Source organism: Echinimonas agarilytica, from assembly GCF_023703465.1.
Classification (GTDB): Bacteria; Pseudomonadota; Gammaproteobacteria; order Enterobacterales; family Neiellaceae; genus Echinimonas; species Echinimonas agarilytica.
The window spans coordinates 173,015-230,685 of the sequence record NZ_JAMQGP010000007.1 but is presented as its reverse complement, the minus strand read 5'-3'; the positions used below and the strand labels follow the sequence as shown (position 1 = coordinate 230,685).

The window sequence follows — 57,671 nt, the reverse complement described above, 5'->3', positions numbered from 1 at the left end:
GATTATTGACCGATTATTATCTCGCGAAACCTGATGTGAGCAACCCAGCGCAGAAAGTTGCGTTTGGTACATCGGGACACCGTGGGAGCAGTTTAAAGCAGTCATTTACTGAAACGCATATCTTAGCGATTAGCCAAGCAATTGTAGATTACCGCAAAGAGCAGGGGACCAATGGCCCTATGTTCGTTGGCATGGACACTCATGCATTATCCGAAGCGGCTCTTTGTTCTGCAATTGAAGTGTTGGTGGGTAACGGCATCGAAGTGCGCGTGCAACAAGATCGTGGCTACACGCCTACACCCGTGATCTCGCACGCCATATTAGCTTACAACGCAGAAAAGCCTGCTGAAGTGGCCGATGGCGTGGTGATTACACCTTCGCATAATCCACCTGAAGATGGTGGCTTTAAATACAATCCACCCAATGGTGGCCCTGCGGATAGCGAAGCAACGAACTGGATTCAAGATCGCGCTAATGACCTAATTGCAATTGAACTTGAAGGCATTGGTTACACACCATTTGACGAAGCATGGCAGCATGACTTGGTCGTTGAGTATGACTATATTCAACCTTATGTGGATGATCTCAAAAATGTCATCGACATCGATGCCATCAAAAAAGCGGGCGTTAAAATAGGTGTTGACCCAATGGGCGGCTCAGGCATTGCTTTCTGGCCAGCTATTGCGCAAACCTATGGTCTTGATATTCAAGTTGTGAATGACCGCGTGGATCCAACCTTTAGCTTTATGACATTGGATAAAGATGGAAAAATCCGTATGGATTGTTCATCTCCTTATGCAATGGCAAGTTTAATCAACTTGAAAGACGACTTTGATGTTGCCGTATCGAATGACCCTGATTATGACCGGCATGGCATTGTGACTAAATCTGCTGGTTTAATGAATCCAAACCACTACCTTGCAGTGGCTATTCAATACCTTTATACCCACCGTCCGCAATGGGCCGATGACTTAGCTATTGGTAAAACACTGGTTTCAAGTTCAATGATCGATCATGTTGCCAACTCTCTTTCTAAAAACCTTAAAGAAGTGCCAGTGGGCTTCAAGTGGTTTGTCGATGGTTTGTATACGGGGCAATTCGGTTTTGGTGGCGAAGAAAGTGCCGGAGCATCATTCTTGCGCAAAGACGGTGGTGTTTGGACAACGGATAAAGACGGCATCATCTTAGCGTTGTTAGCTGCTGAAATTACAGCGGTAACTGGAAAAGATCCAGGCCAGCATTATCAAGAACTTGAAGCTAAATTTGGTTCGCCAGTGTATCGCCGTATCGATGCTCCAGCAAATACAGAGCAGAAGAAAGCACTATCAAACTTAAGTTCAGACATGGTGGAAGCAGATCGCCTTGCGGGTGACCCAATAACGGCTAAGCTTACCGAAGCTCCAGGTAATGGGGCGGCGATTGGTGGTTTGAAAGTGGTTACAGATAAAGGTTGGTTTGCAGCGCGTCCTTCTGGCACAGAAGAGATCTACAAGATATATGCAGAGAGTTTTGTAGACGAGGCGCACCTTGCTCAAATTCAACAGGAAGCACAGGAAATAGTCGCGGCAGCATTCGCTAAAGCAGGATTATAACCTAACCTTCACAATCACAACCCAAAACAACTGAAGGTGCATGTCCTTTGGTTGTTTTTGGGTGTTCTTAGTGCTGATTATGGTGATCGGCGTCAAGAACGTAGCCCCTCCAACTACTTATTATAATCTCCAATACGTTTGGTTCTGACATGGCTAGTGTCGGCAACCGCAACTTTTTGATTGGTAATTTTCAAATAGGACGGTACAGGAATGGCTATTAAAAAGGCTACCAGTAAAACCACCACAGCTAAGAGCACTACAGCAGCAAAGAAGCCTGCTGCAAAGAAAGCTCCAGCTAAAAAGCCCGCAGCCAGCAACGCTGCAGAAGCATTTAAAATGGATGTTAGCGTCGATCAATTCAAAGAAAGCATTGTTCGTCATTTGAATACAACGCTGGGAACAGATGCTGAAAAAGCTTCAGATAAAGCTTGGTGGGGCGCAACATCAGCGGCCGTTAACGAACTTGTTTTCTCTCGTTTAAGCGAAACCCAAAAAACGCATTTCAACAAAGATACTCGCGCAGTTCATTACTTGTCGCTTGAGTTCTTGATGGGCCGCTTGATGGGGAACAACCTCCAAAGCTTAGGTCTCTTTGAAAATGCAGCGCAAGCACTCAAAGATTTGGGTCACGAGATCTCAGATATCGCTGAAGAAGAGCCAGATATGGCACTTGGTAACGGTGGTTTAGGGCGTCTTGCGGCCTGTTTCATCGATTCGTTAGCCAGCCTTAATTACCCAGCTATTGGTTACGGTATTCACTATGAGCACGGTTTGTTCCGTCAAGCGTTCCAGCAAGGTCGTCAAATTGAGCGCCCAGATTCTTGGCGCGAATATGGTAACCCTTGGGAAATTTGTCGCCCTGAATCTGTGCAAGAAATTCCAGTGTTTGGCTACGTTGAAACAGTATTCGAAAATGACGGTACGCTTCGTAAGGTATGGCATCCTGGCAGCGTCATTAAAGGTGTGCCTTGGGATATTCCAATTGTTGGTTATCAAGGCAAAACAGTAAATATTCTCCGTTTGTGGGAAAGTCGCGCTTCTGAGTTCTTTGACTGGGATGCATTCAATGCAGGTGCCTACAAAGATGCTCAAGGCGAGCAGAACTTAGCAGAAACCATCTCTAAAGTTCTTTACCCGAATGATGAGACGGATGCAGGTAAGCAATTACGTCTGATCCAACAGTACTTCTTCTGTGCATGCTCACTCAAAGACATCATGCGTCGCTACAAGCGCGCCCATGGCGATGACTTGAGCAAGTACTCTGACCAAATCGTAATTCAGTTAAACGATACTCACCCAACAATTGCCATTCCAGAATTAATGCGCACATTGATGGATGAAGAAGGAATGAACTGGGAAGATGCATGGTCTGTGTGTCAAAAGAGTTTCGCATACACAAACCACACATTGCTGCCAGAAGCACTTGAAAAGTGGCCTGTTTACTTATTCGAGCGCGTATTACCACGTCACCTTGAAATCATTTATGAAATCAACCGTCGCTTCCTTGACGAAGTTGAAGCACAGTGGCCAGGTGATGACAGCAAGAAAATCAAGTTGTCATTGATCGAAGAAGCTGACCAACGCATGATCCGCATGGGTAACTTGTGTGTTGTCGGTTCTTACAAGGTTAACGGCGTTGCCGCAGTTCACTCTGAGTTGGTGAAAGCTGACTTGTTCCCTGAGTTTTACGAAATGTGGCCAGAGAAGTTTGTGAATGTCACAAATGGCGTAACACCTCGCCGTTGGTTGAAAGCGTGTAACCCACGTTTATCTACCCTCATTAACGACACAATCGGTACTGAGTGGCCGGGTGAACTTAAGTTGTTAGAGCAACTTGCCCCGAAAGCAACCAACAAAACATTCCAAAAGAAATACATGCAAATTAAGCGTGAAAATAAATTGGAATTGGTGAGCTCAATTCGTGAATTGACCGGTGTTGAAGTGAGCGCAGATGCCATCTTCGATGTGCAGATTAAGCGTCTTCACGAATACAAGCGTCAACATTTGAACTTGTTGCACATCTTGGCCTTGTACCGTCGTTTGTTGGAAAATCCAGAATTGGATTTCCACCCTATGGTGTTCTTGTTCGGTGCGAAAGCTGCGCCAGGTTACAAGCTGGCGAAAGAAATCATCTTCACCATTAATAAAGTGGCCGATCGCATCAACAACGATCCACGCATTAAAGACAAGTTGAAAGTTATCTTCTTGCCGAACTACCGCGTGAGCTTAGCCGAGAAAATGATTCCTGCTGCCGACTTGTCAGAGCAAATCTCGACTGCCGGTTATGAAGCATCTGGTACAGGTAACATGAAGATGGCACTGAACGGTGCGTTGACCATGGGTACAATGGACGGTGCAAACATTGAGATTGCAGAAGAAGCGGGTGAAGAAAACATGTTCATCTTCGGCTTGTCTGTTGATGAAGTGAAAGAGACCAAAACTAAAGGCTATAATCCTTGGGATTACTATTACGGTAACCCAGAGATTAAAGCGGTATTGGATTGGTTAGATACAGATTACTTCACTCCGGGTGAACCAGGTGCCTTGTCTGCAATTAAACGCAGCTTGCTTGACGGTGGTGACCCGTACCTCGTATTGGCTGACTTTGAAAGCTACTCAGATGCTCATAAATTAGCGAATGAGAAGTACAAAGACCAAACGGCTTGGGCTGAAAGTGCAATCTTGAACACGGCGCGCATGGGTAAATTTACCTCTGACCGCTCCATCGAAGATTATGCACGTGATATCTGGCGTTTGACCAAGTGTGACGTTAAATAAGCAACGCATCACTACGAATCTTTACGCTTCGTAACAAATAAAAAGGCTACCTCGGTAGCCTTTTTTGTTATGTTTAGTTGTCATTTTGTATGGAGCTTTAGAATGAATAAAATTGCTGCGATCGCAATGTCTGTTTTAATTACGACTGCATGTACAACCATTGATCCACAGACTGGACAAACGGTTAGCAATAACAAAGCTACGGGAGCGATTATTGGCGCTGCTGCTGGGGCCATTATTGGTAAATCCACAGGTAGTCACCATCGTGACCGTGCGTTAGTTGGCGCTGCAATCGGTGCACTTGCTGGCACGGCAGTGGGCAGTTACATGGATGATCAAGAAGCTGCCATGCGCCATGAAATGGCCGGCACTGGTGTGGATGTGATTCGAGATGGTGATCGACTGATCCTCAATATCCCCAATCAAGTGACGTTTGATGTCAATCGAGCAGATGTGAAACCTGAGTTCACATCAGTATTAACCCGTATTGCTAGCGTGGTGAATCACTACCCTAAGACCATGATAGAGGTGGCAGGGCACACGGACAGTACCGGCTCAGCAAGCTACAATCAAACGCTTTCTGAAAATCGCGCGAATAGCGTGAAATCGTACTTGGGTCAGCAAGGCACCATGTATGAGCGAATTAATGCCATTGGTTTTGGTGAAAGTCGACCGGTTGCAGATAATAACACCGCTGAAGGGCGTGCAAACAATCGCCGAGTAGAAATAGAATTGGTACCCATTGTACAGGGGTAACCTTCGCCAACCATTTTTGAAAAGCGCCTCAGGGCGCTTTTTGGTGCAAGCGTAAAGCGGCGCTATTGCCTCAATGGTTTTTGTACTGGTTTGCCGCACCAAGTGGCCAGTGGAATTGCGAGTGGACCTAAGATCACGCCTGCAAACTCATACCAACGATTCAACTGCACGCGTCGATACTTGACGATCAGCCCGCAAATGATATGACTGATCAACCATATTGACGCTATCAAGTACCCCATCGATGTGCTCCTGTGAAGATGTGTTGTCATAGAATACATCTTCAACAATGTTTTGTGTGATTTTTGTACAATGTATTTTGTATCAAATAATGAGTTTGGCAAGTCGGAGTGCCGAGACCCCTCCGATTTGAGTTCTAAATTCCCATAAAAAAGCCCCGCGTACAGACTCTGCTAGCGGGGCTTTAGATGAGCGCTAAGGTGCATCATCTGCTCAATTAAGCTTACTCAGGAACAACATTTGCCACTAAGCTTCGGTTTTGCTCTTTGATATCAGAGAGAACCACTTTAACCGAGTCTGCAACACGATAGGCTACTTCGCCTGCGACTGTGATCATGCCTTCATCCGCATTGACTTGGACCTGTTTCTTGTCGCTATGCAGGGTTGATGCAGGAATGAATACCATGGAGCCATTGTCGAGAACACGCGCTCGCATGCCACCGCGATTAATATCGAAAATCTCGGCATTAAATACGGTTTTGTTGTTCAAGTCAGCCTGCAGGTAACGTGCGTAGAGCACATCTGACAAGTCGCGTTCAGCGAATCGATTTTTCTTGCGCAGCTCAGTTAAATGCTCGGCATCATCTTCTGTTGGTAAATCGATGGTCTCATCGCCGCGCAACACCGCTTTGATCAGTCGGTGGTTGATCATGTCGCCATATTTACGAATCGGAGATGTCCAAGTGCCGTAACAATCTAGCCCCATGCCAAAATGCTGACCCGGCGTGACTTGGATTTCGCTGTAGCTTTGGAATTTGCGCAGGCGAGAATCGAGATAGGCCGTTGGTTGTGCATCGAGCCAGCGGCGTAACTCGCAGAATCCAGCCAGAGATTTCAGCGACTCTTCGGTGGCGCTGCCCTCAAATTCATGAATTAGCGCCAATGCAACGTCTAGCGTTTCATCTTCAAAGCCCGCATGTACGTTGTAAATTGCGCGTTCAACTCGCTGACGCAACCAGCTTGATACGGCAATATTTGCCACAATCATTGACTCTTCAATCATGCTATTGGCAGTACGGCGATGCTCCACATGAATGGTTTTTACACTGCAGTCTTCATTGAGTTCAAAACGGAAATCTGGTCGATCAGGGAACGTAATCGCGTGCTCATTGCGCCAAGCGCTACGAGCTTTGGTCATCGCTTCTAGTGCTTTGAGCTGTGTTGCCAAAGCATCGTTTTCGGGCGCCCAATCGCCTGCTTGTTCTAACCAGTCAGACACATCTTCGTATGCAAGCTTGTAGTGCGACTTAATGGTCGCTAAACAAATTGTGGGTTCGCCAATCAGTTCGCCAGTGGCAGAGACAAAAAGTTCTGCAACCATTGCTGGGCGTTCTTGGTGTGGCATAAGCGAGCAAAGCTCTTCACTCAAACGTGAAGGAATCATGCTGACGTTACGTGCCGGCAAGTACACGGTAAACCCGCGATCTCGCGCCGCTTTGTCTAAGGTCGAATCCGCTTCGATATAGGCTGTTGGATCAGCAATGGCTACGGTTAATTTCCAACCGTTATCAGTGGTTTCAATTGCCAGAGCATCATCCATATCTTTGGTGGTTGCACCGTCGATGGTGAACATTTCGACCGCTGTTAAATCAACGCGTTCTATGCCTTCGTCGAGGATATCAATTTGCTCGGGAAGATCTGGTTCAACAACCGGGAGGTTGTGTCGAGCGAGTGTGCATTGCCATTGTGCATATGGGTCATTGCCGTCGGCAACTTTATGAACAATGCTCGCAAAGAAGCTGTTGTCGCCCTTCAAAGGGTGACGCGTTAACTCGGCTAAGACCCAATCATCAACGGCCAATTTAGCCGGCTTCAGCAGCTCTGCTTTAGCATTGATATTGAGGTTGACCATAGCGCTTTCGGGTTGCACAAACCATCGGTCTTTTCGGCTACCGAGCTTAGCAACAAAGCGGGTGAGTCCGCCTTCGACTAGCTTTTCAGGCTCCGCTTGGGTTTTGTCACCCTCGGTTCTGACGATGGCTGAGACAATGTCACCATGCATGACTTTTTTCATGAATGGCGGTGCGATGAAATGGCTCGTTTTACGGTCGACTTCTAAAAAGCCATACCCTTTATCACTCGCTTTCACTCGACCTTCTACGGTCGGGAGGTTTTCACGAATGTCTTGCTTGAGCTGCGCTAGTAACGGGTTATCTTTGAACATATGAGAGCGTAGTTGGGAACAAAGGCGCACTATAACCCTAGCAGCGCTTAGCTGCCAGCCATTGTGACAATTCTGTCTATAATTCATTCATTGTACACAGATCATTACATGGATATTTTATTGCACTTAAGCTTGAAACTGATTGTGACTTATTAGCCCGTTATCGTAGGTGTATGACGATAGGGCATTTTTAGTGAAAGGATCGGATATGAAAGCATTCAACTTGCTGGAAGCAACCCAAGCCAACGAGCATACAGATGGAGAATCGTGGCAAGATGCAGCAAATTTGTGGCAATGGCATGGGCAGGGCATATTGCAAGTGGAACCCAGGCATCGCGACATAAAACGCTCGATCGTGCTGTCTTGTGGTGTTCATGGCAATGAAACAGCGCCCATCGAATTATTAAATTCATTGGTTGCAGAGTTGTCATTAGAGCAACAGTCGTTGACCGCTCGGGTGCTTTTTATTGTGGGAAACCCACCTGCTATCGAACTTCAAAAACGCTTTATTGACGAAAACTTGAATCGTTTATTTGTTCGTAAAGAGCCTCCTTTTGCCAATGCCGAGCAACGTCGCGCAAAAACGTTGGAAATGCACGTTGACCGATTCTTTGCCGCTTCTGATAAATCAATGCCCCGCGTTCACTACGATTTGCACACGGCGATTCGTGGCTCAGAGTACCCATTCTTTGCGGTTTATCCGTTTGTTCAAAATATGGATTTTTCGAGTGCGGCAGTGGCGCGTATACAAGCAAGCGGTATTGATACCGTGTTGTTATCCAGTGAACCATCAACCACCTTCAGCCATTACAGCGCCAAATACCATGGTGCAGAAGCCTTTACCGTGGAGTTAGGGCAGGTCAGCGCGTTTGGCCATAACAACCTTGAACCCATGGTGCCCATTCGGCGCGTGATCAAGTCGATGCTCCACGACAACTTTTTTCCTGAGCCAGAATTGAATGACGCAGCGCTCAACCTGTTTCAGGTTAGTCGTGTCATTCATCGAAATTACGATGACTTTTCATTGGCATTTGATGATCAACTTAAAAACTTTACTCGTTTCAAAAAAGACCAACCGCTTGCTTATGAGGCGAATCAGACTATTTATGCTGATTTCGACAATGAGGTTGTGGTGTTCCCAAACGCAGCAGTCGCAATTGGGCAACGGGCAATGTTAACGCTTAAAGCCGCTGATGCCAGCGTATTGAGGTCATAACAGCGGTTTTATCGCTGGTACAAAAACGCCTGTTTTGCTAAATTGTGCGCCTGCTTTTTTATGCATTTTGCGCAGTTAGGAGAGAGTTAGGTGTCTGTAATCCCAGTTATTCCACAACAGGACATGATTGATCCTGTCTATCAGGAATTTTTAGAAGCCGCTCGTGAAGCGGGCTTTGAAGGCGATATTGAGACTTCCTATAGTTCTCGCCTAGTATTGGCTACGGACAATAGCGTGTACCAGCAACTTCCGCAGGCTGCTGTTTTCCCGAAGAATATTAAAGATGTTCAATGTATCGCACGCACCGCCAATCAAACTCATTTTAACGCCGTTCGTTTTTCCGCCCGAGGTGGAGGAACAGGAACGAACGGCCAGTCTTTAACGCCGGGCCTTGTGGTTGATTTATCGCGTTACATGAATCAAGTGCTTGAAGTGAATGCCGATGAAACATGGGTGACAGTTCAAGGTGGCTTGGTGAAAGATCGTTTAAATGACGCCCTGCGACCTCATGGCTACTTTTTTGCCCCCGATTTGTCGACGTCGAATCGAGCGACTGTAGGTGGCATGATTAACACCGACGCATCGGGGCAAGGCTCCTTGGTGTATGGAAAAACCAGTGATCACTTGTTGGCTGTGAAAGCAGTGCTGGCTGACGGCTCCTTGCTTGAAACTAGCCCTGTGACTATTGAAACAGCCCAAGAAATTGCCAAAGGCGATAGCACTGAAGCTGGAATTTACCGTCAAGTGCTTCAAAGTTGCACCGAACACCAAACAGTTATTGACGAGACTTTCCCACCGCTGAACCGTTTTTTAACCGGTTATGACTTAAAGCATGCGATTGACTGGAATTCTAAAACGGTTGATATCGGCCGTTTGATTGCCGGCTCGGAAGGTTCACTGGCATTTGTTTGCGAAGCCAAGTTCAACATCACGCCCATTCCAAAGTTTCGTACCTTAGTGAATGTGAAATATGCCAGCTTTGAAGCGGCACTTCGCAATGCTCCTGCCATGGTTGAAGCCAATGCCACTAGTGTTGAAACAGTGGACAGCCGAGTTCTCAACTTAGCGCGTGAAGATGTGGTTTGGCATAGTGTCAGCGACTTGATTGAAGATGTTCCAGGCAAAGACATGCAAGGCCTGAACATGGTTGAGTATGCTGATAAAGATGAGCTGGAACACCAAAGCAAAGTTGAAACCATAAAGGCTCGCCTTGAGCAAATGGTGGCTTCAGGCGAAGGAGGTATCATTGGGTATCAAATGACCCATGATTTGGCCAGCATTAATGCCATTTACGGTATGCGTAAAAAAGCTGTTGGCCTTTTGGGCAATACTAAAGGCCGCAATAAGCCTATCGCCTTTGCTGAAGACACCTGCGTGCCGCCAGAGAATCTTGCCGATTTTATTATGGAATTTCGGGCGTTGTTAGATTCTCACGAACTTCAATACGGCATGTTTGGCCATGTGGATGCAGGTGTACTGCACGTTCGACCAGCCATGGACATGTGCGATCCAGAACAAGAAGTGCAGCTGCGTAAAATATCCGACCAAGTGGTGGCTCTCACCGCAAAATATCGTGGTTTGATGTGGGGCGAACACGGCAAAGGGTACCGTTCTGAGTATGGTCCAGAGTTTTTTGGTGAAACACTGTTCTCCGAGCTCAGAAAGATTAAGGCGGCGTTCGACCCGTTGAACCAGATGAACCCTGGGAAAATAACCACACCCTTTGGCTCTGGCGAGTCGTTGGTGTCGGTTGATGCCGAAAAACGTGGTGCATATGATCGACAAATTCCAGTGAATGTGCGTGATAGTTTTACTCAGAGTGTTGATTGTAACGGGAACGGCTTGTGCTTTAACTACGATGAAAAATCGCCCATGTGTCCGTCGTTTAAAATTACTCAAGATCGCCGCCACAGTCCGAAAGGACGGGCTGGATTGATGCGCGAGTGGTTACGCCAAATGAGCGCTCAGGGCGTTGACCCGACGGCGCTTGAAAGTCAGCGTAAAACCTTGTCACAAAGTGTTCGGAATACATTACAAAAGTGGAAGAATTCAGCTGCCAAATCTCGAGGTGAGTACGATTACAACCACGAAGTGATGGATGCGATGAAAGGCTGTTTGGCCTGTAAGGCCTGTACCACGGCTTGCCCCATCAGTGTTGATGTGCCAACGTTCCGCGCTCGGTTCATGAATCTTTACTACCAAAAGTACCAGCGCCCATTCCGCGACTATATGATCGCCGGAGTGGAAGATTACACCCCACTGATGGCAAAAATGCCACGATTCACCAATGCCATGATGGCGGCAAGCCCTGTGCAATGGCTGATGAAACAGACGTTAGGGATGGTGGATGCGCCATTGTTGTCATACCCAACGTTAAAAGATCGGCTGCGCAGCCATCCAGCGTTAGGTTTTGAATTAGACGAGCTCAAAGCGCTGTCCGACGACGATCGCAAAGACATTGTTTTGATCGTGCAAGACCCATTTACCACTTACTATGACGCCCAAGTGGTAGACGCCATGGTGCGCTTCATTGCTGCGGTGGGTAAGCAGCCGGTGTTATTGCCGTTTAAACCCAATGGTAAACCTCAGCATGTGAAAGGGTTCTTAGAGGCGTTTGCAAAAACGGCCAAAGATGCTGCTGACTTGTTTAATCAGTTGCATGACATGGGCTTGCCAATGATTGGCACCGATCCATCGCTGGTGATGTGTTATCGAGACGAGTACGCTAAAACCCTCGGGGCAGAGCGCGGTGACTTCCACGTCATGCTGTTGCAAGAATGGCTGATGCCTCAGCTACAGAGCATTCCCAAACAATCCGATTCGGGTGAGCAATTTACCTTATTCGCACATTGCACAGAGAAATCTGCATTGCCAACGACTCATGCCGATTGGCAAACGATTTTCAGCCACTTTGGCGGAATCCTTAAGACCCAAGCGGTCGGTTGTTGTGGTATGGCCGGTACCTATGGGCATGAGATTGATAATCGTGAAACAACCGAAGGTATTTACAACTTAAGTTGGGCAACACCAATTAAAGAAGTGCCTCAAGGGCAGGTATTGACCACAGGTTATAGTTGTCGCTCTCAAGTGAAGCGCTTTGAAGGTTATAAACCAAAGCATCCGGTTGAAGCATTACTGGCCTTGGTCCAAGACAATAATTAGCCACTAACAACTGATTTGATTGCGCCAAAACCACCGCTAGCCTTCGCAGCTCTCGGTGGTTTTTTATGGCGCACCTGACTAGCAAGTCACAATGTAAAGCGGTACTTTGTTCACATCGTGATTAGGGACAATAAAAACTCAATGCAGCAATGGATACTGGAACGACTCGAAATTAGTCACGGCGACAACACGCCGTTACGCGCTATGGAAGGATTACGGGGCATTGCAGTGTTCATGGTGTTCTTAGTGCATTATTCCACTTTAGTTGAACCATGGATTAGTGGCCTTTCTCTAACGTTTTCTCATGTGGTTCATGCCATGGGTAACTTGGGGGTCGATCTGTTCTTTGTGCTCAGTGGTTTTTTGATCTACGGCACCATCATTTCTAAACAAAGCTTTCATGCATTGGCCTATACGCGCCGTCGAATTCGTCGTATTTATCCGACATTTTTAGTGGTTTTTTCGGTGTATTTGCTGCTGTCTGTGGTGTTCCCTCAGCAGAGTAAATTACCCTCTGGATTGATGGACATCATTCAATATTTGGTTTCCAATTTACTGCTCTTACCTGGAATTTTCGACATCAAGCCGATGATTACGGTGGCATGGTCGCTGAGCTACGAATTGTTTTATTACCTGATTATTCCTATTGTGATCTTTGCTTGCGGTATGAAGCGCTGGAGTAGTAATACGCGAATTATGTTCTGGTTGGGGGTGTCGGTCATAGGTTTTATGCTGGCGTACCAATCTGCTGGTCTTGTGCGGTTATTGATGTTTGTGGCTGGCATTTTGGTGTTTGAGGCTTACCATTATCGTCAGCTCAAAATTTGGCGCGGCGGCACATTGTGCTTGGTGGCCGCTTTAGCGCTGTTCGGTGCTCGAATTTTCTTTACCATTGATTCTGTCACAGCCTTAATGGTGGTCTTCGTGCTGTTTTTAATACTCACGTTGAACGCCTTTACGCTTGGCTCTCGCACTTCCCAATGGTTGTGCTTTGCGCCCATTCGGTGGTTGGGCAATATGAGTTATTCGTATTACTTGTGGCATGGCCTAACGCTGAAGTTTTGTTTTTTGCTGTTGCCCATGATCGCGCCCGCCACAGCTGATTCGGCATTGATTTATTATTGGCTTTGGATTCCTTTGTTTGTGATCACTTGGCTTAGCTCTTTTGTGCTTTATGCTGCAATTGAACATCCATTTTCCATTCGCCGTAAACCCAAATAGGTAGCTCTGTGTTTATAAAATATGTATTAAGTGTTTGGGCAATACTCTGCTGTGTGTCTGCCAATGCGTGTGATATGAACTATTTCAATCAGCTTTCAGCCGAAGACAAGTTCGTCGCGGCGACGAAAACAGCAGATTATGTCTTTGTTGGTATTGTTTCCCGTCTTTACAAATTGCCTTACGGCAGCGAAGGTTTTCAGGGAGCGGTTATCCATGTTGCTGAAGATCTCCATGGCAAAGCGCCTGTCTACGTGGATGCCGAGTTTGTCACTCGGTGTGGAATCAGTGAGGTGCCTGATTACCAAAACTACCTGTATTGGCCTTCCCAACTTGATGAACAACGCGTATTCGCTGCGGAAAATCGAAACGGTATGATCTACATCTATGCAGCAGCCAGTGTTGATGAAAAAACCTATTATCATAGCCAATTGAAGTTATTCACTGCGGCTAAGGAATTTGATCGTCGCGAGTATGAAAAAGAAATCGAAAACGAAGAAGAAATCCTACCTGAGCATCTTCGTATTGATCATTTAAAAGATTTAGATGATGATTAACGAGTGAAAAGCTCATTAATCATCAATTTCTGACAGAAGCCTCACTATGGCAGCTCTCTTCGAGGACGGTCAATGACGGGACTTGGGCGACCCACATTAATCCGAGGGAATATATTCGTTGAAACCTCAAACTCCTTACTGATCTGAAAATACTCCTCAAAATCTAGCGAAGCATTGACGATAGCATCAGCAACCTTTTCGATGACTAAGCTGACGGGGTTGGTGATGGCGCTTATCGCTACAAATGTCATATCGACAGTGGCACTTTCACCAGCCCGAATGGATGAAGGAAAAAAATCATCGCCTACCGCCGATGATACTGTGTCACTGCCTTCAATGTGAGGGCGCGCATAGCGTGTTTCATACACAGATAGGTAAAGCCCGACAAACCGAATGGCCGGTATGGACACATTGGTGCGCGGTGGCGCGGTATTGGTGATGGTAAAAGTGAGTGTGAATTTATCCCCAATATCAATAATGCCTGAGGGATCTTTCACTTCGTGGGTTAACGATAGATATTGCGTTACATCATCAATGATGTCTTGCATGGTCAGCTCTCCTTTGACTTTTGCAACCAAGGTTAATTTTAGTGAAGTGTTGAGCCTCATTTAGACAGCTTGGATCTAAGTTAGAACGCAAATGCGTAACAATTGATTTTCTGGGAGTTTTACCTGTCTATAAAAAAAGAGCCCGAAAGGGCTCTTTAAGGTTGGGATGTGTGCATGTAGGGCACAGCGGTACGATCTTAATGTCGCTTTGTGTCGAAGCTCTATTGTTTTTATAAGCGAGCTTTAGTTCAACGTATTATCTATTTTTGGCCAATTGTCGGTAGTGATGCAACAATGGTTCGGTATAACCACTCGGTTGCGATTTACCTTCAAATATCAGATCTTTTGCGGCTTGAAAAGCTAGGCTTTGGTCGGTATTCGGCGTCATGGCAACGTAGCCCGATATACCTTTATTCTGTGCATCAACAACGTGTGCCATGCGCTCCATAATTTCTAGCACTTGCATGTCATTGCAAATGTGATGATTCAGCCAGTTTGCGATGTGCTGGCTGGAGATTCGCAACGTTGCACGGTCTTCCATTAGGCCGATATGGTTAATATCAGGCACTTTAGAGCAGCCAACTCCCATTTCCACCCATCGAACAACGTAGCCTAAAATCCCTTGGATATTATTCTCTAGCTCTCGTTCTATCTGTTCGTTGGTTAAGCTATGACGCCCCTCGGCGGGCAACAACGGAATTGTTAGTATGTCAGTTAAACTTGCCCGACTGCGCTGTTTAAGCCGATTTTGTACTGCCTGAACGTCTACATCATGGTAGTGCAAGGCATGCAAGGTTGCGGCGGTAGGAGAAGGAACCCACGCTGTGTTTGCTCCAGCACGTGGGTGGTCGATTTTTGTCTCCATCATCTGAGCCATTTCATCGGGCATGGCCCACATGCCTTTGCCAATTTGCGCATGACCCGGAAGCCCACATTCAAGTCCTATATCAACGTTCCAATTTTCGTAAGCGCTAATCCATGGCTGCTCTTTAATTTGAGCTTTTGGCAAAAATGGACCGGCATGCATGCTGGTATGAATCTCATCTCCGGTTCTGTCTAAAAAGCCGGTATTGATGAAAACTAAACGGTCTTTTGCCATACGGATACATTCTTTCAAATTGACTGTGGTGCGGCGCTCTTCATCCATAATGCCTATTTTCATGGTATTGCGCTCGAGGCCCAACATATCTTCAACTCGATTAAATAATTCGCAGGTAAATGCAACTTCATCTGGGCCATGCATTTTGGGTTTTACAATGTAAATACTGCCCGAGCGACTGTTACGGATGGCTTTGTGCGTGGTGTCCTGCTGAAGATCAAGTGAGCCGATTAATCCGGTGATAACCGCGTCTACAATGCCTTCGGGCGCGAGTGAGCCTTGAGAGTCCAACATTAACTCTGTGGTCATCAGGTGACCCACGTTTCTGGCGAGCAGTAAGGCGCGGCCATGAACTCGATATTCTTCACCATTTTTGTCGGTGTAGAAACGATCTTTGTTCATACAGCGAATGTGAGTACTACCGTCTTTTTCAAACGTGGCCCGAAGGTCGCCGCGCATTAATCCTAACCAGTTTTTGTAGGCATGGATTTTGTCGTCGGCATCGACCGTTGATACTGAATCCTCAAAGTCCATGATAGTGGTCAGGGCTGACTCAATCATGATGTCGTCAACACCTGCAATATCGTGCTCACCAATTTTACCTTGACGGTTAATAATGATTTCAGCGTGCAATCCATTGTTGCGCAGAACAATGGAAGTGGGTTCTTCTTTGTGGCCCGTTAATGCAACAAACTGACATGGCGTTTTCAAACCGCTATGAGTACCGTCCGGGAAGCAAGCCAACATATGCTTGTAATACACCATGTAGTTCGAAACATTATGATGTGAGCCGGATTCAAGCGGAAACACTCGGTCGAGGTAGTCTCTAGCGTGTTCGATCACCGCTTTGCCGCGTGCCTCATTGTAGAGCTTGCAAGGTTTTAATCCTTTAGTATGTGGAATGACATTGGTGCCGTAAAGGGCGTCGTACATGCTTCCCCAGCGAGCGTTTGCGGCATTCAACGCAAACCTTTCGTTGGCGATAGGCACTACCAGTTGTGGCCCAGCAATGGAGGCAATTTCATGATCCACGTGTGTGGTGCTCACACAGAAGCTTTTTCCTTCCTCTACCAGATAGCCGATACTGCGCAAGAAGGCTTCATAAGCTTCAGCATTAAAGCATTCGCCCTGATGCTGGTGATGATACTCATCAATCGCGCTTTGCATTTCTTGACGAATGCTTAAAAGCTGGCGATTGCGTGGTGCTAGATCAGCAATTAACTGCTCAAAGTCACTCCAAAATTGAACTGCATTTAATGAAGTCATTGGCAATACGTCTTCATTAACGAAGTTGTAAAAGCCCTGATGGATGTGATTGTTTTTTTCTGCTGGCATATTCATGCGCCTATCCTCCGGGTTCATTTCTCTCTCCAATGGGTCACACCAAATTTGGAGTGTGTATCAAGCAAGCATTGTTGTATTTGTGTTCAGACTGTGAGGTCATTCTAATTTCACTAGTCTGATATGTTGCTTGATTTGTAGCATAACCAAATATTCACTAGAATTTCACAATAAAAATTTCACACTGTGAATTTTACAAAATGAAGACAAACACAAGCTTAATGAGAAAGAGTCACTTTCTCGGTACGAAAATCAGAAACCTTCGCAAACGCAATAACCTAACCATGGAAGATTTGTCGGCGCGGTGTGTTCGGGTTGATCTCGAAACTGCGCCTTCGGTTTCATACCTCTCCATGATTGAGCGAGGCAAGCGGGTGCCCAGCGCTGCAATGCTGGCCGTCATCGCAGCGGTGTTTCAAAAAGAGGTGGACTGGTTTTTAGATGACGAACCAGAAGAGCAAGATATTACACCGCTCAAAGGTCGCCGTGGCGGTATTGGGGGCATGGCACTTGAGCCAAGTTTTCTGTTCTCGAACGAGATTTTACAAATTGCCATTCCTGAAATGCTGTCGCAAACAGGCACCAGCGGACGCAAGTTTGCTCAGCTACTAATTCGTGCTCACCAAGAACATCATCAAAATCACTTTCCTGACTTGGAACGGGCAGCTGAAGAGGTGGGCTTAAAGCGGCTGCCCCTAAGTGTGGATGACTTACGGGTGATTGTGGCGAATTTGGGCTTACGAGTGAAATGGTTTGATCGTGCCCCGCAAGAAGTGATTGATGAATCAGGCATGCGCTCACAAGCCGTGTTGACTTCGTTTTTTGACGCGCCCAATGTGATTCAACTCAACAACCGATTAAAAAAACATCCCACGCGCCTTAAATATGAGTTGGCTCGCCATATCGGTCATTGTGTATTGCACAACAAAGAAGGCCTGAATACCGTGCTATCGGTGGGCGGCAGCAAGGTTGATGACGATGAATTAAATCGAGTGAGCTCTACCACTGTTGACCAAAAAGATATTCTCGACGCCTGGCGTGGCTTCGAATCAAGCTTTTTTGCAGGCGCGTTATTATGCCCGAAAGTGCCATTTCGCCAGCTATTAGATCGTCAAGGTTATGAGATTGGCGTGAACAAGCTGGTGGACGTCTCGGCGTCTGTAGCAATGCGCCGAATGACGGCAGTTTCTCCCTATTCACATTGGCACTACTTTGATGCCTATGCCCCAGGAAAACTCAAAGCTGTGTATCGAGGCAATGGCATTCCATTGCCTTGGGGAAATATGCGCGAAGTGCAGGATCCGTGTCAGCACTGGGCAGTTTTTCGGATGATCAATGAACCGAGCTCTGGATCGTCGGCTCAAATATCCATTCTAAATGTGGGGGATGAACCTCGAATTTATTGTTGCGAATCGGTGAAGGTCAGTGATTTGGCTGGTAACGAACATGTGTTGTGCGCCGGTATAGATCTAAACCCTGCCATTGAAGCGCAAGGAGGCGATGCTTTATCGATGGCCGCAGATTTGAAGGATGTCTGTGCGAAGTCAGGTGGCTCTAGCGCTATTCCTCCGGCGATCAAAACGTCACTGATGAGCGTGTCGAAAATACTCAATATCAACTGGATCGAACGCGGAGCTCAGATTGATGCGCGCCTCATTTGTTCGCGCGGCGCAGTGTGTCCGCGTCAGCCAAGCTGCTATCAGAAGTGTCATTTGGGCGGGTAGGTGAGTGTTAAATGGCATTAGAAGATGAAGCGCATGAGAGCTGTCGCGCTTCATCAAAGCCTCAATGTGTTATTGATTTTCATCTCGATTAAGCACTGCTAATAGCAGCACGTAAAAACATAACACTAAGTTAAACAGTGGCACTTGTAGCGGCGCAGGCATGGAATAAATGGCCGTAACTGCGGGGATCCATACGAGCCAATTGGACGCGATATTTGCAGGTAGTTTCAGCATGAACAACGACCGGTTAAGTGATGCCTTCCATTTTACAGCGTTAAAACCTTGCTCTTTCCATAACATCATCAGTGTTAAAAATGGGGCGGCGTAAAAGGCGCTGAATATGAACTGATCAACAGCAACTTTTGTGGCTAAAGTTGCTATATCTGTAGCGTGACCAAACCAAATTCCCTGATACGTATATAGCACGTCAACACATGCGCCTTGCCACGCCCAAAGCACTACATAAAATATCAGTTGACCGACCGGTTGACGTTTAATTTGCCCCGTCCATAGTAAATAAATAAACGGCAATAAACCGCCAAAAATAGCAGTAGAAATGATGGCGTAGCGAATGCCATAGGTTGATTTTAGGTCGGCAAAGAAATTAAACGCGGGCTGAGTTGAAGGCACAAAGTAATAACTCAACACGAGAACAATCGCTAGTGATTGAAGTGCTAAAGCGGGTTTTAAATTGTGTCTGAACGCGTCTTTGATGAGCGGCAACAGCATGGATGAAAACTCTATGATTGGACGGCATTAGCGCCATCAATAAACTTGCAGCAGATGGTATCAGTGCAATTTATCTGAATATAGAGCGAAAACAAAAAACGTCATTGAAATGACCAATAAAACACCAAGAGCGTGCTCAATCATGAACATGCTCTTAGGTGCTGCTTTTAGGCTGCGTTGAGCCGCTGCTGGGCGAACGATGCTGCAACTTTTCCAGTCGGCAGATCTTGATTGTTTGCTGTGTCAAACACGTCGGTTAAGGTTTGATAAATACCCTCAACCTGTTGCTTACTGGCCGATGCGTCGTAGGCATTTTCGTAGGATACGTTAATGATGCCGCCCGCATTAATGACGTAGTCTGGCGCATACAGTATGCCGCGTTGCTTGAGGATTAAGTCATGTGCTTCGGTCGCGAGTTGGTTATTTGCTGCACCTGCAATGATCGACGCTTTAAGGCGGCTCAGGGTATTGTCGTTGATGGTAGCGCCCAATGCACACGGCGCGTAAATATCTACATCTTGGTCGTAAATCGAGTCGCTTTCGACCACTGTGGCGCTAAATTCTTGCGCTGCTCGGCTTAACGCGTCTTGGTTGATATCTGTGACGATCAAGCGTGCACCTGCTTGGTGGAGGTGGCGGCAGAGGTGATAGCCCACGTGCCCAACCCCTTGCACTGCCACGCGCTTGCCGGCTAACGATTCATGACCTGTTTGATGCTTGAGAGCAGCTTGAATGCCCAAAAAAGTGCCGTAGGCTGTGTATGGGGATGGGTCGCCTGACTTGCCCTCAAGTCCAGCGATATGTGCTGTTTGTGTGGCAGCTTCGGCCATGTCTTGAGGCGAGATGCCTACATCTTCAGCAGACACATAACGCCCACCTAAACGCTCAATATGACGGCCAAACGCATGCATCAACTCAGGCGTTTTATCGCGTTTACTGTTGCCGATAATCACTGCTTTACCACCGCCCATGGGAAGATTTGCCATGGCGTTTTTGTATGTCATGCCTTTTGCAAGGCGCAGAACATCATTGATCGCTTCAGCCTCGGTGGCGTAGTCCCACATACGGCAACCACCCGTCGCAGGGCCTAGTCGGGTATCGTGAATTGCAATAATGGCTTTTAAACCTGTGAGTTGGTCATGGCAAAACACAACTTGCTCATGAGCGTCAAATGCGGGTTGGTCAAACAAAGACAAGACAATAACCTTTTGTGAACAGAAGATGATTTGAGCGGACTCTAGCACCAGAATTAATGATCTTCACGCCTCTACGGGCGGACAAAATAGAGCAGTGATGGAAACTTAAAGTTACACAGCGATCTTAGATTCACAGTCGTGAAAAGCTTAGTGTAGATAGGCTAAATCGGGCAGGGCAGAGGTTTTACAATCGCAGGTGAGTTGTTGATGCGGTACGCCTGCTTCCATAAATACGGGGCCTACAGGATGCGGGTTACACGAAGAAAATTGGCTTAAGCAATCAAGTTCGGGATTCATAAATACATGTTCAAGTTGTTTGTCTTGCGCCAGAGCAAATAACTGTTGAGCAATAGCAGAGCCGATGCCTTTGTCACGATAATTAATAAGCACGGCTATGCGGCCAATTTCGCCTGTGTGACAGAGTCGGCCTGTGGCAATCGGTTGTTGCTCTTGATTGAATGCTAAAAGGTGCCACGCGGTTTTATCATCATCATCAAATTCGTCTTTCAAAGGCACACGAAGCTCACAAACAAACACTTGATGACGAATCAACCGGAGGGAATGTTGCGCTTTTTGCCACGTGACTTGGCGAATATCAAATGTGCTCTTCATTGTCTTTTAACGCTAATTTACGCGCCTGCTTGATACCAATATCCTTGATTAATAAGCGTAGACAAAATGGTTAAAAATTCAACAGTCGGCAGTAATTCAGAGCTTTCACTCAAATAAATGGAATGCTGGTCACATAATAATTGAACCCAAGCTTCTTCATGTGAGTTGAAATTATACACATCTCCTTGTATGTACAGGCTGATGTGATCATTTGAAGATTCGTACATTGGAATTAACCCTGCGCACCGTTCGAATATTGCTCCCTGTTTCAAATCCTCAAGTAAGGTGTTCGGCGTATATTCGTCTGTTAGCACGGCAAGGTCTAAATCACGCTCTTGCTCAGTTAACTGAGATATCAATAAATCACGCCCTTCGTTGCTTTGAATATAGTTCATCAACAAGGTTTGGAGTTGTGCAACATCGCTCGATATTAATTGGCCAGGCGTGTTCGTAGCTTGCCTGGACGTATCAGAAAAGCGTTGCTTGCCAGAATCTGTATCGATTAATTGGTCAGCTAAGCGCGTCATCATTTCCGAAACCGATGGCGCTCTAAAACCCACGGAATAGTTTAAACAATGCGCTAGCGTTGTTCCTTGATGCGGACAATTGGGCGGAATATAAAGGGCATCGCCGGGTTGCATTTCAACATCGATTACGGCGTCAAACTCGTCTCCATGACAAAACACCTCTGCTGCGTGTTGCTCTAAAACCTTGCCAACACGCCAGCGTCGCTTTCCTTCGCCTTGGATTATGATTACGTCGTACTGATCCAAATGCGCGCCTACAGAGCCTTGAGGCGTGCTGTAACTGACCATTAGATCATCGAGTCGCCAATTGGGAATAAAACGGAATTGATCAAACAACATTGCACTTTCTGGATGCCAGTGATTGACGGCTTGAACTAAAAGGCTTGCTCCGTCATTGCTTAGTGTTTCGAAGGTTTCAAATGGTCCATGTTGGGTTTCGCCGTTCGATATGATGCGGCTAGACACACACTCTTCCATTGCCAATCCTGCAAGTTCTTCGGCGGAGATGGGATCGTTAAACTGCGGGATCAGCTGGCGTATTAAAGCCGGCTTTTGCTGCCAGTGCGTTGCCATGAATTGAGCTAAGTCTAGATTTAACGAAGTATTGGGGTGTTGTTCAAACATGGCATTGTCCAAGTGAAGAGCCTGTTTTAAGCGATGTATGGGAGGTCCACAAAAAAGGAGCCGCTAGGCTCCTTCTTAATCGTTGATTGGCCAATGCCAATATTCCAACGAACTATACTAAGTCGTCAACGAACTCAACAGCACGACCGATATAATTGGCTGGTGTCATCAGTTTAAGTTCTGCTTTGACTGCATCAGAAAGATCTAAACCGTCGATAAAATCAGCCATTCCAGGGCCATCTACTCGTTTGCCACGAGTAAGCTCTTTGAGTTTTTCATATGGCTTTTCGATACCGTATCGACGCATGACCGTTTGAACCGGTTCGGCTAATACTTCCCAGTTTTTATCCAGTTCGTCGCGTAATGCTTGCTCGTTCACTTCAAGCTTGCTGATGCCTTTGAGCGTTGACTGAATTGCAATTAACGAGTGCGCACAACCTACGCCAATATTACGCAAAACCGTTGAGTCAGTTAAATCGCGCTGCCAGCGGCTAATTGGAAGTTTTGCGGCCAAGTGACCGAACAATGCGTTAGCAATGCCCAGGTTGCCTTCTGAGTTTTCAAAGTCAATAGGGTTTACTTTATGCGGCATTGTTGAGCTGCCAATTTCTCCAGCAATGGTGCGTTGCTTAAAATGACCCAATGCAATGTAACCCCAAACGTCACGGTCAAAATCGATTAAGATGGTATTGAAGCGAGCATATGCATCAAACAATTCTGCAATGTAATCATGCGGCTCAATTTGAGTGGTGTATGCATTCCAAGTGAGCCCAAGACTGGTCACGAACTCTTCTGAAATAGTGTTCCAATCAAGCTCTGGGTAAGCCGACAAGTGAGCGTTGTAGTTTCCTACGGCTCCGTTGAGCTTACCTAAAATTTCGGTATCTTTTACTTGTTGTAACTGGCGACTCAAGCGTATGTACACGTTGGCCATTTCTTTGCCCATCGTTGATGGAGAAGCGGGTTGGCCGTGTGTGCGGCTCATAAGTGGAATGGTTTTGTAGTCAACGGCAAGCGTTTTGATAGCAGTGACAAGTTCGTCCATCGCAGGGAGTAATACATTGTCGCGAGCTTCAGCCAGCATTAAGCCATGTGAGAGGTTGTTGATGTCTTCTGAAGTACATGCAAAGTGAACGAACTCGTTCACAGCATCGAGCTCAGGGAGAACGGCGATCTTTTCTTTGATGAAGTATTCAACCGCTTTCACATCGTGATTTGTTGTGCGCTCAATCGCTTTGATGCTCGCAGCGTCTTCTTCGCTGAAGTTTGCAACCAAGGCGTCTAATAATGCATTGGCTTCGTCTGAAAATGCAGGCACTTCTGTAATACCGGCAGTGGCGGCTAATTTTTGCAACCAACGCACTTCAACGGTGACGCGGTATTTAATGAGACCGAATTCGCTGAAGTAGGGGCGCAAGTCAGCTGCTTTGCTGCCGTAGCGGCCATCAACAGGTGATAACGCGGTAAGAGATGATAATTCCATAAGTAGCTCCAGTACTTTAGCGATTCAATTAAAGTGCAATAATATCTTCAGTGGCTGCGAGCATTTTTTTGCGCGACAGCAGAAATTGTAGGCGATTGCCTCCCAGTTGACGCCACATTACTGCGGCACGAACTCCGGCCAATAATGACGCACGGATTCGATCTTGGTTCGCTTTGGGTTGTAAGTTTGCGGGCGCACCGGCCACTTGAATGCGTTGCCCTATTGGACTGATCACATCGGTGTAGATTGCTGCAAAGCTAGAAACCATGCTGTCGTCAGTGACATCAAAATGACCCACCTGACGTTTAGCTTGGTCAATACGCTCAGCTAATGTGTCGAATGCTCCGGGAATTTTTGCGAGGCGTTTCTGTAACGCCAGAAGCGATACACTATAGCGGAACACATCCATATCGCGTGATGACTTCTTGGGATCTAAATGTTGGATGAGCTGGCGTGCGCCTGTGCGAACATTGCCGATTCCACCGAACACGTCGGCTGCTTGGTCGGGCGATGTTTCAAGGATGCTGTTGAGCGCCACTTCAAAAATTTCATCATCAAGCGTACCCTTTCGCGCGACTTGACTGACAAGCCAAGCACTTTGGCATACGCCTGAGAGTGCGATCATACGATCGGTAAAGTCGGAATGACTCATGCAGATACTTCTCCAGCTTGCTCAGGAGTACGGATGAGCACATCAATAATGGCGCCCCCTAAACAAATTTCATCTTGATAGAACACCACTGATTGCCCGGGGGTTACAGCGGCCTGAGCGCTGTCAAAGCGCACTTCTATGCGGTTATTTGGCAACGGTGTGACGGTTGCTGGGATATCCGTTTGGCGATACCTTGTTTTTACGGTGCAGCGCAACGGCTGCGTGACGTCTTGACGGTCAACCCAATGCATCTGGTCGGCTTCTAATCCCATTGAAAATAAACGGGGGTGATCTGCACCTTGGGCGACGATCAGTTGATTGTTATCTAAATCTTTATCAACAACGTACCAAGGATCTTCACTACTATTTTTAAGACCGCCAATGCCTAAGCCTTTGCGTTGGCCCAACGTGTGGTACATCAACCCTTGATGTTGGCCAATGGTGTCGCCGTCCACGGTGACAATGGCGCCGGGTTGGGCAGGGAGGTAGCGTTGTAAAAAGTCAGTAAACTTGCGTTCGCCAATGAAGCAAATGCCGGTTGAATCTTTTTTCTTGGCTGTGACCAAGCCCTGTTCTTCAGCAATTCTGCGCACTTCAGGCTTTTCAATGTCGCCTACGGGAAACAATGTTCGGGCGACATGTTCTTCACCCAAAGTATACAAAAAGTAGCTTTGGTCTTTGTTGGTGTCTAAGCCGCGTAACATTTGCCATTTGCCGTTCACTTCTCTGCGACGGACGTAGTGACCGGTTGCGATGTAATCAGCACCTAGATCTTCACAAGCAAATTCAAGAAATGCTTTAAATTTGATTTCTTTGTTGCACATGATGTCTGGGTTTGGGGTGCGGCCCGCCCGATACTCTTCAAGAAAGTACTCGAAGACTCGATCCCAATATTCAGCGGCAAAATTGATGGTATGAAGCTCAATGCCTAATTTGTCGCACACATCTTGCGCGTCGGCTAAATCTTCTGAAGCTGAGCAATATTCGTCGGTATCGTCTTCTTCCCAATTTTTCATGAAAAGACCTTCGACCTGATAGCCCTGCTGTTTTAGCAAATAGGCAGATACAGATGAATCAACGCCGCCGGACATGCCGACAATGACGCGTTTAGTTGAAGTGTCAGTCATGATTATTGGATTACCTCACCGTGAAACAATGGACGACCATTTGCCAAAGGCGCGCGATTTTAACACGTTTAATGTCACACATTAAGTCTTGTCTGAGATATTGGGGCTAGTTGATTAAAGAACAAGTCAATATTGATAATGGATACCGCTGGCCTTGCATGTAATCAACCAAACATTGCTTAACATAAGGGCTTCGTAACAATTTTCTGTCGAGTTGCTCTAACGTGAGCCAATGGCATGCGGTGATATCCGGATCGATAGGATGTAACTGAGGTGCTGCATCAAGCTCGACATAAAAACAAAATCGAACGTAAATCACTGAATTATCGTTGCTGGGGAACTGATAAATACCGACCAACCCAGCAGGATCAGACCTAAGGCTGGTTTCTTCATAAAGCTCTCGTTTCGCCGCTTCAATGATGGTTTCGTCTGCTTCAATATGCCCTGCAGGTTGATTGAAGAGAACTTGTCCGCGTTTGTGCTCTTCAACAAATAAAAAGCCCTCGGGGCTTTTTACAACCCACGCAACAGTGGTGTTTGGACGGTAGCGTTCGGTCATGATATTTACGGGTCCTTGGGATAGCTAAACGAGTCTTCTCGCCACTGGCCGATATTGAGATCGTCAAGTGTCCAATGGCCAATACGGTAACGAATTAGGCGCAAAGTCGGGTGCCCAATGGCTGCTGTCATGCGGCGTACCTGACGGTTTCGACCTTCGGTAATGGTGATGCTCAGCCAACAATCAGGAATTGATTTGCGTTCCCGAATTGGCGGCACTCTGGGCCACACATCGGGTGTTTGCATCAATTTTATCTCGGCTGGCGCTGTCACTCCGTCTTTCAGCTCAATTCCGTCGCGAAGTAGCTGGAGATCAAGCTCAGTCGGAATTCCTTCAACCTGCACCCAATATGTTTTACGTGTTTTCTTACCCGGCTGGGTCAGTTTGGCATTTAATTTACCGTTATTGGTTAGCAGCAACAGGCCCTCGCTATCGCGGTCGAGTCTGCCGGCCGCATACACGTTGGGAACACTGACGAAGTCGGCGAGAGTTTTGCGACCCTCGCCATCGGTAAATTGGCACAGAACGTCGAATGGTTTGTTAAACAAAATAACTCGAGACGGGCCGGCAGCCGACTTGGTGTGTTCGACTTTTTTACGCGGTGGTCGTTTAAACGATTTTCGTGCATGCCCAATGGTATTTACGGAAGACTTTCTGATGTGTTTTTTTGGAATCTTGGGCATACAAATTACGGTATTCTGACAATGAAGTAGCGATAGTAGCAGAAATTAGCTCGGCATCACGACGATGCACTGAGCCAACCTTCTATTTTAGGCATAAAAAAAGCGACTCTATTGAGTCGCCTTAGGTGTTTGGGCCTTTAAATTAAGCGATGCTTTCGAGCGCAGCGTTGAATGTTGCGCTTGGACGCATTGCTTCAGCGCCTTTGGCATCATCTGGGTGATAGTAACCCCCGATGTCCATTGCCTTGCCTTGAGCTGAGTTAAGCTCGTCAACAATTTGAGATTCTTGCTCTATCAAAGTCTTCGCTAATGGAGCAAACAGCGCTTGCAACGCCGCGTCGTCAGTTTGAGCTGCCATTGCTTGTGCCCAATAAAGCGCCAAGTAGAAGTGGCTACCGCGGTTATCAAGTTCATTCACGCGACGTGATGGAGACTTGTTATTGTCGAGGAACTGACCATTCGCAATATTTAATGCTTCAGCCAATACCTTGGCTTTAGCGTTGCCTGTTTTGATCGCCAAATCTTCTAAAGAAACAGCCAATGCTAAGAACTCACCAAGAGAGTCCCAACGCAAGTGGTTTTCTTTTTCAAACTGCTGAACATGCTTAGGGGCCGAACCGCCTGCGCCTGTTTCGAACAAGCCTCCACCTGCTAATAAAGGAACAATGGATAACATTTTTGCACTTGTCCCTAGTTCCAAAATTGGGAAGAGGTCAGTGAGGTAGTCACGCAACACGTTACCCGTCACAGAAATTGTATCTTGACCGGCTTTTACTCGAGCGAGAGTGTATTTAGTGGCTTCAACAGGGGCCATAATCTTAATTTCAAGACCAGCTGTGTCATGCTCTTGTAAATAAGCGTTCACTTTAGCAATCAAGTTTGCATCGTGAGCGCGATTTTCGTCTAGCCAGAAGATCGCAGGGTTACCGGTTGCTTTCGCGCGGTTTACGCCTAATTTCACCCAATCTTTTATTGGCAAGTCTTTGGTTTGACACATGCGGAAAATATCGCCTTCAGCGACAGTGTGCTCCATCAAAGTCGTACCGGCAGAGTTAACGACGCGGATAGTACCTGTGCCTGGTGCTTTGAATGTTTTGTCGTGAGAGCCGTACTCTTCGGCTTTTTGAGCCATCAAACCAACGTTTGATACGTTGCCCATTGTTGTCACATCAAATGCGCCATGTTCGCGACAGAAGTTAATCGTCTCTTGATAGACGCCCGCGTAACAGCGATCAGGGATCATTGCTTTAGTGTCGGCTAATTTTCCATCTGGGCCCCACATCTGGCCTGAAGAACGAATGGCCGCAGGCATAGAAGCATCAATGATGATATCGCTTGGAACGTGAAGGTTGGTGATGCCACGATCTGAATCGACCATAGCAAGTGCTGGACGCGTGTCATAAACCGCTAGCAAATCGGCTTCAATTGCTTCACGTTGCTCGGCTGGCAAGTTACCAATTTTTGCGTAAACGTCACCTAAACCGTTACTTGGATCAACACCAAGACCAGTGAATAAATCAGCGTATTTTTCGAATACTTCCTTGTAATAAACAGTGACCGCATGGCCAAACATGATGGGGTCTGAAACCTTCATCATAGTTGCTTTTAAATGCAGTGATAACAATACGCCTTGTTGTTTCGCTTCTTCAGTTTGTTTAGCAAAAAATTCACGGAGTGCACTTACGCTCATTACAGCGGAATCGATGACTTCGCCGGTCAACAATGCTGTTGAAGCTTTTAATACATCGACGCTGCCGTCAGCGGCTACAAATTCGATTTTCACGTCGTCAGCAGCTTCCATCACGACTGATTGCTCGCTGCCGTAAAAGTCGCCAGATTCCATGTGAGCTACGTGAGATTTGGACGTTGTTTCCCAAGCCCCCATAGAGTGCGGGTTTTTCTTAGCGTATTGCTTAACGGGTGCGGCTACGCGACGGTCAGAGTTACCTTCACGAAGAACAGGGTTCACAGCGCTACCTAAAATTTTTGAGTAGCGTGCTTTAATTTTTTGTTCAGCTTCAGTTTGAGGTTCTTCAGGATATTCAGGGATATCGTAACCGTGTGACTGAAGTTCTTTAATTGCAGCGTTTAACTGAGGAATCGATGCACTAACATTTGGCAACTTGATGATGTTTGCGCCTGGGGTCTTAGCCAGTTCGCCTAGTTCAGCAAGTGCGTCAGAGATTTTTTGTTCTTCAGTTAAGTTGTCTGGAAAGTTCGCAATAATGCGGCCAGCCAATGAAATATCACGTGTTTCTACGTCAACGCCAGCAGCCAAAGTGAATGCTTTGACAATTGGAAGCAGAGAGTAGGTTGCCAGAGCAGGGGCTTCATCCGTTTTTGTGTAGATGATTTTTGATGTTGTATCAGACATTTACTTTCCCTTAGTAATGGCGGGTTCACCAGAGATTTGAGTTAGGATACGGAACCTTGAAATATGGCCGAGACCATTCTCATTTTTTTATTCGTCCCGTAAAAAATCGGTCTGCATTATACCAGTAAGGTCAAGTTTTAAGTAGCTCATTTGACACAGCGCACATAAAAAAATATTCGCAATAAATTCATGGCGTTAAGTCGAGTGTTGGGCGTTCAAGTGAAACTTGTAGACTAAAGTCTAATGTGGGGAGGTGGCGATAAAAGAGGGTTTTAGGTAAAAAAAAAGCAGGTCGTGGACCTGCTTTATCTGCGCTGTTCATACCAGACTCGATTACTTTTCATCTTCGTCATGTAGGGTAATCTTCAGCGCGTGATTTCCTTTTGGACCTTCATGCAACTCAAAATCGACTTCTTGTCCGGCTTTCAACGTTCTGTAACCGTCCATTTCAATTGTTGAGTAGTGTGCAAAAACGTCTTCTCCGCCGGTATCTGGACAAATAAACCCAAATCCTTTGGCGTTGTTGAACCATTTCACTTTACCGGTGGCCATACTTCTACTTCCTTTCGTTTACGACTATTGATACTTTTTGTGTCAAAATACAGGCATGGATTTGAAGCCAATACATTGATTGGCGAAAAAACCATCATTGAGCCACTTTAGTACAAATGTTCAATGAGTCAAGAAAGTGCTATGAGTAAGTTAACAAATTGTGCGATTGGTAAAATGTGGACCAATACCGCGGAAAACGAGCGATTCAATGAGCTACTATTATCATGAGTGATAAGAACCAAGATTTAGAAAACGACGTTGTTACGGCAGACCCCAAAATTGAAATAAAAGAGCCTTCGCTCTACAAAGTGGTCTTGAATAACGACGATTACACCCCCATGGAGTTTGTAATAGAAATTTTGCAACGTTTTTTCTTACACAACGTAGAACAAGCTACGCAGATTATGTTGAACGTGCATCATGAGGGTAAAGGAGTCTGTGGCGTCTATACCCGTGACGTAGCGGAAACAAAAGTTGTCCAAGTTAATGAGTATTCGCAAGAGCATGAACATCCGTTGTTATGCTCAATGGAAAAGGCGTAATACTTGCATTGACATTGTGTAGTACACCAATGGTGGTGAACAAAATAGTAGGGGCGTGCCGATGCTGAATAAAGAGTTAGAAGTCTCGTTGAATGACGCATTCCGTGATGCGAGAAATAAACGTCACGAGTTTATGACAGTCGAACACCTGCTATTGGCGCTGATGCAAAACCCAGCGGCAATAAGCGCTCTCGAAGCCTGCGGAGCTGATATCGAAAGATTGAAACTCTCACTATCAGAATTTATTGAACAAACCACTCCACTGATCCCAGTCGAAGACCAAGAGCGTGAAACCCAGCCAACTCTTGGCTTTCAGCGCGTTTTACAACGTGCTGTATTTCATGTGCAATCATCCGGTCGAAGCGAAGTGACAGGCGCGAATGTACTTGTAGCTATGTTTAGCGAACAAGAAAGCCAAGCGGTTTACTTTCTGAAACGTGAATCGGTATCTCGTCTTGATGTGGTTAATTTTATTTCCCATGGTATTCGCAAAGTCGAAAACTCCGGCAGCGATGGGACGAGCACGCAGCAAGAACGGATTGAATCTGAAAATGAAGGGCAAGAAGCTGCCGCATCAGATTCCGTCTTGGCCAATTTTGCGACCAATTTGAATGCAGTTGCACGAGAAGATGGCATTGACCCGCTCATCGGTCGGGAGCTCGAACTGGAACGCACTATTCAAGTGCTATGTCGTCGTCGCAAAAACAACCCATTGCTGGTGGGTGAGGCCGGCGTGGGTAAAACCGCGATTGCTGAAGGCTTGGCATATAAAATTGTTAATAAACAAGTCCCTGATATTATCGAAGACAGTACGATTTACTCGCTCGACTTAGGCGCATTGCTTGCGGGTACGAAGTACCGTGGTGATTTTGAAAAACGATTTAAATCACTGCTCAAAGAGCTCCAAGAGAAGCCCGATGCCATCATGTTTATTGATGAAATCCACACCATTATCGGGGCGGGAGCAGCATCAGGCGGCATGATGGACGCGTCAAACCTAATTAAGCCATTGCTCAGCAGTGGCAAGTTGCGTTGTATCGGAGCCACGACTTATCAGGAATATCGCACTATTTTTGAGAAAGATACGGCTCTGGCGCGCCGCTTTAAAAAGATTGATGTTGTTGAACCGAGTGTGGAGGATACAACCAAGATCTTAATGGGGCTTAAGGGCCGTTATGAATCGCATCATGGTGTTCGTTACACGCGCAGAGCTATTTCATTGGCAGCAGAATTATCTGCGAAGTACATCAATGATCGTCATTTGCCCGACAAAGCGATTGATGTCATTGATGAAGCTGGGGCACACACGCGCTTAGTGCCGGTGAGCCGCCGCAAGAAAACAGTGGGCGTGCATGAGATTGAATCCATCATTGCCAAAATGGCTCGTATTCCGGAAAAGTCAGTGTCATCCACCGATAAAGATGTGTTGAAGCACTTGAGCCGAAATCTGAAAATGGTCGTGTTTGGTCAAGACAATGCAATCGAAGTTCTGTCGGATGCAATTTTGTTGCAGCGCTCTGGTTTAGGGCAAGAGCAAAAACCTGTGGGCAGTTTCTTATTTGCTGGCCCAACCGGCGTGGGTAAAACTGAGGTGACTCAGCAGCTTGCTCGCCAAATGGGAGTTGAGCTTATTCGCTTTGATATGTCTGAATACATGGAGCGGCATGCGGTGAGCCGCTTGATTGGTGCGCCTCCGGGCTACGTGGGATATGACCAAGGTGGTCAGTTAACTGATGCGGTTTTGAACCATCCTCACAGCGTTGTTTTATTAGATGAGATCGAGAAGGCGCATACCGATGTTTATAACTTGTTGTTGCAAGTGATGGACCACGGCACCCTGACCGATAACAATGGTCGCAAAGCTGATTTCCGTAATGTGATTTTAGTGATGACGACCAATGCTGGTGTCCAAGAGACTGTGAAAAAGTCGATTGGGTTCCAAGAACAAGACAACAGCACTGATGCTATGGGTGAAATAAACCGTACATTTACGCCAGAGTTTAGAAACCGCTTGGACGGCATTATTTGGTTTAATCACCTTGATGAAACCGTTATTCAGCAGGTTGTTGATAAATTCATTGTTGAACTTCAAGCTCAGCTCGACGCGAAAGGCGTGTCACTTGATGTTGACGTGAAAGCGCGACGTCACTTGGCTGATCTTGGGTACGACAAGGCCATGGGTGCTCGGCCAATGGCCCGAGTGATTCAAGAAAATATCAAGAAACCACTGGCGAATGAGTTGTTGTTTGGGTGTTTAGCTGATGGTGGCGCTGTGGTCGTGACGTTCAAACGCGGTAAGTTAGTGTTTGATTACGGCAAAGAAACGGTTGATTGTACTGCTTGATCACAAACCCTAAACAGAAAAAGGCCCGCATAAAGCGGGCCTTTTTTATATCAGCATTTATACAAATACCGAAAAATTCTTGTTTGGCGATCGCGAATTAGCGAGCGCGGAACGTGATGCGGCCTTTAGTAAGGTCGTAAGGTGTGAGTTGCACCGTTACCTTATCGCCAGTCAAAATGCGGATGTAGTTTTTACGCATTTTTCCGCTGATGTGTGCGGTGACCACGTGGCCATTTTCTAGTTCCACGCGGAACATTGTGTTTGGCAAGGTATCAAGAACCGTACCTTCCATTTCAATGTTGTCTTCTTTTGCCATTCAGGATTCTCGTTAACTGCCAATTGGAGTAGTAATATAAAGCGCGCCGAATTGTGCACCAATTAGCGCGCGCTGTAAAGGTTAGTCCGATGCTTTTTTATGAGGAAGCCAAAGACCATCAACAAATTCTTGGTGAGGGCGATAGCGTGATTTGTAATTCATGGCCGGGCACTCATCAATTTGGTATCCCAAATACACATGTTTTTTCTCAAGTTGCTTGGCAAATTCGATTTGTTTTAAAACACATGCGGTGCCGAGCGATAGCTTATCTAATTCCGGTGAGAAGAAGGTGTAGAGCGCGGAAAGTGCATTAGGGAGCAGATCGGTTACTGCCACAGCGATAAGTTTATCGCCCAGCCAACCTTCCACGTACATGACTTGTAACCAACTGCATTGAGTAAAGTTTTCCATGTGGTTTGGGTTAGGCGGGTACATGGACCCATCTTGATGTCGCTCAGAGATATAGCGTTCATACAAAGGGTAATGATCAGGATGCGGGGTGAGCGTTGCGCGCCAATCAATATGAGCGTTTTTCTTGTTCACGCGCTTTTGGCTGGTAGACGGCTTAAACTGCTCCACATCAACGCGTAATGACTTACACGCTGAGCAACTAGGGCAGTGTGGTCGATATATATCGCCACCGCTGCGACGAAAACCCTGCGCTAGCAATTGCTCGTATGAGTCGTCGTTGAGTACTTGTTTGTCGAGCACAAACAGCAGTTGCTCCTCGTTTCCGACGATATAACTGCAATCCATAGCGTTGGTAATCGCTAAGCGAGCGGATGTCAAATTTTCATTCGTCATTAAAAATGGCTTCCCTGCTCAGTGCGGCGCATGTTGAAAGGCTGGTGATGAAATCAGCGCGATGCATTAACGAGGCGCCTAAGTTCATCAAGTGGTCATTTTCGAGTTGGCAATCGAGCAAAGGCAATTGTTTATGTTTCATTTGTTCAACAAGAGCCAGAAAAGCTACTTTAGAGGCGCCGGTATGTCGGCTAAACATCGATTCTCCACAAAACACGCCACCGATTTGAAGACCATACAATCCACCCACTAATTTATTACCGAGCCAAATCTCTATGGAGTGTGCGTGATTCATGCGGTGCAATGTTTTGTAGGCATCGATCATATCATCAATGATCCATGTCTCGGGCCGAGTCGCGGTTTCTTCAGCGCACATTTCAATGACGCGATTGAAACATTGATTATAAGTGATCGTGAAAGGGTGATTACGCCAAAGTTTGCGGAGGGTTCGATTGGGTGCGTAAGTGGCTGCGGGCACCACACATCGGGGTTCCGGAGACCACCACATGATGGGTTCTCCTTCACCATACCAAGGGAATATTCCTTGGCGATAGGCGTGAAGTAATCGCTCGGGTTGAAGATCGCCTCCAACCGCGAGCAACCCATTCGGCTCAGCAAGTGCTTTGCCTACGGGGGGAAACTGACTTACGTCATCCGACAGTAGCGTCAGCATCGTGGTGTTACGCCTTGCCTAATGCGTCCAAATAACGTTCTGCATCGAGCGCTGCCATACAGCCAGAGCCAGCAGAGGTAATTGCTTGGCGATAGGTATGATCCATCACGTCTCCCGCAGCGAAAATACCTTCAATTGATGTTTGTGTAGCATTGCCTTCGGTGCCTGATTGAACTTTCAGGTAACCATTGCTCATTTCGAGTTGGCCGTCGAAAATTTGCGTGTTTGGCTTGTGGCCAATGGCAATAAATACGCCCATCACGTCAACGGTTTCAGTGGCATCGCTTTTGGTGTCTTTGAGGCGAATGCTGGTCACACCCATGTCGTCGCCGAGCACTTCATCAAGCGTACGATCGGTATGAAGAATAATCTTGCCTTCAGCAACTTTATCTTCCAGACGCTTGATCAGTATTTTTTCTGCACGGAAGGTATCACGGCGGTGGACCAAGTGAACTTCTGACGCAATATTCGCCAAGTACAACGCTTCTTCAACAGCGGTATTACCGCCGCCGACAACGGCTACTTTTTGATTGCGATAGAAAAAGCCATCACAGGTCGCACATGCTGAAACACCTTTGCCCATAAACGCTGTTTCAGACTCTAGGCCTAAATACATGGCAGAAGCACCAGTACAGATAATCAGTGAGTCGCATGTGTATTCCGCTGAATCACCAATGAGGCGGAATGGACGCTCGCTAAAATCAACACGGTTGATGTGATCGTAAATAATTTCTGTGTCGAATTTTTCAGCATGTTGCTTCATGCGATCCATCAACGCAGGTCCTGTTAATCCTTCAGGATCACCAGGCCAATTTTCAACATCTGTGGTGGTGGTCAATTGACCGCCTTGTTGAATACCGGTAACTAAAACTGGGTTCAGGTTGGCACGCGCAGCATATACAGCCGCGGTATAACCTGCAGGACCCGAACCTAAAATCATTAATTTATTGTGTTTGGCTTCACTCATTACGTGACTCCCAAGCCGAAGTGGTGCGAAACAGAGCCGCAGATTCTACGCGTGTTCGTTAGTGAACGTAAATATAAAGTGTGGGCATAGAGGCAAAATAAAAGGCCCAACAGGGCCCTTTTTAGCAAATACGTTAGAACGTTTTGTTTTATGACAATGCCTGTTTTGCAGGTACGAACGGGTAGTTTAATGCCGTAGCAACACTTTCACAGGTAATTTGACCGTTGATCACATTCAAGCCATTCATTAGATGTGAATTTTCTGTGAGGGCGCGTTTGTAGCCTTTGTCGGCCAGCTCGATGATGTAGGGCAGTGTGGCATTGTTCAGTGCAAATGTGCTGGTCAGTGGTACGGCACCTGGCATGTTAGCAACGCAATAGTGCACCACTCCATCAACTACGTAAGTAGGTTCGTCGTGTGTGGTGGCTACTGATGTTTCAATACAGCCACCTTGGTCAATCGCTACGTCGACGATGGCTGCTCCATTTTTCATATCTCGGATATGCTCAGCCGTGACGAGTTTTGGAGCGGCTGCACCCGGGATGAGAACGCCACCGATCACCAAATCGGCGTCGAGCACGTGCTTCTCAATCGCTTCGGTCGTTGAGTATACAGTGGTGATAGCATTGCCGAATTGGGCGTTCAAGCGGCGAAGTACCGGAATACTTCGGTCCAGAATGACAACATTTGCGCCCGTGCCGATTGCCATTTGCGCCGCGTTTGCGCCGACCATGCCGCCACCAATGATCACGACTTTCGCAGGTTCAACGCCTGGTACACCGCCAAGCAACATACCTCGGCCCTTGCGAGAACGTTCAAGCGCTTGCGCACCAGCTTGAATCGACATACGCCCAGCGACTTCAGACATAGGGGCAAGCAACGGTAGGCCGCCAGTGTTGTCAGTTACCGTTTCATATGCGATGCAAACAGCTTTGGAGTCGACCAAATCTGTGGTTTGTTCCGGATCAGGGGCAAGGTGCAGGTAGGTAAACAAGATTTGTCCTTCACGTAACATTGCACGCTCAACAGCCTGAGGCTCCTTCACTTTGACAATCATATCTGATGTTGCAAATACGCTAGCAGCATCGGACGCTATATCAGCTCCTGCAGCTTGGTATTCGGAGTCTGCGAAGCCAATGCCTAACCCTGCGCCGGTTTGGACCAACACTTGATGGCCACGTTGAGTGAGTTCTCGAACACTGGCTGGCACCATGCCGACTCGATATTCGTGATTTTTAATTTCTGTTGGGACGCCGATTAGCATGGTCTTTACTCGCTTGAATGTAGGGATGAATTGTTATCAAGTATAGAAATATGTTTAACGAATTACTTACCAAAAAACTACAATTTTATAGCGATAAAAACTGATATGATGTAAAAAACATTGTTAAAACACTGGTTAATTGCTTTACATGCCAAACAAACCACTTGATCGAATTGATCGGAAAATTCTTACAGAGCTTCAAAATAACGGGCGAATGTCTAATGTTGAGCTGTCTCGCTGCGTTGGCCTTTCGGCGACACCTTGTTTGGAACGTGTAAAACGGCTCGAACAACAAGGCGTCATTACCGGATATCAAGCCAATATCGACCCTGCAAAGGTTGGCAGTAGTTTGTTAGTAATTATTGAGGTTACGCTTGATCGTTCAAGCCCCGATGTATTCGAAAAATTCAACAAAGCAGTGTTTCAGTTGGACGAGATATTGGAATGCTATTTGGTGAGCGGGAGTTTTGATTACCTGATGAAAACTCGGGTGTCTGATATGTCGGCGTATCGGGCAATGCTCAGCCATACTTTGCTTAAATTACCCGGTGTTAGCGACACCCGAACTTACGTAGTCATGGAAGAAGTACAGGCTAAAACAACCCTACAAATTAAATAGTAGGCTTGGTGCATTACCGAGCCTCAACACTTTGGTAATGGCCATGATTTTGTTAAGGTGTAGCGAGTTTTTCATATGGAATTGATTTGTCTTGAACGAAACAGCGGTGCGCCCGACCATGACTGGCTTACAACGGCTCTTTGAAGCTGGCTTATTACTTTTTTCTGTAGCGGCGCTATTCCTACTGATTGCCCTTGTTACTTTTCATCCTGGGGATCCGGGTTGGTCTCAAAGCAGTTTTCACGGCGACATACACAATGCCGCTGGCTCTGCTGGTGCTTGGTGCGCCGATTTTCTATTGTTCATGTTTGGCTGGTCTGCTTACTTTGCCCCTATTTTAATTGCGTTGTTAGGCTGGGCTTTGTTCAATCACAGATACAACATGACTAAATTAGATTACCTTTCTTTAAGTTTAAGAATGATAGGCAGTGTGAGTTTGTTGCTCGGTTTAACCGGCTTGTCCAGTATCAACTTTGATGATCTGTACAACTTCAGTTCAGGCGGATTGTTTGGCGATCTTGTTGCACAGTCATTTCTACCTGTGTTTGGTTTAGGAGGTAGTTTACTGCTGCTTACGGCACTCGTGGTGCTGGCATTTAACCTCTTGTCGGGCTGGTCGCTGGTGATGCTGGCGGAACGGCTGGGGGAAAAAGTATGTCGCGCTGCAGACTGGCTATGGCAATGGCCACAGCAATGGTTAGAACAGCGCCGAAATGAGCAAGAAGAAGCCGAGCAAGAGCAGGTTGATGATATGCAAACCGAGGCGTTGAACTCGGTGGCGCCCGCACCTGAAGTCGAAGCTGAAGAAGAGAAACCGGCCATGAGTAGCTTGCTTAAAGATCTTCTTGGCGGCGCTAAAGAAGAGGTCATTGCAGAGCGAAAAGAGCCGTCTCTCGAAGACAGCAGCTCAGCAGAGCCGACAGACATGCCACCTTTGGCAGCTCCACCAAGTCCATCGGCTCAAGAAACTGAAGGCGACGAATTTGTGGTGCAAGACGGGACGGTTTATCACAAAGATCAACTGAACCCAGATATTCCTCCTATGGCACCTTTGCCATCGCTTGAGCTATTAGATAAACCGCAGAAGCGAGAAAATCCGATCACGCAGGAAGAGCTCGATGCCGTGTCTGCGTTGGTCGAAGCGAAGTTACTCGATTTCAATATTCAAGCCAAAGTGGTGGGTGTCTTTCCTGGCCCTGTGATCACGCGTTTTGAGCTTGATTTAGCGCCAGGTATTAAAGTGTCGAAGCTCACTAATCTATCGAAAGATTTGGCGCGCAGTTTGTCCGCCCTTAGCGTTCGTGTGGTTGAGGTGATCCCAGGTAAAACTTACGTTGGTATTGAAATTCCAAACAAACATCGTGAAATTGTTCGACTCAGTGAAGTTTTGGTTTCTGAAAAATTCGACGAGGCGAAGTCACCTTTAACGATGGTGTTGGGAGGCGATATCGCCGGTCAACCCGTAGTGGTGGACCTTGCAAAAATGCCGCACTTACTGGTGGCAGGTACAACCGGCTCGGGTAAGTCTGTTGGGGTCAACGTGATGATTGTGAGCTTGCTATACAAAAGCTCACCAGAGGAAGTTCGTTTCATTATGATCGACCCCAAAATGTTGGAGTTGTCGGTGTATGAAGGCATTCCTCATTTGTTGGCCGAAGTTGTCACCGATATGAAGGAGGCATCGAATGCATTGCGCTGGTGTGTGGGCGAAATGGAGCGACGCTATAAATTGATGTCAGCTATGGGCGTTCGTAATCTAGATGGCTTTAATAAAAAGGTACGTGACGCGCGCGAAGCCGGTCAGCCGCTGTTCGATCCGTTGTGGAAAGAAACCGACCAGTTTGAAAGCGAAGCGCCTATGCTTGAAACACTGCCACGCATTGTTGTTGTTGTGGATGAATTTGCTGACATGATGATGATTGTTGGCAAAAAAGTTGAAGAGCTTATTGCGCGTATTGCCCAAAAAGCCCGCGCGGCGGGTATTCACCTTATTTTGGCAACGCAACGTCCAAGTGTAGATGTGATCACTGGCCTGATCAAAGCCAACATTCCAACTCGCATGGCATTCCAAGTTTCATCGCGTATTGACTCCAGAACGATTCTCGACCAACAAGGGGCAGAGAACTTGTTGGGGCAGGGCGATATGCTGTATCTACCGCCTGGATCTGGCGTACCTACGCGAGTTCACGGAGCATTTGTTGATGACCATGAAGTTCATGCCGTTGTCAGTGATTGGAAAGTTCGTGGCAAGCCTAACTACTTAAAAGAAATTTTGAGTGGTGAAGGCAGTGAAGACATTGTTATGCCTGGCGAAAAAACCAGTGAAGAGGAAGATTATGATCCGCTATACGACGAAGCGGTAGCGTTTGTGTGCGAAACACGACGCGGTTCTATCTCAAGTGTGCAGCGTAAACTTAAAATTGGTTATAACCGCGCGGCACGAATTATTGAACAAATGGAAGTGGATGGTATTGTTTCGCAGCCGGGTAATAACGGTAACCGCGAAGTCCTTGCTCCTCCACCGGTAAAAGATTAATGACAGTAATTAAACGTTTTGTAGGCCGCACGGTGATGACCAGCGCAGCGCTCTTATTAAGTAGTTTGGTGTCTTTTAGCGCAATAGCCGACCGCGAATCTGAAATTCAACTGCAAGACTATTTGTCGAGTATGAAGGGGTTTCAAGCAGACTTTAAGCAAACTGTTTTCGACGAAAAACAAAGTTTGCTTCAGCAGTCGTCTGGCCAATTGATGATTAAACACCCCAATAAACTCCGTTGGGAAGTTCAAATCCCAGATGAAGAGTTGTTGCTTTCTGATGGCGTGACGTTATGGCTTTACAGTCCATTTTTAGAGCAAGTGAGTGTGTTTGATTTGGAACAGTCCATTTCCCAATCACCTTTTATGTTGCTCACCAGTGACGATCCCGATGTTTGGCGAGAGTATTCCATTGAGAAAAACGATAAAGGCTACCGAATTACGCCGAACAATGTAACCAACGTAGCTTGGCTCCAAGTCAATTTAAATGCTGATGTGATCGAATCAATTATCATGCTCGACTCTCAAAGTAAGCGCACAGTATTTACATTAAGTAATTTCGCCAAAACAGCGCCTGAAGACGACAACCTTTTCACCTTTGTTGTTCCCGACGGTGTTGACGTTGATGATCAACGTCCTTAGCCAATACGAATGACTAACTCATGAATAACGACCTATTTGGTCATGCTCAACATCAACCGTTGGCCGCTCGCATGCGGCCCAAACGATTGGAAGACTATGTTGGCCAGCAGCACATATTAGGGCAAGGCAAAGGCTTGCGTCGCTCGCTTGAAGCGGGCCAGTGCCACTCAATGATTTTGTGGGGTCCTCCGGGGACGGGAAAGACCACGTTAGCAGAAATCATAGCCTTCTACGCCGACTCTCACGTTGAGCGTATCTCTGCAGTGAGTGCCGGGGTTAAAGATATTCGCGCGGCAATTACCAACGCGCAGAGTAAATCTTCGCGTACCTTATTGTTTATTGATGAGGTCCATCGTTTCAACAAATCGCAGCAAGACGCCTTACTGCCGTTTATTGAAGATGGCACAGTTACATTTATTGGTGCAACTACAGAAAACCCATCCTTTGAACTGAATAACGCACTGCTTTCGAGGGCACGAGTTTATCTGCTCAAGTCATTAACGACGGATGATCTAAACGTTGTGATTGACCGAGCTTTGACCTCAGAAGAAGGCCTTCAACTTGGTTTAGAGCACCTAACAAACGATGCTCGAACAGCGCTGATTAGAGCGTCACAAGGTGACGCCAGACGGCTACTCAATACGCTTGAGATTGCACACGATCTAGCCTCGGTTAATGAGCACGGCCAAGCTATTGTGAGCCTCGAATCTATTCAAGAGGCTGCTGGCGAACAAGCGGTGGCAGCCGACAAGCAAGGCGACCGATATTATGATTTATTATCGGCATTTCATAAGTCGATTCGCGGCTCATCACCCGATGGTGCTTTGTATTGGTTTGCATGCATGCTTGAAAGTGGGATGGATCCGTTGCTTGCAGCGCGCCGCTTATTAGCTATTGCATCAGAAGATGTTGGTAATGCCGACCCCAAAGCGATGCAAGTCGCGTTGTCGGCATGGGACTGCTTTCACCGTGTTGGCCCCGCCGAAGGCGAACGCGCCATTGCTCAGGCTGCGGTGTACATGGCTGTTGCCCCAAAAAGTAACGCTGTGTATACCGCATATAAAGCAGCGCGAGCGGCAGTTCGAGAACTTGGCACGCTAGAGGTGCCCTTGCATTTGCGCAATGCGCCCACCGAATTGATGAAGGAAATGGGGTGCAACGACGGGTATCGATATGCGCATGATGAGCCGCTCGGTTTTGCTGCAGGCGAGAATTATTTGCCAGATAGGCTCAAAGATGTTGCTTTTTATCAGCCCACAGAACGCGGACTCGAAAAGAAAATAACTGAAAAGATGGCGTGGATGGATGAGTTGAACAAAAATGCGGCTAACAAGCGCCATAAGTAGCTGAAACCCGCAATTGTGCTTTGCCTCCACTGAGCAGAGCGGGTAAAATCAGTGCGTTTTTAAATTAATACATTCCGATTGGATAACACGATGTTAGACGCTAAGTTACTCAGAAATGATTTGGACAATGTTGTTGCACAGCTTGCCCGCAAAGGATTTGAATTTGATAAAGATGGTTTCTTAGCGCTGGAATCCCGTCGTAAAGATCTTCAAGTTGAAACCGAAACCTTGCAGAACGAGCGTAATGTTCGTTCAAAAGGCATTGGCAAAGCTAAGGCCGCCGGTGAAGATATTGCGCCATTGTTAGCCGAAGTGGGTGAATTGGGTAGCAAATTAGATTCTGCTAAGATTGAACTGACAGAGCTTCAAGACAAGTTGAATGATCTTTTGTTGGGCGTACCCAACTTGCCTGCTGCTGACGTGCCAGATGGTAAAGACGAAGATGACAACGTAGAAGTAAGCCGTTGGGGAACGCCACGTGAATTCGATTTTGAAGTTCAGGATCATGTTGATGTGGGCGCAACGAACAATGGTTTAGACTTTGAAACTGCAGTGAAAGTCAGTGGTTCCCGGTTTATCATCATGCGCGGTGAAATGGCGCGTCTGAACCGTGCTCTATCTCAATTTATGTTAGATCTTCACACGCAAGAGCACGGTTATACTGAGTGTTACGTTCCGTATCTAGTGAATTCAGACAGCTTGTTTGGAACCGGCCAGTTACCCAAGTTCGCAGAAGACTTGTTTCACACTCAGCCGGCCACTGAAGAAGGTGTGGGGATGTCACTGATTCCAACTGCCGAAGTGCCATTGACCAATACCGTCAGAGACACTATTTTAGATTTCTCTGCACTACCGGTGAAACTCACAGCACACACGCCATGTTTCCGTTCTGAAGCCGGTTCATACGGCCGCGACACTCGTGGGCTTATCCGTCAGCATCAGTTTGATAAAGTTGAATTGGTGCAGGTGGTTGAGCCATCAAAGTCGATGGACGCGTTGGAGGAGCTCACAGGCCAGGCTGAAAAAGTGCTTCAACTGCTTAACTTACCCTATCGCAAGGTCGTGTTGTGTACCGGTGACATGACATTCGGAGCGCAAAAAACTTACGACTTGGAGGTCTGGTTACCGTCACAAGACACTTACCGTGAAATATCCTCATGTTCGAATATGGGTGATTTCCAAGCACGTCGCATGCAAGCTCGTTATCGTGCAGAAGGCGCTAAAAAACCTGATTTACTCCATACGCTTAACGGTTCAGGTTTAGCTGTAGGGCGGACGTTAGTCGCTATTTTAGAAAATTATCAGCGCGCTGATGGAAAAGTAGATGTGCCAGAAGTACTCGTGCCTTATATGGGCGGAAAACAAGTAATTGGCTAAGCCAACTTGTTCATCTAAAAAAGCCGCTCTCGAGCGGCTTTTTTTGTGTTTACTACATCAACCCAAGTGGGTCAGAGAAGCTTTAGATACACTTTGCTGGTTTGGGCAAACCTGCAATCCGGGTGGCCTGCTTCGCAGGGCCTTTTTTAAACAAACGATACAAATAACGGCTATTGGCTTTTTCTTCTGGCCACTGTTTTGACAATGCTTTAATCAGCATTCGAATGGCGGGGCTGGTATCAAATTCTAAATAGAATTGTCGAACAAAGTTCACCACTTCCCAGTGCTCAGCTGAAAGCTCAATGTTTTCGAGTTTAGCAAATTCAGTGGCGACCGTTTCAGACCAGTCATTTACATTGGCGAGGTAGCCGTGTTTGTCGAGTGTTAAAACATCACCGTTTGGCATGTGTAATTCATTCATAGACGGATGATTTGATCGTGTGAGAGCGACAGTTTAACCCAGTCGTCGTGGTCTACCAACTGAGCTTGGGTTGTGATGGCCCGAGCCACTACATCCGATGTCAGAACATATACACGAGCAGTCCGAAAATGCTCACTGGCATGCAAATACACGCCATTTTCCACCAATAATATGGAATCCGCAGAGGACACGTGTTGGGACCATGCTGGCGGTGTTTCAGAACGAACCACGTAAAGTATCGATTTAGACTCTGATGACATGAGTCGCTCCTAATATCAGCGCATGAATGTCGTCTGTAGTTGCAGTTTGAACCGGTGTGACGCATTGCTGAGTATCGATAGAGAAGCGACTTAAGCTTGTTTGGCATGCATAAACATTGTCGATGTCGTACATCGGGAGTGCTTTCATCAATTTTGACATGTTTTTTGCGCCGGCTTGTTTGGCGTTCGGCATCGATTGTAATTGCATGACGCCAGCGTCAGATAGTAGCAATGTTACAGCCTGATCGTAGGCCGCAAATGCCAACGCAGCATCGAGCGTCTCGCGGGCTGCAACGTCGCCAATTGGTGATTGAGTACTCCAAATTAAAACCATTAGAATTGTATCACTCGGTCTGATGAAATGGATGCTTTCACTAATACACCTAAACCGCCAATCTTAAAGCCCTCTGCAAGTTGTGCTTGCTCTGCTTCCTCTGCTTCCTCTAAAGATTCAGCGCCGCCTAACCCTCGACGCTGAGAGGCAGCACTGCAAATTTCTAAATTTAGATTGTGAGATGTTGCGAGCTGTTGCCAATGTACTTGCGGGTCCCATTCGTCGGCGGGGAGATCAAGTCGAGAATCGGCAATGCGCACCGCATCTTGAAAGAAGAATATTTGTTGAATTTGATGCCCTTGTTCAAGTGCCGAACGGCAAAACGAAATGGCATTGAAATGTGCGTTGTATCGTTCAGGAGAACTATCGATAAGAAGCGTAAAAGTAGTCATAAAAAAAAGCCCCTTTCGGGGCTTTCTCGAATTAGTCGTCGTTCATCACGCCCAACAAGTGGAGCAAGTGAACAAACAAGTTAAACACGTCGAGATATAAAGCAACAGTCGCACGAATGTAGTTCGTCTCGCCACCATTGATAATACGACTTGTGTCAAAAAGGATCAGGCCAGACATGACCAGCACCATTGCTGCAGAGATTGCCAAGCTCAACGCTGGAATCTGCAAGAAGATGTTCGCGATTGACGCAACAACAGCGACAATCAAGCCTGTCATTAAGAAGCCGCCCATGAACGAGAAGTCTTTCTTCGTAGTCATTGCATATGCAGACAGTCCGAAGAAGATTAACGCCGTTCCACCGAGTGCTTGCATAATTAGCGATGGGCCGTTTGGCATCGCAGCATAGGCATTCAACATTGGTCCAAGCGAGGCTCCCATCAAACCTGTGAATGCAAAGATCCATCCCAGACCTGATGCAGAGTCAGCTTTTTTGTTTACAACGAATAGCAAACCGAATGCCGCAAGCATCATTACTAAAGCAGCAATATGGCTCAAATTCATTGCCATAGATACGCCGGCTGTGACGGTGCTGAAAAGTAGAGTCATACCCAACAGTGAATAAGTATTACGAACCATCTTATTGATGGAACCAGCTTCCACTGCTGGGCTATACATGCTTGGTTGTGCCATTAATTGGCTCCTTTTAAAAATACACTTAAGCGTTTAGAACCCAATTATACGTGTGAGTTCCCGACTTGTATTAATAGTGGCGATGATTCGTTTGTTTTTCAAGTTCTAACGGTTACATATTGTGTCAATAAAGCTGGTTTTTTCTTGATGATTGATTGAAAAAACAGCGGTTGCGAAGGAATGCGATGTTTTTGTGAATTTTTACTTTACAACTTTCAAGCGCATCATTAATATGCGCCCACTGCTGCGGAGAGATGGCAGAGCTCGGTTGAATGCACCTGACTTGAAATCAGGCGAAGGGTCAAACCTTCCGGGGGTTCGAATCCCTCTCTCTCCGCCACTTATTTCGAAAAGCCTGCTTTGATAGCAGGCTTTTTTCGTTGAGGGCTCAAATTACGGTTGAGCGTTAAACGCCGCTATTGAAAAGAGAGGGTGAGAGCCCCCGCTGGGTTCGAGCTGAGCGCTTGCTCATACGTTGGTCGTTTTGAATGTTGATTGACCAGTTTGTACGAAGTTCAAGCAAACAAAATGTATTTCATATTTTTTACTTTACAAGCGTAAGCCTCATCATTATTATGCGCTCACTGCTGCGGAGAGATGGCAGAGCTCGGTTGAATGCACCTGACTTGAAATCAGGCGAAGGGTCAAACCTTCCGGGGGTTCGAATCCCTCTCTCTCCGCCACTTATTTCGAAAAGCCTGCTTTGATAGCAGGCTTTTTTCGTTGAGGGCTCAAATTACGGTTGAGCGCCAAACGCCGCTATTGAAAAGAGAGGGTGAGAGCCCCCGCTGGGTTCGAGCTGAGCGCTTTGTAAAAAGCGCGAAACAACGACGCTTTAGCGTCGGCCCGAAGGGAAGGTGCTTGCACCGTATCATCCCTCTCTGGGCCACTTATTTCGAAAAGCCTGCTTTGATAGCAGGCTTTTTTCGTTGAGGGCTCAAATTACGGTTGAGCGCCAAACGCCGCTATTGAAAAGAGAGGGTGAGAGCCCCCGCTGGGTTCGAGCTGAGCGCTTTGTAAAAAGCGCGAAACAACGACGCTTTAGCGTCGGCCCGAAGGGAAGGTGCTTGCACCGTATCATCCCTCTCTCTCCGCCACTTATTTCGAAAAGCCTGCTTTGATAGCAGGCTTTTTTCGTTGAGGGCTCAAATTACGGTTGAGCGTTAAACGCCGCTATTGATAGGGCAAGACTAGAACTAATATGTCGAATGCTGGCCCTAGCACCCCGTTGTGACAGTGCCGGTTTCTTTATATACGAGTTCACCGTTGCCAACGTTGCTTAATTCAAATGCATAATAGGCAAAGCAATCTTTCTCTGAGAGGCTCTTTCCTTCGGGGAAGAAGAAAATACCGTATCCGCCCTTGCCAGTAATGACATTCTCGACAATCAAGTTATCAATGATACACATTTGTGCGTTTGTGCAGAGAGTTGGCATTGTCGCGGCTGCTCTGCCTAAGTAATTGAATTGCCCTTCAATGAGCTGGATGAAACCGCCATTCCACACTTCGCGTGGCACGCCCTGATTATAGATAGTCAAGCTAATGTTATCGAAAGCAAGCGTGGTCCCCATTAATTGGTTTTCTTTACCCATGATCACTGCTTTGGATTGAATTAATGACGTTGCGGTATCTAGACTAGCTGCAATGCCTTCTAGAGCAGAGATACGAGCGTCAGTTTTGAAGCTGAGAAAGCGTGGGGCTGCAGTCACGGCTAAAACGCCCAGAATGACGACAACAACCACGATTTCTATAAGTGTAAAACCCTGAGACTTAGTTCGAACATATAGCATGCAATAATGCCAACAGCTGATTTGAAAACAACGAATGTTATAAACTTGTTAAAAGAAAATATCAATAAACGCAAAAGTTAAAGTCAATAAATGGTCGTTATTGTTGATATTTTTGCTTTTGTTGGCTGCCTATGAATTAACGTGAAGATTGCTGAGTCTCGTTCAGCGTCTGCGATGTGAGACTTTGTTGGTATTGTTCTGAGCGTTGCAACAACTGAGTTCCAACCTCTAGTGACTTCAAAACAAACGCGGGCAATTTTTCCCAATCCAATCCGTCGATCACATTCTTGATGCCCAAGCCTAATTCAGTGTTACCGTTAATTTGCAATCGGCGTTGGAAAAACAAAGCATCTGGATCTTCGTAACGAGTGGCTAGGATCAATAGATCTTTACTATTGCCGGTGAAGGTCACATCGGCCGTGGTATGGGCGTTGCTTGCGCGAGAGACAATCACATTATTGACCACACTAATATCAATGCCAAAGTCGAGATCTGACACTTGAATACAAAGCCAGCGTTGTTCTAAAAACTCCAAATCACCATCATCTATTGCTTCTTTCAAGAATCGGTTAAGAATGGCGTCAATAGGCTTTTTTTGCAGTGCAAATGGAACATGTTGAATCGGGTATCTTAGGACTGAAGGTCCTTTATGAAGCGCAATGTGAGCAAGTTTGTTTAGCATAAGTCAGGCAATGTTCATAAAAACAACAGTATAATTCCGTTGAAGTTGGTTTCAGATAATCTGAATCAATAAACATCAAAGAATCGTTCACTACCATATTGGGTTCACTCGAGCTGACAAAAAGTACGTGATTATGGAACTCCTTGCCCCTGCCGGTTCGCTCCCTGCTCTTAAAGCGGCTATCGACAATGGTGCAGATGCAGTTTACTTAGGCCTGAAAGATGACACCAATGCGCGTCATTTTGCAGGGCTCAATTTTAACGATAAGCGCCTAATCAAGGCAGTTGAATACGTTAAGTCTCATCAAAAAAATATTCATGTTGCCATCAACACCTTTGCTCATCCCGGCAATGAATCCCGCTGGAAACATGCGGTTGATACAAGTGTTGATGCAGGAGTGGATGCTTTAATTATCGCTGATTTAGGCGTGCTCAGTTATGCCGCAGAGCAATATCCAAACACTGAAATTCACCTATCTGTTCAAGCCTCTGCTACTAATGCTGCTGCTATTAAGTACTACCAAGAAGAGTTCAATGTAAAACGCGTTGTACTGCCACGAGTATTGGCCATGAAGCAAGTCATGCAATTAGCGCAAGAAGTGGACGTTGACTTGGAAGTGTTTGCGTTTGGCAGTTTGTGCATTATGGCCGAAGGACGTTGCTACTTATCGTCCTATCTAACGGGAGAAAGCCCTAACACTGTGGGAGCCTGTTCTCCTGCAAAATTTGTGCGCTGGGATCCGCTGCCCGATGGCGGCATGGAAACTCGGCTCGATAACCTTTTGATTGATCGGTTTGGTGCCAATGAACAGGCAGGCTACCCAACATTATGTAAAGGACGGTTTGATGTTGACGGAGAGGTATTTCACGCGCTTGAGGAACCGACCAGTTTAAACACCATGTCGATTCTTCCTGAATTGTTCAAAGCGGGAATTTGCTCGGTCAAGATTGAAGGTCGTCAGCGCAGTCCTGCATATACAGCCGCTGTGACCAAAGCGTGGCGAGAAGCTATAGATGCCTATAAATCCAACGCCGACCATTACAGCGTAAGTCGCCAAATTATGGAATCACTTTCATCATTGTCAGAAGGCAGCCAAACCACCCTTGGCGCATATCACCGAAGTTGGAAGTAGGAACGACACATGAAACTATCAGTTGGGCCCATTCAATTCTACTGGCCAAAAGCCACCATCGAACAGTTTTATACTGAAGTCGCGCAAAGCTCGGTTGAGCTTGTTTATGTGGGAGAAACGGTCTGCGCCAAGCGCAATGAATTAAAACCGTCGGAATGGCTGGGACTTGCTCAGGACTTAGCGCGAAGTGGCAAACAAGTTGTGCTCTCTACACTGGCATTAGTTGAGTGCTCACAAGAACTATTGATGATGAAGCCATTTTTTGAAAATGGTGAATTTACGATTGAAGCCAATGATATGTCAGCCGTTCAGCTTGCTAAAGAATATAAACTTCCCTTTGTGGCAGGGCCTTCTTTGAATTGTTATAACGTTTCGGCACTCCAGCGATTAATGAGAGCAGGCATGGTGCGTTGGGTCATGCCTGTTGAACTATCTCGTGACTGGCTCTGCAACACACTGTCAGATGCTGAAGAGCAAGGTGTTCGTGGTGATTTTGAGGTGGAAGTACTAGGCTATGGGCACTTACCACTCGCATATTCAGCCCGCTGTTTTACCGCTCGTTCTGAGAATAAGCCCAAAGATCAATGTAAGAAATGTTGCATCGAGTATCCACAGGGAAGAACCGTGGACAGCTTGGAAGGCCAACGTTTATTCACACTCAACGGTATTCAGACCATGTCCGGAGATATCTACGATTTACGTCCAGAAATGGCGTCTATGAATGGCATTGTTGATTATTTTAGACTCAGTCCAAGCGACTTTAGTTTTAAACGATTACTAACTGAAGTCCATGCAATACAAAATAGCCCTAATTCGATAGTGACAGCGAATCATACAAACAATGGCTATTGGCACCAAATAGCAGGTATCAAAACCCAGAAATTGTAAAAATTTGAGATACTCCATTCAATCAGGATTTTGTTTGAATATTTAAGCTTTAGACCGTGAATTTTGTTAAGTTTCGAGGCCTAGAACAGAGCTTAGTACTTGCTTAGCGGCGCAATGCTGTATAACTTACATAGGTTGGCTCGGCAGGTTTGCCGGAGCGCGAATTAACAATAAAATTTAAACAACGATTATCGCGCTGGGAAGCACAATTTTTTTGTAGCGGAAACAAGCCAAAATCCTAATTGGGGTGTCATTTTGATTAATGTTTTTCTAGTCGACGATCATGAACTCGTCCGCACTGGTATTAGACGTATTCTCGAAGATGTTCGAGGCATAAAGATTGTAGGCGAAGCCGACTGTGGAGAGGCGGCGGTAAAGTGGTGTCGTGCACATGAGCCAGACATTGTACTGATGGACATGGATATGCCAGGTATTGGCGGCATTGAAGCCACCAAAAAGATATTGCGCTACAACCCAGATATTAAGATCATGGTGTTAACCATTCATACCGAAGATCCGCTGCCCAGCAAAGTCATGCAAGCGGGAGCCTTTGGCTATCTGTCCAAAAATGCCGGTCACGACGAAGTGATCAACGCTATTCGCCAAGTGAATAGTGGTCAACGGTATATTGCTTCAGATATTGCCCAGCAAATTGCGTTATACCGAATTGCTCCGGGCGCCAGTGAAAATCCATTTCATGACTTGTCCGACCGCGAACTTCAAATCATGATGATGATTACCAAAGGTGAAAAGGTGCAAGACATTTCCGAACGCCTGAACCTAAGCCCTAAAACAGTCAACAGTTATCGTTACAGGCTATTCAATAAGTTAGATATTAACGGTGATGTTGAACTGACCCATCTCGCAATTCGTCATGGCATGTTGGACAGTAGTAAGCTTTAAGTTATGACGATGTCATCGTCGGAATTTGATCCCAAAGAATTTTTGAGTCGGGTGACTACGTCACCTGGTGTTTATCGCATGTACGATGGTGAAGACACCATAATATACGTGGGTAAAGCAAAAAACCTCAAGAACCGCCTGAGCAGTTATTTTCGCACGCAACATGTCAGCCGTAAAACGCAGGCATTGGTTCGCCATATTTGCCGTGTTGAAGTGACTGTGACTCTGAGCGAAGCCGATGCTTTGATCTTAGAGAATAATCTCATCAAAGAACATTCGCCGCGTTACAACGTATTGATGCGTGATGATAAATCGTACCCCTATATTTTACTCTCCGATCATCAACACCCCAGACTTGCATTTCACCGAGGGCCAAAACGTCAGAAGGGCACATATTTTGGCCCGTTTCCGTCCGGTGGAGCGGTACGCGAAAGCCTTAAATTATTGCAAAAAGTGTTTGCAGTGCGCCAATGCGACGACTCTTATTACGCAAACCGTTCGCGCCCGTGCTTGCAATATCAACTAAAGCGTTGCACTGGTCCTTGCGTGAAAGGGTTGGTTGAAGATGCAGAGTACCTGCAGCAGGTAAAAGACACGCAACATTTTCTGCAGGGCAAACATCAACAACTTATTGAGACATTGATGACGCGAATGGAAGAAGCGTCGATGGATCTAAACTTTGAAAAAGCAGCCATGGTGAGAGATCAAATTGCTGCATTAAGAACGGTGCAAGAGCAACAAAGTGTAGGCGGAGAAACCGATGAACTTGATGTGTTTGCGGTGGCCGCATCTCACGGAATTTGTTGTATTCAGATTTTATCAGTGCGTCGAGGCCAAGTACTCGGCAGCCGAAGTTATTTTCCAAAAGTGCCCAAGGGCACTGACGTTGACGAAGTGCTCGAATCGTTTGTCATGCAGTATTACATGGCCGATACCGTGGGCAGATCGATTCCATCTATTGTGGTGATGGAACAGTGTGAATCCGATGCTACGACCATCGCTCAAGCGCTGAGTTCTGTGGCCGAACGTTCGATTAAGTTACTCCAGGGCCAGCGCGGTGAAGCTAAACGCTATTTAGAGCTGGCAAAGGCAAATGCTGATATTACGCTGGCTTCCAAATTGGCCGACCGTATTACCGTGGAACAGCGCTTTGTGTCGTTGCAAAACGTCTTGGAGTTATCTCAACCCATCCATCGAATGGAGTGTTTCGACATTAGCCACACACAAGGTGACCAAACTGTGGCTTCATGTGTTGTGTTTAATGGGCAGGGACCAGCAACGAGCGAGTATCGACGCTACAATATCAATGGTATTACCCCCGGTGATGATTACGCGGCTATGGAACAGGCGTTATCTCGGCGTTTTAAAAACGTGACCGATCCGGCCAAAGTTCCGACCTTGTTAATTATTGATGGCGGTAAAGGGCAGCTTGGCAAAGCTGTAGAGGCGTTGCGGGGTGTGAGTTGGCCTGAAGACTCCACACCCCCACTTCTTATCGGTATTAAAAAAGGAGAGCGCCGCAAAGCTCAATTTGACACCCTGTTATTTGCTGAGACTTGGGAAGAGGTAGAAACTGACAACACCGACCCTTCCATGCACTTGGTGCAACACATTCGTGATGAAGCCCATCGTTTTGCTATTTCAGGCCATCGCCAGCAGCGCGGTAAAGTAAAACGCACATCATCGTTGGAGCAAATTCCTGGAGTAGGGGACCGACGTCGGCAAGCATTGCTGAAAAATTTTGGTGGCTTACAAGGCATCAAGGCTGCTTCTGTTGAGGCGCTTGCTCGGGTTCCCGGTATTTCAAAAAAACTAGCTCAATCAATTCACGACCACTTTCACCCTTAGCGATATCAATTGTTCATGGTCTGAAACCGCACATTGGTGTATAAAGGCTCTAGTGATTTTTGATTCAAGTAATTATGTATACGCTTCCGAATATTTTGACGTTATTCCGCATAGGTCTAATCCCAGTTTTTTTACTCGCATTCTACCTGCCGCTCGAAAACTCGCATTTTTGGGCTACGTTAGTCTTTTTCATTGCATCCATGACAGACATGCTAGACGGCTATTTGGCTCGGCGCTTAGAACAAACCTCACCACTGGGTGCATTTTTAGACCCCGTGGCCGACAAAATCATTGTTGCCGTAGCCTTGGTATTGGTGGCGGTGGATTTCAATGAAATTTGGATCACTGTACCCGCTATGATCATCATCAGTCGCGAAATTGTGATTTCAGCACTTCGCGAATGGATGGCATCAATAGGTAAAAGTGCGCAGGTTGCGGTGGGGCAAATCGGAAAAATCAAAACAACGGCTCAAATGTTATGTTTGGGCGGTTTAGTATGGCAACAATCAGAGTTTATGATCTGGCTGGCTGTTGCTCTATTGTACGTGGCCGCAGCGCTAACAATTTGGTCCATGGTTATTTATCTGTCTTCAGCTTGGAAATACCTCGAACAAAAGGATATAAATTAACCGTATTGTTCATAATCTGACTAAACGCACCAAAATCATTAAAAACTTGATGTTTCGGAGTTGACTGAACATCAAATATGGGTAGAATGCCCAGCACGTTTGAGGCACAACGCAGCATTCGTAAGAAGCGGCACTAGCTCAGTTGGTAGAGCGCGACCTTGCCAAGGTCGAGGTCATCGGTTCGAACCCGATGTGCCGCTCCAAATTTTCCCTAAGCCAAGGGGAGCAACGTTTAACGTTGCAGCACAACTCAGGCGGGTTGGCAGAGTGGCTATGCAGCGGATTGCAAATCCGTGGACCTCGGTTCGACTCCGGGACCCGCCTCCATAGTTCTTGGCTTGGTAGTCTCTCTAAAGAGATTTAATTTGGAAGTGGAATCCATATCCACTATAAAAATCCCCCCGATGCCCGGGTGGTGAAATTGGTAGACACAAGGGATTTAAAATCCCTCGCTGGTAACAGCGTGCCGGTTCAAGTCCGGCCCCGGGCACCATTTCGCAATTTCTTTATATTTCATATTGTCTCATAAAGTATTACTTCTAATTTAGAAACAATTAGTTACAGTCTTTTGCTGTCTCATCGGGTGTCACCGAAAATCACAAGGTTTTACTCAAAAGTTTACATTTGAATGTACATGTAAAGCCGGTCTAAGGTGCTTAATAAGATTTATAAGCAACGTTAGGCGAGCAAACATGGCCCATGCAACATCGCGCTTATCTGACTCTCAGGTAAAGCATGCTAAACCGAAGCAAAGTGAGTATTGCCTCGCTGATGGTGGTGGCTTAAATCTACGAGTCTTGGCTATTGGCACTAAAACGTGGCTTCTCAATTATCAACGGCCGGGAACCAAAAAGCGCACCAACATTTCCTTAGGCCCTTATCCTGAAGTAACCCTTGCTGCAGCTCGCGATTTGCGCCTAGAAGCGCGCTGATTCAGCAAGGCATCGATCCTCAAGCCCATCGTTTAGAGCTTGCCGAACAAGCTGATGCAAAATCTAAGTCGACATTCGCGGCCTACGCCAAGCGCTGGTATCAATTGAAACGTGAAGAGGTACTTGAGCAAACGGCTAAGAAAGCTTATCGGCGTATAGAGTTACATGCGCTCCCAGCCTTATCCCACTTCCTAGTCGATGATCTAAGGCCCGTCCATGTTGTAAAAGCGCTGACACCATTGGCAAAAGCAAAAAAGCGAGATACGTTGAAGCGTATTTGCCGCATCATCAATGAAATCATGTTTCTGGCTAAGGCAAGCGGCGATATTGACATGAATCGTTTTGAAGACTTGATTAAGTTATTCCCTCGCTATGGGGCTCCAAGCCCATCAAATCAACCCTTCTTTGTGTAGTATGCGCCGTTCATGCCTCATACGCCTCACACGCCGCCAGAGCGTTTATTGAAGAAGTATCAAGATCCGTCTCGCCCTGAATCCATTGCCAAATACTATGCAATGATCGAGTGGTTTGACGAAACCAATGGCCAACTTTTTGATTATCTAGAACAAAAAGGTCTCAAAGAGAACACCTTGATTGTTTATGTTTCTGACAACGGTTGGGTGACAAACCCAACGATGGCCGAGCGATTTTTGCCAAAGTCGAAGCAAAGTCCAAACGAAAGCGGTGTCAGAACGCCAATCATGTATTCGTTACCAAGTAAATTTGTGCCGCAAATGCGCGCAGAGCTAACCAGCAGTATTGATATAGTACCGACTATTTTGGCTGCCGCGGGTGTCGAAGTACCTGAGGAATTACCGGGCGAAAACTTGTATCAGCAAATGGTGAGTGAAACGCCAATTGAACGAGATACGATTTTCGGTGAAGGATTTGCCCATGATATGGATGATTTGAACGTTCCAGAGTCAACTTTGCTGTATCGCTGGGTCATCGAAGGTGATTGGAAACTCATCGTGAGTTACGACGGCAAAAATGTAAGCTATCAGAAGTATCACAATGACTTTTGGTGGCGCCGCGTCTTTACAACATTGGAATCGACGAGCATGAGCAGAACGATGTTGCTGCGCAACATCCCGAGATAGTGCAACGCCTGACGGATAAACTGAGCCAATGGTACCCAGTTAAGACTCGAAAAATCTTGCAAAACTAGTCAATAACTAAAGACGAACAATCTGAAGGAGAGTGTGAATGTAAATCACGTTTTCCTTTTTTGTTTTCGTCCTTAAATCATCTCCTAGGGACTTGGTGATCGTTTGCTCGGGGCTTTGCCCGAATAGAAAGCTGTTGATACGAGCCAAGACTACTGGGTCGATGCCGATGGAGTTCTCTTCGCCCGTGGCCCTTGCCGAAGTCGATGAACGTTCTATTTTTTAGCGATGTCTCGAGTGGAACAAAGTCAATGCTGGCGTGCGGGCAGCTTTGGATTGTTGAGGCGTTGACGGCCTAACAATGAGCTTCCTTGTAGCAAATTAAAGTACAATAATGAAAATTGAAACGCAGTTTTATAAATGTTAGGATTACGTTTCACTTGCCGTGTTTGTATCGTTGAGAAAATTATGCGCCAGATAATGTTACTGCTAATCCTCGCAATGTTGTCCAGCCATTCGAATGCGCAGAACTATGTCAAAGAAGAAATTAAAATTTGGCAACAAGGTACGGTGCCATTGAACAAGCCAAACATTGAGTTGACCGAACAGCTTGATGAAGAAGACAAGCGCTTCACGCAAATTTCAGAACCAATTATCTACCTCTATCGCAAGGCCAACGCCGATAAACCAGGGCCAGCATTGTTGTACGCGCCGGGTGGTGGGTATGCCAAAATCGCGATCGGTAAAAGACGCGGAGCAGAGTGGGCCGAGTTGTTTCTTGATATGGGGTTTACCGCGGTCGCAGTTCTCAAATATCGCCTTCCGGACGGCCGAATTGTTGAACAGCCACATAATGTGCCGCTTATCGATGCTCAACAAGCGTTAGCGACCCTCCACAGAAATGCAGAGCAATGGAAAATTGAACGTAGCAAAATCGGAGTCAAAGGAGCGTCCGCTGGCGGCCACCTGATTGCTAGTTTGAACAACCTGACTGAAGACATCCTTGCGCCGGGAGTTAAACCCGAGGAGCTGAAACAAGCCTTTTCGATTTTGCGAGTTCCTGTCATTACCTTTAATCCACCTTATCGTCATAAGGGCTCCTATAAGCGTCTGCTAGGCGACTTATCTAATAACCAAGATTTGCTTGACTACTTCTCGATGGAAAACCAAGTCACGAGCAGCACTCCTCCAACATTTTTAGTGTATGCCACAGAAGATAAATCTGTGCCTTATGAAAATAGTGAAATATATGTTTCAGCACTCAAGAAAAACGGGGTTGATTTTAAAGCCGTTGAACTCAAAAAAGTTGGACATGGCTTTGGTTTGAATCGCAGCCGAGTGGACAAAGATTGGGTGCCAGAACTGAAAATCTGGGTGTCATCCGTGTTAGCCGATAAGCAATAACTATTTTTCCCCAACCTATTGGAACCATATGAAAAAGATATATTTATTGGGTGAGTGCATGGTCGAGTTGTCGCGGCAGGCTGATGGCTCATTCAATCAATCTTATGCCGGTGATGTTTATAACACTGCGGTATACCTGAAGCGTTCATTTGCCGATTTGAGTGTGAATTTGTTCTCTGTGATAGGTCGCGATGCTCTGAGCAAAAACATGCTTGCTGCGTTTGAAAAAGAGAGTATTGGTACTGAGCTGATTCAAACATCTACGGATAAGTTGCCAGGCTTGTACATGATTGCACTTGATGATCAAGGAGAGCGCAGTTTCTCATACTGGCGCTCCGACTCGGCAGCTCGACAGGTGATGCAATTCCTTAACCCTGAATTGGTGGGGTGGCTTTGTATGGGAGATGTGTTTTTCTTTTCTGGCATTTCGTTGGCGATGATTGACCCTAATGATCGCGATACCTTTTGGCAATTGCTACGTAAATTAAGCGATTCCGGCGTGCAAATAGCCTTTGATCCAAATTATCGGCCACGCATGTGGAGCGATAAAGCAGAGGCCAAAACTCAGTTCGAATTAGCTTTTGGTATGTCCAACATGGTACTGCCTGGCGTTGATGATTTTGATCAGCTATACGGCATCAAGGATATCAGTGAAATTCATCAGTTCTGCAGTACATTTAACATTGATGAACTCATCATCAAAAGTGGCTCTAAAAGCGTCTTCAGTTTTACCCAGAATGAATGCTTAGAGATACAGATTACCCCTGTTGCACATGCAGTTGATACTACCTCTGCAGGAGATTCATTCAACGGTGTCTACCTTGGTGCTCGTATGGAAGGCATCTCAATCCAGCAGTCTATCGAGCTTGCTTCTGCTGCCGCTGCGGAGGTTATCCAATATCGAGGCGCAATTATTCCCAAAGATACCTTTGTCAATCACATCAGTCCGCTCTTAGCTCAAACAAACGCCGTACCTAAATAGTTTTAAAGCAATAGTTATTAGAAGGAAGTTATTGAAATGAAAAAGTTTTCTGAGCTGATGTCTGGGCAGAACTTGCTCCCAATCATTCAGGCCGACACGGTTTACAATGGCGTAGCCATTGCTGGGGCTATGCTGCAGGCAGGCTTAAAGGTGGTGGAAGTAGTATTGCGTTCTGACGCATCCTTGGAAGCGCTAAAAGCGATAAAGAAGGCTCATCCAAATCTAATTGTTGGAGCCGGAACTGTATTGGATTCCGAGATATTGGCTCAAGCAATTGGTGCTGGAGCTGACTACATCGTTACACCCTGTGTCACACCCACCTTACTCGAGGCACT

The 57,671-nt window shown here is 46.4% G+C and carries 53 protein-coding genes, 5 tRNA genes and 2 other RNA genes (2 of these 60 running past the window's edge); 33 read left to right on the top strand and 27 right to left on the bottom strand.

The features are described from left to right. The 3 genes from pgm to NAF29_RS18305 form a co-directional block, all read left to right on the top strand. A protein-coding gene (gene pgm / locus NAF29_RS14125) for a phosphoglucomutase (alpha-D-glucose-1,6-bisphosphate-dependent) (protein ID WP_251262269.1) crosses the window boundary here: on the top strand, positions 1 to 1,592 show its 3' portion. The gene continues 61 nt to the left of window position 1, outside the view; 1,592 of the gene's 1,653 nt are visible here — the last part of the coding sequence; its start codon lies off the left edge, out of view; it ends in the stop codon at positions 1,590 to 1,592. Between the two features lie 336 nt (positions 1,593 to 1,928). Further along, on the top strand, positions 1,929 to 4,370 hold the full coding sequence (locus tag NAF29_RS14120) for a glycogen/starch/alpha-glucan phosphorylase (RefSeq protein WP_251262355.1): 2,442 nt from the start codon (positions 1,929 to 1,931) through the stop codon (positions 4,368 to 4,370). Between the two features lie 102 nt (positions 4,371 to 4,472). Then, positions 4,473 to 5,126 (top strand): YiaD family glycine zipper/OmpA-like lipoprotein, encoded by a 654-nt coding sequence (locus tag NAF29_RS18305; RefSeq protein WP_285817778.1) that lies wholly within the window; start codon positions 4,473 to 4,475, stop codon positions 5,124 to 5,126. A gap of 62 nt (positions 5,127 to 5,188) precedes the next feature. Here NAF29_RS18305 and NAF29_RS14105 read toward each other — a convergent pair whose 3' ends face one another. Continuing rightward, positions 5,189 to 5,368: a hypothetical protein gene (locus NAF29_RS14105; protein WP_251262268.1), complete on the bottom strand. Its 180-nt coding sequence runs from the start codon at positions 5,366 to 5,368 to the stop codon at positions 5,189 to 5,191. Between the two features lie 221 nt (positions 5,369 to 5,589). After that, positions 5,590 to 7,530, bottom strand: a complete 1,941-nt coding sequence (locus NAF29_RS14100; protein ID WP_251262267.1) for an exoribonuclease II — start codon at positions 7,528 to 7,530, stop codon at positions 5,590 to 5,592. 208 nt (positions 7,531 to 7,738) lie between these two features. Between NAF29_RS14100 and astE the strand changes: the two genes are divergently transcribed. From astE to NAF29_RS14080, 4 genes are all read left to right on the top strand, one after another. Continuing rightward, positions 7,739 to 8,746 (top strand): succinylglutamate desuccinylase, encoded by a 1,008-nt coding sequence (gene astE, locus NAF29_RS14095; RefSeq protein ID WP_251262266.1) that lies wholly within the window; start codon positions 7,739 to 7,741, stop codon positions 8,744 to 8,746. Positions 8,747 to 8,836: 90 nt separating this feature from the next. After that, positions 8,837 to 11,908, top strand: coding sequence for a D-2-hydroxyglutarate dehydrogenase YdiJ (gene ydiJ / locus NAF29_RS14090; protein WP_432763236.1), 3,072 nt, complete (start codon positions 8,837 to 8,839; stop codon positions 11,906 to 11,908). A 141-nt stretch (positions 11,909 to 12,049) separates the two neighbouring features. After that, positions 12,050 to 13,129, top strand: coding sequence for an acyltransferase family protein (locus NAF29_RS14085; protein WP_251262265.1), 1,080 nt, complete (start codon positions 12,050 to 12,052; stop codon positions 13,127 to 13,129). Positions 13,130 to 13,203: 74 nt separating this feature from the next. Beyond that, the gene (locus NAF29_RS14080) at positions 13,204 to 13,683 is read left to right on the top strand and encodes a hypothetical protein (protein WP_251262264.1); all 480 of its coding nucleotides are present in this window, start codon (positions 13,204 to 13,206) and stop codon (positions 13,681 to 13,683) included. A gap of 44 nt (positions 13,684 to 13,727) precedes the next feature. On the opposite strand, the gene NAF29_RS14075 is transcribed toward NAF29_RS14080, so the two are convergent. Both NAF29_RS14075 and NAF29_RS14070 read right to left on the bottom strand, forming a co-directional pair. After that, entirely contained in the window at positions 13,728 to 14,231 is a 504-nt protein-coding gene (locus tag NAF29_RS14075) for a hypothetical protein (protein ID WP_251262263.1), read from the bottom strand. Positions 14,232 to 14,487: 256 nt separating this feature from the next. Next, complete coding sequence (locus tag NAF29_RS14070) at positions 14,488 to 16,671, bottom strand: malate synthase G (protein WP_251262262.1); 2,184 nt, start codon at positions 16,669 to 16,671, stop codon at positions 14,488 to 14,490. Positions 16,672 to 16,871: 200 nt separating this feature from the next. Between NAF29_RS14070 and NAF29_RS14065 the strand changes: the two genes are divergently transcribed. Further along, positions 16,872 to 18,395, top strand: coding sequence for a DUF3612 domain-containing protein (locus tag NAF29_RS14065; RefSeq protein ID WP_251262261.1), 1,524 nt, complete (start codon positions 16,872 to 16,874; stop codon positions 18,393 to 18,395). A gap of 69 nt (positions 18,396 to 18,464) precedes the next feature. On the opposite strand, the gene NAF29_RS14060 is transcribed toward NAF29_RS14065, so the two are convergent. The 11 genes from NAF29_RS14060 to cspD form a co-directional block, all read right to left on the bottom strand. Then, complete coding sequence (locus NAF29_RS14060; RefSeq protein ID WP_251262260.1) at positions 18,465 to 19,124, bottom strand: hypothetical protein; 660 nt, start codon at positions 19,122 to 19,124, stop codon at positions 18,465 to 18,467. Positions 19,125 to 19,291: 167 nt separating this feature from the next. Then, complete coding sequence (locus tag NAF29_RS14055; protein WP_251262259.1) at positions 19,292 to 20,320, bottom strand: Glu/Leu/Phe/Val dehydrogenase dimerization domain-containing protein; 1,029 nt, start codon at positions 20,318 to 20,320, stop codon at positions 19,292 to 19,294. Positions 20,321 to 20,467: 147 nt separating this feature from the next. Continuing rightward, on the bottom strand, positions 20,468 to 20,932 hold the full coding sequence (locus tag NAF29_RS14050) for a GNAT family N-acetyltransferase (protein WP_251262258.1): 465 nt from the start codon (positions 20,930 to 20,932) through the stop codon (positions 20,468 to 20,470). Between the two features lie 17 nt (positions 20,933 to 20,949). Beyond that, a complete protein-coding gene (locus NAF29_RS14045) occupies positions 20,950 to 22,083 on the bottom strand; it encodes a JmjC domain-containing protein (protein ID WP_251262257.1) in 1,134 nt (377 codons plus the stop codon). A gap of 112 nt (positions 22,084 to 22,195) precedes the next feature. After that, entirely contained in the window at positions 22,196 to 23,566 is a 1,371-nt protein-coding gene (gene purB, locus NAF29_RS14040) for an adenylosuccinate lyase (protein ID WP_251262256.1), read from the bottom strand. 28 nt (positions 23,567 to 23,594) lie between these two features. Further along, positions 23,595 to 24,218, bottom strand: coding sequence for a high frequency lysogenization protein HflD (gene hflD, locus NAF29_RS14035; protein ID WP_251262255.1), 624 nt, complete (start codon positions 24,216 to 24,218; stop codon positions 23,595 to 23,597). Continuing rightward, positions 24,215 to 25,345, bottom strand: coding sequence for a tRNA 2-thiouridine(34) synthase MnmA (gene mnmA / locus NAF29_RS14030; protein WP_251262254.1), 1,131 nt, complete (start codon positions 25,343 to 25,345; stop codon positions 24,215 to 24,217). Before mnmA ends, hflD begins: the two co-directional genes overlap by 4 nt. A 106-nt stretch (positions 25,346 to 25,451) precedes the next feature. Continuing rightward, the gene (locus NAF29_RS14025) at positions 25,452 to 25,904 is read right to left on the bottom strand and encodes an NUDIX hydrolase (RefSeq protein WP_251262253.1); all 453 of its coding nucleotides are present in this window, start codon (positions 25,902 to 25,904) and stop codon (positions 25,452 to 25,454) included. Positions 25,905 to 25,909: 5 nt separating this feature from the next. After that, complete coding sequence (locus NAF29_RS14020) at positions 25,910 to 26,587, bottom strand: pseudouridine synthase (RefSeq protein ID WP_251262252.1); 678 nt, start codon at positions 26,585 to 26,587, stop codon at positions 25,910 to 25,912. 142 nt (positions 26,588 to 26,729) lie between these two features. Further along, positions 26,730 to 28,961 carry an NADP-dependent isocitrate dehydrogenase gene (locus NAF29_RS14015; RefSeq protein ID WP_251262251.1) on the bottom strand — a complete coding sequence of 744 codons (2,232 nt, stop codon included), beginning with the start codon at positions 28,959 to 28,961 and terminating at the stop codon, positions 26,730 to 26,732. Between the two features lie 333 nt (positions 28,962 to 29,294). Next, the gene (cspD, locus tag NAF29_RS14010; protein ID WP_251262250.1) at positions 29,295 to 29,513 is read right to left on the bottom strand and encodes a cold shock domain-containing protein CspD; all 219 of its coding nucleotides are present in this window, start codon (positions 29,511 to 29,513) and stop codon (positions 29,295 to 29,297) included. A 224-nt stretch (positions 29,514 to 29,737) separates the two neighbouring features. On the opposite strand from cspD, the gene clpS reads away from it, so the two are divergent. Together clpS and clpA are read left to right on the top strand one after the other, a co-directional pair. Beyond that, complete coding sequence (clpS, locus tag NAF29_RS14005; protein ID WP_251262249.1) at positions 29,738 to 30,055, top strand: ATP-dependent Clp protease adapter ClpS; 318 nt, start codon at positions 29,738 to 29,740, stop codon at positions 30,053 to 30,055. A 61-nt stretch (positions 30,056 to 30,116) separates the two neighbouring features. Beyond that, positions 30,117 to 32,399 (top strand): ATP-dependent Clp protease ATP-binding subunit ClpA, encoded by a 2,283-nt coding sequence (gene clpA / locus NAF29_RS14000; protein ID WP_251262248.1) that lies wholly within the window; start codon positions 30,117 to 30,119, stop codon positions 32,397 to 32,399. Between the two features lie 97 nt (positions 32,400 to 32,496). On the opposite strand, the gene infA is transcribed toward clpA, so the two are convergent. The 5 genes from infA to ald all read right to left on the bottom strand — a co-directional run bounded on the left by infA (position 32,497) and on the right by ald (position 36,423). Next, complete coding sequence (infA, locus tag NAF29_RS13995) at positions 32,497 to 32,715, bottom strand: translation initiation factor IF-1 (RefSeq protein WP_251262247.1); 219 nt, start codon at positions 32,713 to 32,715, stop codon at positions 32,497 to 32,499. Between the two features lie 81 nt (positions 32,716 to 32,796). Continuing rightward, positions 32,797 to 33,519, bottom strand: coding sequence for an arginyltransferase (locus NAF29_RS13990; protein WP_251262246.1), 723 nt, complete (start codon positions 33,517 to 33,519; stop codon positions 32,797 to 32,799). Beyond that, on the bottom strand, positions 33,509 to 34,192 hold the full coding sequence (aat, locus tag NAF29_RS13985; protein WP_251262245.1) for a leucyl/phenylalanyl-tRNA--protein transferase: 684 nt from the start codon (positions 34,190 to 34,192) through the stop codon (positions 33,509 to 33,511). Before aat ends, NAF29_RS13990 begins: the two co-directional genes overlap by 11 nt. Positions 34,193 to 34,199: 7 nt before the next feature. Beyond that, entirely contained in the window at positions 34,200 to 35,159 is a 960-nt protein-coding gene (gene trxB / locus NAF29_RS13980) for a thioredoxin-disulfide reductase (RefSeq protein WP_251262244.1), read from the bottom strand. Positions 35,160 to 35,307: 148 nt separating this feature from the next. Next, the gene (gene ald / locus NAF29_RS13975; protein ID WP_251262243.1) at positions 35,308 to 36,423 is read right to left on the bottom strand and encodes an alanine dehydrogenase; all 1,116 of its coding nucleotides are present in this window, start codon (positions 36,421 to 36,423) and stop codon (positions 35,308 to 35,310) included. A gap of 148 nt (positions 36,424 to 36,571) precedes the next feature. On the opposite strand from ald, the gene lrp reads away from it, so the two are divergent. The 5 genes from lrp to serS all read left to right on the top strand — a co-directional run bounded on the left by lrp (position 36,572) and on the right by serS (position 42,942). Continuing rightward, positions 36,572 to 37,042, top strand: a complete 471-nt coding sequence (lrp, locus tag NAF29_RS13970) for a leucine-responsive transcriptional regulator Lrp (protein WP_251262242.1) — start codon at positions 36,572 to 36,574, stop codon at positions 37,040 to 37,042. Positions 37,043 to 37,160: 118 nt separating this feature from the next. Then, the gene (locus NAF29_RS13965; RefSeq protein ID WP_251262352.1) at positions 37,161 to 39,578 is read left to right on the top strand and encodes a DNA translocase FtsK; all 2,418 of its coding nucleotides are present in this window, start codon (positions 37,161 to 37,163) and stop codon (positions 39,576 to 39,578) included. Beyond that, positions 39,578 to 40,219, top strand: coding sequence for an outer membrane lipoprotein periplasmic chaperone LolA (gene lolA, locus NAF29_RS13960; RefSeq protein ID WP_251262241.1), 642 nt, complete (start codon positions 39,578 to 39,580; stop codon positions 40,217 to 40,219). The genes NAF29_RS13965 and lolA overlap by 1 nt, the downstream gene beginning before the upstream one ends. A 20-nt stretch (positions 40,220 to 40,239) precedes the next feature. Continuing rightward, positions 40,240 to 41,565, top strand: a complete 1,326-nt coding sequence (locus NAF29_RS13955; protein WP_251262240.1) for a replication-associated recombination protein A — start codon at positions 40,240 to 40,242, stop codon at positions 41,563 to 41,565. A 90-nt stretch (positions 41,566 to 41,655) separates the two neighbouring features. After that, positions 41,656 to 42,942: a serine--tRNA ligase gene (gene serS / locus NAF29_RS13950; RefSeq protein ID WP_251262239.1), complete on the top strand. Its 1,287-nt coding sequence runs from the start codon at positions 41,656 to 41,658 to the stop codon at positions 42,940 to 42,942. 82 nt (positions 42,943 to 43,024) lie between these two features. Here the strand turns inward: serS and NAF29_RS13945 are convergent, their stop codons facing one another. The 5 genes from NAF29_RS13945 to NAF29_RS13925 are packed head-to-tail and all read right to left on the bottom strand — an operon-like array spanning position 43,025 to position 45,040. Beyond that, positions 43,025 to 43,348, bottom strand: a complete 324-nt coding sequence (locus NAF29_RS13945; RefSeq protein ID WP_251262238.1) for a TusE/DsrC/DsvC family sulfur relay protein — start codon at positions 43,346 to 43,348, stop codon at positions 43,025 to 43,027. 11 nt (positions 43,349 to 43,359) lie between these two features. After that, positions 43,360 to 43,623, bottom strand: coding sequence for a DsrH/TusB family sulfur relay protein (locus NAF29_RS13940; RefSeq protein ID WP_251262237.1), 264 nt, complete (start codon positions 43,621 to 43,623; stop codon positions 43,360 to 43,362). Beyond that, a complete protein-coding gene (tusC, locus tag NAF29_RS13935) occupies positions 43,607 to 43,957 on the bottom strand; it encodes a sulfurtransferase complex subunit TusC (RefSeq protein WP_251262236.1) in 351 nt (116 codons plus the stop codon). The genes NAF29_RS13940 and tusC overlap by 17 nt, the downstream gene beginning before the upstream one ends. Then, positions 43,957 to 44,349, bottom strand: coding sequence for a sulfurtransferase complex subunit TusD (gene tusD, locus NAF29_RS13930; protein ID WP_251262235.1), 393 nt, complete (start codon positions 44,347 to 44,349; stop codon positions 43,957 to 43,959). The genes tusC and tusD overlap by 1 nt, the downstream gene beginning before the upstream one ends. 31 nt (positions 44,350 to 44,380) lie before the next feature. Beyond that, on the bottom strand, positions 44,381 to 45,040 hold the full coding sequence (locus tag NAF29_RS13925) for a Bax inhibitor-1/YccA family protein (RefSeq protein WP_251262234.1): 660 nt from the start codon (positions 45,038 to 45,040) through the stop codon (positions 44,381 to 44,383). A gap of 248 nt (positions 45,041 to 45,288) precedes the next feature. Between NAF29_RS13925 and NAF29_RS13920 the strand changes: the two genes are divergently transcribed. The 4 genes from NAF29_RS13920 (at position 45,289) to NAF29_RS13905 (ending at position 46,137) form a co-directional block, all read left to right on the top strand. Continuing rightward, positions 45,289 to 45,380 (top strand) — tRNA-Ser (locus NAF29_RS13920). 251 nt (positions 45,381 to 45,631) lie between these two features. Further along, positions 45,632 to 45,723, top strand: a tRNA-Ser gene (locus NAF29_RS13915). A 72-nt stretch (positions 45,724 to 45,795) separates the two neighbouring features. Then, a non-coding RNA gene (locus tag NAF29_RS13910) (RtT sRNA) lies at positions 45,796 to 45,931 on the top strand. Between the two features lie 70 nt (positions 45,932 to 46,001). Continuing rightward, positions 46,002 to 46,137, top strand: a non-coding RNA gene (locus tag NAF29_RS13905) — RtT sRNA. Between the two features lie 120 nt (positions 46,138 to 46,257). On the opposite strand, the gene NAF29_RS18300 is transcribed toward NAF29_RS13905, so the two are convergent. Both NAF29_RS18300 and ubiT read right to left on the bottom strand, forming a co-directional pair. Then, on the bottom strand, positions 46,258 to 46,830 hold the full coding sequence (locus NAF29_RS18300) for a prepilin-type N-terminal cleavage/methylation domain-containing protein (protein WP_285817777.1): 573 nt from the start codon (positions 46,828 to 46,830) through the stop codon (positions 46,258 to 46,260). A gap of 136 nt (positions 46,831 to 46,966) precedes the next feature. Continuing rightward, positions 46,967 to 47,512, bottom strand: coding sequence for a ubiquinone anaerobic biosynthesis accessory factor UbiT (gene ubiT, locus NAF29_RS13895; RefSeq protein ID WP_251262233.1), 546 nt, complete (start codon positions 47,510 to 47,512; stop codon positions 46,967 to 46,969). Between the two features lie 133 nt (positions 47,513 to 47,645). On the opposite strand from ubiT, the gene ubiU reads away from it, so the two are divergent. The 14 genes from ubiU to eda form a co-directional block, all read left to right on the top strand. Continuing rightward, complete coding sequence (gene ubiU, locus NAF29_RS13890) at positions 47,646 to 48,644, top strand: ubiquinone anaerobic biosynthesis protein UbiU (RefSeq protein WP_251262232.1); 999 nt, start codon at positions 47,646 to 47,648, stop codon at positions 48,642 to 48,644. Between the two features lie 9 nt (positions 48,645 to 48,653). Continuing rightward, a complete protein-coding gene (locus tag NAF29_RS13885) occupies positions 48,654 to 49,532 on the top strand; it encodes a U32 family peptidase (RefSeq protein ID WP_251262231.1) in 879 nt (292 codons plus the stop codon). Positions 49,533 to 49,787: 255 nt separating this feature from the next. Continuing rightward, complete coding sequence (gene uvrY, locus NAF29_RS13880) at positions 49,788 to 50,435, top strand: UvrY/SirA/GacA family response regulator transcription factor (RefSeq protein ID WP_251262230.1); 648 nt, start codon at positions 49,788 to 49,790, stop codon at positions 50,433 to 50,435. Positions 50,436 to 50,438: 3 nt separating this feature from the next. Next, on the top strand, positions 50,439 to 52,283 hold the full coding sequence (gene uvrC, locus NAF29_RS13875) for an excinuclease ABC subunit UvrC (protein ID WP_285817776.1): 1,845 nt from the start codon (positions 50,439 to 50,441) through the stop codon (positions 52,281 to 52,283). Positions 52,284 to 52,357: 74 nt separating this feature from the next. Further along, positions 52,358 to 52,912, top strand: coding sequence for a CDP-diacylglycerol--glycerol-3-phosphate 3-phosphatidyltransferase (gene pgsA / locus NAF29_RS13870; protein ID WP_285817791.1), 555 nt, complete (start codon positions 52,358 to 52,360; stop codon positions 52,910 to 52,912). Positions 52,913 to 53,039: 127 nt separating this feature from the next. Further along, positions 53,040 to 53,115, top strand: a tRNA-Gly gene (locus NAF29_RS13865). A gap of 50 nt (positions 53,116 to 53,165) precedes the next feature. Continuing rightward, a tRNA-Cys gene (locus NAF29_RS13860) sits at positions 53,166 to 53,239 on the top strand. 79 nt (positions 53,240 to 53,318) lie between these two features. Continuing rightward, a tRNA-Leu gene (locus tag NAF29_RS13855) sits at positions 53,319 to 53,405 on the top strand. Positions 53,406 to 53,604: 199 nt separating this feature from the next. Next, positions 53,605 to 53,844 carry an integrase arm-type DNA-binding domain-containing protein gene (locus NAF29_RS13850; protein ID WP_251262229.1) on the top strand — a complete coding sequence of 80 codons (240 nt, stop codon included), beginning with the start codon at positions 53,605 to 53,607 and terminating at the stop codon, positions 53,842 to 53,844. Then, a complete protein-coding gene (locus NAF29_RS13845; protein ID WP_349665584.1) occupies positions 53,841 to 54,257 on the top strand; it encodes a phage integrase central domain-containing protein in 417 nt (138 codons plus the stop codon). Before NAF29_RS13850 ends, NAF29_RS13845 begins: the two co-directional genes overlap by 4 nt. Positions 54,258 to 54,269: 12 nt before the next feature. After that, positions 54,270 to 54,944: a sulfatase-like hydrolase/transferase gene (locus NAF29_RS13840; protein ID WP_251262227.1), complete on the top strand. Its 675-nt coding sequence runs from the start codon at positions 54,270 to 54,272 to the stop codon at positions 54,942 to 54,944. A 474-nt stretch (positions 54,945 to 55,418) separates the two neighbouring features. Next, the gene (locus tag NAF29_RS13835) at positions 55,419 to 56,354 is read left to right on the top strand and encodes an alpha/beta hydrolase (protein ID WP_251262226.1); all 936 of its coding nucleotides are present in this window, start codon (positions 55,419 to 55,421) and stop codon (positions 56,352 to 56,354) included. Between the two features lie 28 nt (positions 56,355 to 56,382). Beyond that, a complete protein-coding gene (locus tag NAF29_RS13830; protein WP_251262225.1) occupies positions 56,383 to 57,336 on the top strand; it encodes a sugar kinase in 954 nt (317 codons plus the stop codon). A 36-nt stretch (positions 57,337 to 57,372) separates the two neighbouring features. Continuing rightward, positions 57,373 to 57,671: the beginning of a bifunctional 4-hydroxy-2-oxoglutarate aldolase/2-dehydro-3-deoxy-phosphogluconate aldolase gene (gene eda / locus NAF29_RS13825; RefSeq protein ID WP_251262224.1), read on the top strand. The gene runs 319 nt beyond the window's last position; 299 of the gene's 618 nt are visible here — the first part of the coding sequence; it begins with the start codon at positions 57,373 to 57,375; the stop codon falls past the right edge of the window.

Bases quoted from the DNA above. Each gene is read 5' to 3' on its own strand.
- aat (WP_251262245.1), bottom strand. From the start codon at position 34,192: ATGCTGACGCTACTGTCGGATGACGTAAGTCAGTTTCCCCCCGTAGGC.
- ubiU (WP_251262232.1), top strand. From the start codon at position 47,646: ATGGAACTCCTTGCCCCTGCCGGTTCGCTCCCTGCTCTTAAAGCGGCT.
- NAF29_RS14045 (WP_251262257.1), bottom strand. From the start codon at position 22,083: ATGTTTGAACAACACCCCAATACTTCGTTAAATCTAGACTTAGCTCAA.
- purB (WP_251262256.1), bottom strand. From the start codon at position 23,566: ATGGAATTATCATCTCTTACCGCGTTATCACCTGTTGATGGCCGCTAC.
- NAF29_RS13830 (WP_251262225.1), top strand. From the start codon at position 56,383: ATGAAAAAGATATATTTATTGGGTGAGTGCATGGTCGAGTTGTCGCGG.
- NAF29_RS14020 (WP_251262252.1), bottom strand. From the start codon at position 26,587: ATGCCCAAGATTCCAAAAAAACACATCAGAAAGTCTTCCGTAAATACC.
- NAF29_RS13840 (WP_251262227.1), top strand. From the start codon at position 54,270: ATGCCTCATACGCCTCACACGCCGCCAGAGCGTTTATTGAAGAAGTAT.
- NAF29_RS13850 (WP_251262229.1), top strand. From the start codon at position 53,605: ATGGCCCATGCAACATCGCGCTTATCTGACTCTCAGGTAAAGCATGCT.
- NAF29_RS13925 (WP_251262234.1), bottom strand. From the start codon at position 45,040: ATGGCACAACCAAGCATGTATAGCCCAGCAGTGGAAGCTGGTTCCATC.
- ald (WP_251262243.1), bottom strand. From the start codon at position 36,423: ATGCTAATCGGCGTCCCAACAGAAATTAAAAATCACGAATATCGAGTC.
- NAF29_RS13940 (WP_251262237.1), bottom strand. From the start codon at position 43,623: ATGTCATCAGAGTCTAAATCGATACTTTACGTGGTTCGTTCTGAAACA.
- NAF29_RS14050 (WP_251262258.1), bottom strand. From the start codon at position 20,932: ATGAAGAGCACATTTGATATTCGCCAAGTCACGTGGCAAAAAGCGCAA.
- NAF29_RS14085 (WP_251262265.1), top strand. From the start codon at position 12,050: ATGCAGCAATGGATACTGGAACGACTCGAAATTAGTCACGGCGACAAC.
- NAF29_RS14120 (WP_251262355.1), top strand. From the start codon at position 1,929: ATGGATGTTAGCGTCGATCAATTCAAAGAAAGCATTGTTCGTCATTTG.
- tusD (WP_251262235.1), bottom strand. From the start codon at position 44,349: ATGACTACTTTTACGCTTCTTATCGATAGTTCTCCTGAACGATACAAC.
- NAF29_RS14025 (WP_251262253.1), bottom strand. From the start codon at position 25,904: ATGACCGAACGCTACCGTCCAAACACCACTGTTGCGTGGGTTGTAAAA.
- uvrC (WP_285817776.1), top strand. From the start codon at position 50,439: ATGACGATGTCATCGTCGGAATTTGATCCCAAAGAATTTTTGAGTCGG.
- mnmA (WP_251262254.1), bottom strand. From the start codon at position 25,345: ATGACTGACACTTCAACTAAACGCGTCATTGTCGGCATGTCCGGCGGC.
- NAF29_RS14105 (WP_251262268.1), bottom strand. From the start codon at position 5,368: ATGGGGTACTTGATAGCGTCAATATGGTTGATCAGTCATATCATTTGC.
- NAF29_RS14065 (WP_251262261.1), top strand. From the start codon at position 16,872: ATGAAGACAAACACAAGCTTAATGAGAAAGAGTCACTTTCTCGGTACG.
- NAF29_RS13965 (WP_251262352.1), top strand. From the start codon at position 37,161: ATGACTGGCTTACAACGGCTCTTTGAAGCTGGCTTATTACTTTTTTCT.
- NAF29_RS13955 (WP_251262240.1), top strand. From the start codon at position 40,240: ATGAATAACGACCTATTTGGTCATGCTCAACATCAACCGTTGGCCGCT.
- lolA (WP_251262241.1), top strand. From the start codon at position 39,578: ATGACAGTAATTAAACGTTTTGTAGGCCGCACGGTGATGACCAGCGCA.
- NAF29_RS14075 (WP_251262263.1), bottom strand. From the start codon at position 14,231: ATGCAAGACATCATTGATGATGTAACGCAATATCTATCGTTAACCCAC.
- NAF29_RS13835 (WP_251262226.1), top strand. From the start codon at position 55,419: ATGCGCCAGATAATGTTACTGCTAATCCTCGCAATGTTGTCCAGCCAT.
- astE (WP_251262266.1), top strand. From the start codon at position 7,739: ATGAAAGCATTCAACTTGCTGGAAGCAACCCAAGCCAACGAGCATACA.
- NAF29_RS14100 (WP_251262267.1), bottom strand. From the start codon at position 7,530: ATGTTCAAAGATAACCCGTTACTAGCGCAGCTCAAGCAAGACATTCGT.
- tusC (WP_251262236.1), bottom strand. From the start codon at position 43,957: ATGGTTTTAATTTGGAGTACTCAATCACCAATTGGCGACGTTGCAGCC.
- trxB (WP_251262244.1), bottom strand. From the start codon at position 35,159: ATGAGTGAAGCCAAACACAATAAATTAATGATTTTAGGTTCGGGTCCT.
- NAF29_RS13885 (WP_251262231.1), top strand. From the start codon at position 48,654: ATGAAACTATCAGTTGGGCCCATTCAATTCTACTGGCCAAAAGCCACC.
- NAF29_RS14070 (WP_251262262.1), bottom strand. From the start codon at position 16,671: ATGAATATGCCAGCAGAAAAAAACAATCACATCCATCAGGGCTTTTAC.
- NAF29_RS14060 (WP_251262260.1), bottom strand. From the start codon at position 19,124: ATGCTGTTGCCGCTCATCAAAGACGCGTTCAGACACAATTTAAAACCC.
- cspD (WP_251262250.1), bottom strand. From the start codon at position 29,513: ATGGCCACCGGTAAAGTGAAATGGTTCAACAACGCCAAAGGATTTGGG.
- NAF29_RS14015 (WP_251262251.1), bottom strand. From the start codon at position 28,961: ATGTCTGATACAACATCAAAAATCATCTACACAAAAACGGATGAAGCC.
- hflD (WP_251262255.1), bottom strand. From the start codon at position 24,218: ATGAGTCATTCCGACTTTACCGATCGTATGATCGCACTCTCAGGCGTA.
- serS (WP_251262239.1), top strand. From the start codon at position 41,656: ATGTTAGACGCTAAGTTACTCAGAAATGATTTGGACAATGTTGTTGCA.
- infA (WP_251262247.1), bottom strand. From the start codon at position 32,715: ATGGCAAAAGAAGACAACATTGAAATGGAAGGTACGGTTCTTGATACC.
- NAF29_RS13990 (WP_251262246.1), bottom strand. From the start codon at position 33,519: ATGACGAATGAAAATTTGACATCCGCTCGCTTAGCGATTACCAACGCT.
- NAF29_RS14080 (WP_251262264.1), top strand. From the start codon at position 13,204: ATGAACTATTTCAATCAGCTTTCAGCCGAAGACAAGTTCGTCGCGGCG.
- ubiT (WP_251262233.1), bottom strand. From the start codon at position 47,512: ATGCTAAACAAACTTGCTCACATTGCGCTTCATAAAGGACCTTCAGTC.
- NAF29_RS18300 (WP_285817777.1), bottom strand. From the start codon at position 46,830: ATGCTATATGTTCGAACTAAGTCTCAGGGTTTTACACTTATAGAAATC.
- pgsA (WP_285817791.1), top strand. From the start codon at position 52,358: ATGTATACGCTTCCGAATATTTTGACGTTATTCCGCATAGGTCTAATC.
- clpA (WP_251262248.1), top strand. From the start codon at position 30,117: ATGCTGAATAAAGAGTTAGAAGTCTCGTTGAATGACGCATTCCGTGAT.
- NAF29_RS18305 (WP_285817778.1), top strand. From the start codon at position 4,473: ATGAATAAAATTGCTGCGATCGCAATGTCTGTTTTAATTACGACTGCA.
- clpS (WP_251262249.1), top strand. From the start codon at position 29,738: ATGAGTGATAAGAACCAAGATTTAGAAAACGACGTTGTTACGGCAGAC.
- lrp (WP_251262242.1), top strand. From the start codon at position 36,572: ATGCCAAACAAACCACTTGATCGAATTGATCGGAAAATTCTTACAGAG.
- NAF29_RS13945 (WP_251262238.1), bottom strand. From the start codon at position 43,348: ATGCCAAACGGTGATGTTTTAACACTCGACAAACACGGCTACCTCGCC.